Source organism: Youngiibacter fragilis 232.1 (genome assembly GCF_000495435.3).
Lineage (GTDB): Bacteria > Bacillota > Clostridia > Clostridiales > Clostridiaceae > Youngiibacter > Youngiibacter fragilis.
Genome location: NZ_AXUN02000146.1, coordinates 1 through 56,129, shown reverse-complemented (window position 1 = coordinate 56,129; position 56,129 = coordinate 1). Strand labels below are relative to the sequence as shown.

The window sequence follows — 56,129 nt, the reverse complement described above, 5'->3', positions numbered from 1 at the left end:
GGTGGTTCTGGCTGATAATTGGCGGGATGATGGTAGATTCGATATCCCTTTACTGCCTGCTGAACTGGAAAAAGAAACAGGATGCTGAGAAAACCAGTGATGATACAAAGGACGAAGAGAAGTGCTGCAAAGGGTTTTTTTCCTGCAGGTCATAAGAGCTGATTTAAGGCCATTCCGGTGCGGGATGGCTCTTTTTGATATATAATGATGGGTGTAGTCAAATGATGCACGTTTGACTTTAGCTTTCAAGGGGAGTGACATTATGAGGTCTGGCAAGGTAATTGATGCAATGATAAGGTATTATGCTGGAGACGTGAGGAGGATAAACCATTTCCTCAAGGTTTACGGATTCTCAAAGGCGATTGGTGAGATGGAAGGGCTGGATGACAGGACACAGGAGATTCTTGAGGTCACTGCCGCAACCCACGATATTGGAATCAAAAACAGTGAGGAGAAATACGGGAATTGCTCTGGCGCGCACCAGCAGGTAGAAGGACCTCCTGAAGCAAGGAAGCTCCTTGAAGGGATTGGCTTTGAGGAAGACATCATCGAAAGGGTCTGCTTCATAATTTCAAGGCACCATACCTATAAGGATATCCAGGGTATCGACTATCAAATACTCGTAGAGGCTGATTTCCTTGTCAATGCATTCGAGGACAAGCTCCAGGAAGCTGCTATAAAGAGCTTCAGGGACAAGGTGTTCAGGACTGGAACCGGGAAAGTGTTCCTCGAAAGGTTGTATGGAGAAATATAGCAGATGGATACACAGAACCTGATGTATTCATGATAAATCGTGTGAAATCATATTATTCATCATTTAGGATATAATTAGGGAATATAGCTGAATTTATGAATAATACTTATGGAAATGGAAGTGAAGGGATGTTTAGGATCATCTTCACTTCCTTTGCTTTCTCAGAATTCATATTCTGACGAAAATGGAATAGACGCTTAAATATATATTGAATCGACAATTGAGAACTGGATTATTCATAAATATGGAAATATTATTATATTATAACCTTAAAAGTGAATGATGATTGATTATTCATTATAATGGTTATATAATTTAGTTGGAAAAGGTGGTGATGATATGGGTTCCTTTTTCTTGAAAAATACACACATTGCAATTATAGGTGATATTAAGGACTCCAGAAAAATTGCAAACCGGAGTGAAGTTCAGAGTAGATTGAAGATGGTTCTTGATGGTATCAATCATGGTTATGATGATGATATTGCTTCAAAGTTCATAATCACTCTTGGTGATGAATTTCAGGGGTTATTATGTGAAGGTTCAAATACAATGAAGATAATATCGGAAATTGAAATGAAAATGCATCCGATAAGGCTCAGGTTTGGAGTCGGAATCGGTGAAATAACCACTGAAATTGACAAGGAGATGTCGCTGGGCGCTGATGGTCCGGGGTACCATAAGGCAAGGGAAGCTATAAGCTACCTGAAAGAAAATGAAAGAAAAAAGAGCACATATTCTGCAGACATCAAATTCGAGACTGAGAGCGGAAATGACGTGCCTATAAGGCTTGTAAACACAATATTGGTTCTAATGACAGTGATAAAGGATTCCTGGAGCGACAGGCAATGGGAAATAATTGGGGATATGTTTGGGCATCAGGACACTCAGGCTGATGCCGCAAAAAGGCTTGGAATCCGGCAGCCTGCAGTTCAAAAAAGTCTTGCTTCAGGAAAGTATTATGCATATTGTGATGCCCTTGACGCAATTGGGGAAGCCCTTGAAGGGATAAGGAGAAGAGATGGTTAGGGGGTATTTTGCTTATCTTCTGCTCGGGCACATCCTAGGGGATTTTTACCTCCAGACCCAGGTAGTCTCAGATCGGAAGGAAAAGAGCCTGAAGTGGGTTATATTGCATGGTGCAGCATATCTGGGGGCATACGTGATTGCAGCGCTTCCGATATTCTCGATCGAGGTGGCACTCGTTGGGATGGTCGCTTCTATTGCCCATTTTTCAGTGGACATGATTAAGTATGGATACTCGCTGAAGATCAGTAATGGCAGAAATACAAATATTCTCGAGAGGAACATCTTTTTTGCTGACCAGACACTACATGCAGTAAGCCTGATGATAATTGCGTATGCGGCGACTCTATACTGTACACCCATAACCTCACCAGGACTTATCACAGGTTTTCTTGAAGTTGTCGGAATGACTGGTGAAGCGGCATCATCCTGGATCATTGCCGTACTCCTTATACACAAGCCGGTTAACATCGCCATCCAGAAGCTGCTGATGGTATACAAACCAATTAGCAGCGATGTGACGAGGATAAATGACAACAATGCAGGGAGATTCATCGGAACGGTAGAGCGGCTGATTATGCTGATTCTGATCTCCAACGGTCAGTATTCAGCGATTGGATTAGTGCTTACAGCTAAGTCAATTGCAAGGTACGATAAGATCGCAAAGGAACCTGAGTTTGCGGAGTATTACCTTCTGGGTACGTTACTGAGCACGCTATGTGTCATTATCGCTTCAACAATACTTCGCTGAGCTTAATATAGGTCATAATCAACACTTGAAGTGGAAAATAGAAATCCAAATAATTGTGGTGGCGTTTTCTGATGCAGATATCTGAAGAGGTGGTAAAGGAAAGGCGTGGCATTTAAATTTTGGTAAGGTCTCAAACCGACACAAAGGATTACTTCCGTCAATCACTGACGGCAATGATGTCTCTCGCACGATTGTTATGCATAATATTGGAGGCATGAAATGGAAAGCGACCTCATCAATGGAAAGCTCAAGTCAGAACCTACTGAACTAAAGGGAACATCAATACTTCTGATGATTACCTCGCTGCTAGCACTTTTTGCTTCACTTGCGGGAATACTATCCAGCGGTACATACCGTGAGCTGATACCTGCAAAAGCCATTACAGAGTACCTCATCCTCGGTTCGGTAGTCCAGGATATCATAACGGTACCTGTTTCAATTGCACTGTTCACCTTATCTTTCGCATATATCCGGCGAAACGACAGGAGGGTCCTCACTGCCATGGCGGGGCTTGCATCATACATATTCTACGGATACGCCCTGTATTCCATACAGGGACAGTACACAAGCCTGTATCTGGTTTACCTCATGCTGTTTGGAGCATCCGCCTACGGACTTATGTTCATGGTTCCCAAGCTCATCCAAGGTTCCAGAGGTACTGAGGTGCCAAAAGGACTCAGGAGAGGAATTGCAGGATTCCTTCTTCTTATTCTCGTGGTCCTTGCGCCGGTATGGATATTGAGGATGCTGCCGGATATCGCCAAGAGAGCGCCTTGCGAGCTGTATGGGGTGTTCGTGCTTGACCTTGCTGTGGTTTTTCCGGCATTTGGAATAATATCTGTTAACCTTCTAAGGAACAACGCTGCCTTCGACCTGCTTACCGGCACAGCCCTTGTCAAGGTGTTCACCCTGTGCCTGTCAGTGGGACTCGGTGAGTTCATAAAGCCTTCCTTCGGGTTTCCGCAGGACATTGCAATGACTGCAATATTCATAACCCTTACTGCAGTTTCAGCGATACTTTCAGTGCTTATTTTCAGGAAGCTTAAGGCTGACTGAATATTGCTTCAGCATCCAAAAAAGAAGCGTGCCGTAAATCCGGCACGCTTCCGTATTGTCTTGAAAATGAGCCGGGAGTGATTGATATGCTCCCGGCTTCTTTTACTCAGGCATCAAGATGCCTGACATTATGCTTTTTCCTGAGGCTTGACTGCCTTAGGAAGTAGATGGCAAAAGGGGCTGCTGCGATTGAAAGGATTGAAGCCCATATCACTTTAGCCGGGCTCGCCCGGTGGACGATTGCCTCTCCAGGATTTGTGATTTCAACCGTTTCCGCATGGATATCAGGCTCACCGCCATGTACAAGGCATGCCCTGCTGAAGGTCCCGGTGATCATAAGGGTATCCCCCTTGTGGCCGTAGTCGCCGAAGTGACCGATGCTGTCAGCTGACAGCTTGTCCATCCACACGCCAATGGAGTTTGTTCCATCGTTGACGTTTACCCAGGTTCCTCCTGTCCTTTCCATTTTCTCGCCTATGGCTTCAGCGGTTATAGTCACTTTTTCACCATCCAGGGAAATCGCATTCTCGACCAGGTCGTTTATCGAATAAGTCGTTGATGCCTCAGCTGCGGTTGATGGGAAGAGGAGTATCAGGCTGAATATGACCGCACGGATATATTTTTCCATAATCTTTTCAGACCTCCTCCCATATAACCTATCAGTGCGAATACCGAAAGGAACTCAAGCCTTCCAAGGAACATAGCGATGATGTAGTAGACCTTGAGTGCCGCAGGCATTGCCGGACTTGTCACACCGATTGATAATCCGACATTTCCTGTGACCGATGCTGCCTCAAACGCGGAATGTGACAATGGATAGCCGTAGTAGGCGCCGAGCATGGTCCCTGCACCGAACATGACGACATAAAGCAGGATGATGAGGGCGGAAGACTTTACCAGGCTGTCATCCAGCACCTGCTCCTTAATATGGTGGAACTTGTTCACCTTCACTATCCTCTCGGAGGTAAGGAGCTTCTTGACATCGACTATTATCCCCTTGAAGACCACGCCTGCCCTTAGCCCCTTGAAGCCTCCTGCTGTGGAGCACGCCGAGCCGCCTATTAGCATTACGATGATCATGATGAGTATGGCGAAATCGCCCCATTCAAGCGCGAACTGCCTTGCATATACTGAGCCGAGACCGGTAGTGGTATGCGCAGAAATTACGTTGAACACAACTCTCCTGAACGCTGACACAGCATCCGGATACACACCAAGCCTTGCAAGCCCTGCAAGTGCAAGTACCGTTGAGATGAAGGCGGTGATGAAGAAGCTCTGCGTTTCGATGTTTTTCACAAGCTCCTTCTTCTTTCCGTGCCACATCGCGTAATGCAGCCCGAAATTGAAGGAACCGAGTATGAAGATAACCATGGCGATAGTCTCATAAGTTATGCTGTGGTAGTACATTATGTTCTGGGAGTTTGGTGCAAACCCACCGGTACTCCACGATGATTCGAACATGTACAATGCGTGAAGAAACGATGACAGTGGCCTGAGTCCGATTGCGATCCCTGTTATCCACAGGGCACCTGTTCCGATCGTGAGATACACCATGCTGATCTTCCATATCTGTCTCGCGGTTCCCTTGACGTTAGGAAGAAGCTCGATATCCTTGCCTTCACCGACATACATCTTGTAGGCTCCGCCGGTTTCCCTTACGAGGAAGGTCAGAGCGAGGACCACCATTCCCTGGCCGCCGATGAAAGTGAGGATGTGTCTCCACATGTTCAGTCCGTTCGAGATATGGTCGATATCCTGTGTAAGCACAAGACCCGTGGTCGTGAATCCGCTCATGACATCGAACATCGAGTCGAGCAGTGAAGGATTATGGCCGCTCAGCCTGTAAGGAATGGCACACAGGAACGTAAGAAGTATCCATGAGAGTGAAGCGATTATGAAGCCATGCTTCCACTGCAGGTCCGACTTTCCGACCTTGACCCTTTTCCCCAGCATTATCATCCCGATACCAGCGATTGAAGAGATCGAGATTCCAATCAGAAAATCAAGCACAGGCTCCCATTCACTGAAGTACAGCGACGTGAAAAGGGGGATCACCATCAAAGCAGAAATGCTAGTGACGATGTACCCCGTGTAATAGCTTATTACCTCGGCATTGGATGCCTTTTTCACGGTGTTCATTTTCATTTCATCAGCAATGCTGATGCCCCGACGGTCATTGCTATGAAGAAGGCTACAGTCAGGAGTTCAGCTATTATTCCCTTTATCTCGGTCATATTAATTTCCATTTTTTTACACCACCATATATTTCTTTTGCCAGTATCGACAACGTATCAGTGTTAGTCACAAGGAGTGCACGGTCGCCTGAGCACAGGACCGTATCCCCCTTGGGATAGATCACCTTGTTTCCCCGAAGTACGGATGCGAAGACGCATTCTTCAGGCAGCGTAAGGTCTGCTATCCTTCTGCCGTCCCATATCATCCGGCTGTTCAGGGCTACTTCGGCGAGGACCATCGAACCTCTTTCGAAGGTGGATACGATCCTGATGTCGTCCCTGTTGAGCTCGTTCTCTATGAGTGTTGCTATGACGGCGGTACTGCATACCGTTGTGTCAATCCCGAGAAGCCTGAACATCTCCATGTTCTTGGGATTGTTGACCCTTGCTATGGTCTTGTTAATGTTGAAGGTAAGCTTCGCTATCTGGCATATGACCAGGTTTTCCTCATCGGAGCCTGTGACTGCAGCAACTATCTCCGCATTGTCTATGCCTGCGTCCTTCAGTACCTCGGGGTCTGTCCCGTCTCCCTGTATGACATCGGCGCCTATGGCATCAGCTGCTCTCATACAGGCATCCTTGTCGCGTTCGACAAGGGTTGCGCAGTGTCCTCTCTCGTGGAGTGTCCTGAAAAGGTTGTAGCCTACCTTTCCCCCTCCGATTATCAGTGCTCTCATACAAACATCTCCCTGGTGAGCAGCCCCATCAGCTTTTTCTTGTCTTCCGACCTTAAGGTAGCGATGAGCCTGTCGCCCTTCTTCACAGGGTCATCTTTTTTTGGAAGGCTCATATCGCAGCCTCTAATAAGGCCGCTGAGAAGACATGAGCATTTCGACTCGATTTCACCTACGGTTGCAGTCACTTGCCTGTCGACGAGAAGCTCGACTATCTCATGTTTCGAGCCAAGCTCTGCCAGTATGTCGAACCGCTCTACCAGAAGCTTGCCCTTGAGCACATCAACTCCGGACTGGACCGGATTTATGGTATCTATGCCGATAGTCTCGTAGATGAATTTCTTGTTTGGCTCGTTGACCCTTGCGATTACCTTAGGCACCTTGTGGACCCTGTCTGCGATCATGGAGACTGTTATGTTGACATTGTCGTCATGGGTGACGGCAAGCAGTGCGTCAGCCTTGTCTATCCCGGCTTCCATCAGCTTGTCATTGTCGTATTCAACACCCTTTATCCGCAATCCGTTGAATCCCGAGCCAAGCCGCTCAAGGTTCTCATCATCCCTGTCAAGGATGCAGATATCATGGCCGTTGTCGGACAGCTCCTTTGCAAGCGTGCTTCCAAGCCTTCCGCAGCCGATTATTATTATGTACATAGTTACCGACCTCTAATCCTATATTCTTTTTCTTTGGTTTCTGGACTTGTACTCAGAATACGCGAAAGAGGCCGGAAGCTCTTCTATTTTGCAGGCATCACCATAATCCGGTGTTCCGGTGTTCCTTGCGGTACTGTAGGCTGTGATCCTGTCGAGGTTCCTGCTTGCAGGCAGGTATGACGGATCAAGTGCATATGCTGCCCTGTAGTGCCTGCAGGCAAGCGTCAGGTCGCGTCTCAGCTCCGCGATTATTCCAAGCAGGTTGTGGTATTCTGGCTGATTCTGGTCCTCTTGGGCAGCCTGTCCCAGCAGTACCCTGGCCCTGTCATAGTCTCCAAGCTTGATAGCTGTTGCTGCAGAACCAATCTTGCTTGTATAGGCAGTCGATGGCTCCTGTTTTGTGTACATCTTTATTCCTCCATAGGATCAACAATGTCTTGATGTTGGTCACTTTTTACAGATTCATATTAGCAGTTTTCGTATAAACATGGTGTTAAGACGGAGGATACGGTATAAATTTCGTATAAAGATTTCGCGGGTGACCTACTATGCTGATAAAATACGGTAATAGGATACAAGGATGCTCAGAGGAGCTATTTCAAACAGTGTGATACGGGCATATAATTGAGGGGATGGAATAAGTGGACCTTAACTTTGGAGGCGCTGAAATGACTGACAGGACAGGGAGAAGGAAGAATGACAGGCAGGTCATGAGGAATGTCCTTGTGACAGCAGGGATAAGCATCGGCACTACCCTTGTCTCTTACCTCATCAACCATGTGGGGTTCGAGGAGACTAACATCGTTGTAATCTACATACTCTCAGTACTTATGGTGTCGAGGTATACCAAGGGGTACTCATACGGCATTTTTGCTGCGGTGGCGTCCATGCTCTCCTTCAACTTCTTCTTCACGGATCCGGTATATACGTTCAAGGTCGACGACAGCTCATACTTCGTGACGTTCTTTGTGATGCTTATGGCAGCGATAACCACAAGCGCACTGACAAGCAAGCTCATATACTCCAAGCAGCTTTCAGACTCAAGGGAAAGGCAGTCAAGGACACTTTCTGTCGTGACTGGTGCCCTTGCTGACACCAGCGAAATACAGGAGACTGCCGAGGTGTCGGCGAGGTATCTTGCGAATTTCCTTGCCAAAGAGGTAGAGTGCTATATTAAGTCGGAGAATGATACATACCTCGTAACGGCTTATCCGGATGGAACTGTAAGAAGGTCCCATGAACCCGTGGAACCATCTGCGATAAAGGACAGGATGATGAACAGCTACACTTTCCCAATAGAGGTGAAGGGGAGCAACATCTGCTACTTCAGGCTGCCGGAAGAGGTTGAGGAGCTAGACGGGGATAACCGTCAGCTGGTCTCTTCCATAATAATGCAGATAACGATCTCCATGGAGAGGGTGCTGCTCATAAGGGAAAGGGAGATGGCAAGGTCCGAGGCGGAGATGGAGAGGTTCAAGAGTAACCTGCTGAGGGCGATATCGCACGACCTGAGGACGCCCCTCACCAGGATAACAGGAACCTCCGAGATGCTTGCAAGCAAACTAAGTGAGAAGGAAGACTCAGAGCTCGCGAAAGAGGTCTACAATGATTCACTCTGGCTTGCGAGGCTCGTTGAAAACATACTTAGCTTCACAAGGGTCCATGAGGGTAACCTGGCTATAAAGATACAAAGCGAAGCGGTCGATGAGATATTTTCGGAGGTTGTCGAACTTTCAGCAAGGTATTACCCGAACCACAGGATAAGCGTCGCAGCGCCTGAAAGCGTCCTGTTCGTGCCCATGAACGGAAAGCTCATTGTCCAGGTGCTGATCAATCTCATAGGCAACGCCTGCGAACATACTACGCCGGAAAATGAGATCAGGCTGAAGGCATGGCCTGAGGAGGGAAGGGTCTGGTTTCAGGTCTCTGATGACGGGTGCGGATTCATCGAGAATGACATACCGAAGATATTCGACATGTTCTTCGTCTCCACCAACAGGAGGACCAGCGATAAGCAGGGCCTTGGCCTTGGCCTCGCCATATGCAAGGCTATAGTCGAATTCCATGGCGGGAGGATATTCGCTGAGAACAACACAAATGGAGGAGCCACGGTAAAGTTCTATCTGAAGGGAGATGGTGAATAGATGCTGAATCCGCTGCTTCTGATCGTTGAGGATGACAAACAGATAAGGAACTTCATAAATTTCTCCCTGACGTCCCAGGATTACGAGTGCATAGAGGCAACCACCGGCAAGGAGGCGATCAACATAATCGCCACTCATAACCTTTCCGCAATAATACTCGACCTTGGCCTGCCTGACATGAGCGGTATGGATATCATAAGGAAGGTCAGGAGCTTCTCGGACATACCGATAATAGTAGTCTCAGCCCATGACCAGGACCATGACAAGGTTGAAGCCCTTGATGCGGGAGCAGACGACTACCTTACGAAGCCATTCTCCATAAAGGAGCTTCTTGCAAGGATAAGGGTGATCTTCAGGCATTTCGATGTAACGAAAAAGGACATCCCCTCCGTTTACAGGGTAGGGGACCTGGAGATAGACATGGAGAAGCACAAGGTAAGCCTGGAGGGAAGGGAGATACATTTCACTCCCATGGAATATGCGGTGCTGACGCTTCTAGTCAAGAACGCAGGAAAGGTGCTGACGCACAAATACATCTTAAAAGAAGTCTGGGGATCGGACCTTGAAAGCGACATGCAGAGCGTAAGGGTGTTCATGGCTAACATCAGGAGAAAGCTTGAGAACAATCCCACAAAGCCCAGATACATACTTACTGAAGTGGGAATCGGGTACCGCTTCGCAGACGAATAGCAGTGGTTTATGACTGATTGCTGCATTCAATGAGATACAGCGTGAAGGGTGATCATGCAATGCAAAAGACTGAAAGAAGGAGCTGCAGTTCCTTCTTTCAGTCTTTCCTCTTAGTACCTGGATCTTCCCTGCTTCAATCCAGGATATTGGTTAATCTATGGTTACTTGTTCAAATGACAGGGGTGAACAGCTCAGGCTGCTTCCTCTCGCTGCAGTTTGCTTCAAGCCATCCCGAAAAGCTAACCACTGATCCATCAGAGAAGGATTTTGCATCGGATGGGCACTTCTTTATGCAGCTGCAGCACTTGATGCACAGGCTTGGATCCGCAGAACTGAAGTCATTGAAGTCAATGGCTCCGGTGGGGCAGTTCCGTGCGCATATCCCGCATTCTATACATGCGTCGCCTGTTATAGGTGTATCTGGCTTAGAAGGCTTCCTCTCCTTGTAAGGCAGATTTCCTGGCACATCGAACTTAGCAGGTGAATCTGGTTCCTTATTAAGCATACTAATGAGTCCATTGCCAAACCGTTTTGCGGATTCAAGGTCCTCGCTGTCAGGTCTTCCGCCTGCGACCTTGGCTGTATACGAGTGCTCCCCTATGAATGCTGCCGCAGCGATCAAGAAAGCTCCTTTTGCTTCAAGGATATCCTTAAGCTCAAGGAGAGAATCGTCATAATGCCTGTTGCCGTAGACTACGACAGGAACCATAAGTGCTCCTTCCGCCTTGATGGAATCAATGGTTTCAGAAAGAAGCGAAGGAACCCTTCCTGCATAGACCGGGACACCCATTATCACAAGGTCACCTGACCCGAATTCAAGCACCTGGCTCCTTGAGGAAGGGAGAGTAAGGTCTATCGAATCATATTCAAGTCCGGTTCCATCAGCGATTGCTTTTACAACCTTCCTTGTTGTTCCTGTGGGGCTGAAGAAGACTATGGTAAGCTTTCTCATCATGGCATGCCTCCTGGTTTGTGTTCAGAGATTGGATCTTGAGTAATATATACAAGTATACACCAGGATCCCCCGATTCATAAGTCTCGCTTGCCATTATGGTTTTTCATAACCTTCAGGGTATCTGATCCTTGTGAAGATGTCGGTCTCGAAGTGAGGCATATCCTGATTGCTTTCCCAGTAGTAGCCGGCTGTGAGACCTATCCTCTTCGCTATTTCAGCGCACTTCCTGAAGAACTCCGGGTCATCGTACTCGTGTCCAGGTGAATTCTTTGCAATATCGAACGCATTTCTTCTGGTATGCCTTGAATCATTGGTCCAGGTCACTATGCTTCCAGGAGATGTCCTTCCCTTTGCATAGAGCTGGTCCTGCCTCTCCTGTGTCCTGTAGGTTTCGGCAATCGTGACATCAAGACCCTCATCTTCTGCGATATCAAGGAAAAGAAGCGCAGCCTCCCTGGTCTTCTCATCAAGCTCGTCAAGGCTGTCTATCCTTGCATAAGGGTCCTCATACGTCCTGGTATCAGGAAGGGTTGAGAACGCACTGAATAAGCCGTAGCCTGCAGCGATTAGCAAACCGAACATTATAATAAAGAACCTTGCCTTGTATCTTCTTCTCTTCCGTAATGGTTTCGAACCTCTCGAAGCTGTCATCTTATCACCAGCCTTTCCAAACAGTATCCATATAAATAATGAAACCTGCTTTATACATTCCTTAATTTGGACGTATATTTTCATGATTCAGGTTTAAGCAGGCAAAGCGAAAGTGATGATCTAGGTTAAAAATGATCTCAGAAGTGCTAATCTAAGGTTAGAGGATAGGGTAGTTTGCAGGAATCATATCGAACCTCAGTAGGTGATTTCATGGTCAGACCTGAAGAAGTAAGAAGATCTTCAAGGAAAGCCCTGGAGGAGAACTATAAGTTCAGGACATATCTAAAGATCCATGCTGACACTAAAGACCTGGACAGAAGATTCCTTAGGCTCCACAAGGAACTTTTCGCAGGATATGACTGCAGGAACTGCTGCAAGGAATACCGGGCTGATTTCACGAACAAGGAAATTGAAAAGGCAGCAAAGCTCCTTTCGATTTCAGGGCTGAGCCTTTTGGATTCAGCGGACGTCTGCCCTGTGGTTTTCGAGATGTTTGAAAGGCTGAAGGGTGAGTACGGGTTCAGACGGCACAGATAACCCTGAAAATCATCAAAGATTCACATATTGCACTATGGAAACAGGTAGATTTTGCCTGTTTTTTACATTCAAACGATTACATTTTTAGAGTGTTTGTGAAGAAGGCGAAGAATAGTGTTATAATGATTGGAGATTATACTAAGGCGGGTGACAGTGGAAATCACCTGACACAAGAAAAAACGCGAGGTGTTGTAAGTGGTACAGGATATCAGAGTAGAGCTGACAAAGAACAAGAGGGTTAAGCCCGACATGAAGACGGTAAAGTTCGGGAAGTCTTTCTCAGACCATATGTTCCTCATGAACTATGAGGAAGGCAAGGGCTGGTTTGATCCGAGGATAGTTCCATACGGACCGGTCGAGATGGATATGGCGTGCATGGTATTCCATTACGGTCAGGAGATATTCGAGGGCATGAAGGCGTACAGGACCTCTGAAGGAAAGGTACAGCTGTTCAGACCAACTGAGAACATAAGGAGAATGGCAATATCGGGAGAGAGGCTGGTCATGCCTGCAGTTGACGAGGACATGTTCCTTGCAGCACTCAAGAAGCTCCTGGAAGTAGACGCTGAGTGGGTCCCTTCGGAAGAAGCGACATCCCTCTATATCAGGCCGTTCATGATAGCGACGGATGTGGGCCTTGGTGTCCATGCGTCGAAGTCCTACCTTTTCTCGATAATAACCTGTCCGGTAGGAAGCTACTATCCGGAAGGACTGAATCCGATCAAGATCATGATCGAGAGCCAGGATGTCAGGGCTGTAAGAGGCGGAACAGGAATCGCAAAGTGCGGAGGAAACTACGCGGCATCCCTAAGGGCAAGCCTTCTCGCAGAGTACAAGGGTTACTCACAGGTACTCTGGCTTGACGGAGTCGAGAGGAAGTACATCGAGGAAGTCGGAAGCATGAACATCATGTTCAAGGTGAACGGAGAGGTCCTTACACCAAGCCTTACCGGTTCAGTGCTCGCCGGAATAACAAGGAAGTCATGCATCGAGCTCATGAAGACCTGGGGCATAGATGTAACAGAGAGACTGATAACAGTTGATGAGATAGTTGAAGCTGCTGAAAACGGCACACTGGAAGAGGTCTGGGGAACCGGAACCGCAGCGGTTGTTTCTCCTGTCGGCTGGCTGACATACAAGGACAAGACCTTCGAAATCGGCGGCGGAAAGATAGGCACCCTTACACAGAAGCTGTATGACGGGCTTACCGGAATACAGTGGGGCAAGGTTCCAGACACTTTAGGCTGGACAGTCCCTGTAGAAAAGTAAAATTGTTCACCCCCCTGAATCCTGTAATGCTCCGGATTCAGGGGGGTGTCTGATTTTATGCTCTTGTATCGAAGCTTCTAAAAAAGCCTGATATCTGGAAGACTCTAGCGTTTTAGAATGAGTATCTCATCTTCTTCCATTGTAAGGATCTCATACCCGTCAGATAGGAACATCGGTACAATGGACTCGTGGTCACCCTTGTAGGCAGGCCGCAGGTCTATGGCTATGTAGTCAGCTTTGAAATAGGTACTGCCTTCAAGGTTATAGTCTATGTCATAGATTGCTTCACGGTCTGAAAGGTATCCTGTCAGGTAGCAGGTCGCTAGGACGGAGCTTCCTTCAGGGATCTCATCCATTGCATGCTTCATCGAAGTCAGTGTATCTTTATTGGCTTCAAGCATCCTGGGGTAGTGCTCGTACGCTGCAAGGTAAATTGAGGATACGAGGATGCCTGAGGAGATTGCTGTGGCCATAAGGAAGCTGATTGCAATACGGGAGAAACCAGAAGCTTTGTTTGCTTTTCCTTCTCGTGATCCTTCTGCTGCATCCGCCTGGTCCTTAACGAAAAGCAATGCCATGTACAGCAAGAGGACATATGAGCCGTAGTTGTACTGGAACCTCATGTCGTACTGGTACTGGTAATCCACCATCAGGTTCATGAGAAGGAATGGGACAATGAGGACCCACCGGCTGAGCTTCCTTGTGAACAGCGGCATGAATCCAAGGGGAGACAACATCTGGATGATGTAGCCAAGCTTTTCCCTTGCAAGGACCTTTGACAGTATGAAGCCGGGATTTCTAACTACCGCATACGGAACCGCAAGAAGAGACCATTCGGGAACACCGATAAGTTTTTCGAACCGTCCTGTCATTGCGCCTTCCCCGAACCTGTTGAGATACCTGACAGCACCGATAAAATAGGCGCCGGAGGTGAAGAGCATGGCAAGTCCCTCCCTGACCATTTTCCTTTCGAATATGATGAAGGCAGAGAGGGTCCATACGTAGAGTGCGGCATCCTCCTTCACTGACAGGGTCAGGAGGGTGAATATGAGCATTCCAGGCCTGTTCCTCTTCTCGATGGCTAAGATCAGCAAGAGAAGGAAGGGGACAAGGAAGCAGTTCTCGTGAAGGTCATAGAAGCCTGATGTCATAAGGGCTGCACTGAACAGATATATGATTGAGAAAGCCATCTGTACCCCTGCTTCAAGCCTGAAGTGCCTGGCTATCAGAACCATTGGAACCATACCGGAACCGACTATCACCGCCTGAAGGACGTTGAGGGTTGCCGGAGTCCTTATAAGAGTGAAGAACGGCAGCATCAGATAATATACCGGTGACAGGTGGATCCTGAAATGCGATAGCAGGGTATTCCGCTCCAGGGTGGTCACAGGCTTAAATGTTTCAGCCATGTTGTGGAACATCTGGGCAAAGAGGTTGAAGTCGTAGGTCGGCGTCGACAGCGTCTCGAATCTTGCATAAAGTATCCGTCCGCTAAGGAAGACCTGGATGAGCATGGCAGTAATGGCTACAACTGTCACCATGCGACCTTTATTGAAGGAGTCTGACTTAACATTAATTATGATGACAAGTGCAAGTATAAGGGCGATGCATATGACAACGAAAGGTATTACTGTATCAAGGGAAGCTCCTGAAAAAAGCGAAGCTACAGCATCCTCCCAGGGGATGACAAGAAGATTGATTATTATCATAAGGAGGCCAAATAGGCAAAGCGTCATGTCCGGAAGCTGCCTTTTCCTTAAGGCTGAGAAGAATATCCCCCTTGCAAGCATGAGCGACGTCAGGTTAACCAGGAGAAATGAAGCGGCGGGTACTAAATAGACAAATCGCTGCATGGCAGACAAGGCGAGGAGTATCCATGACATGAAAAGAAGCCGGCCCGCAATATCAATGCCCTTCGCACGCACTGAAGCCTTCCTAACGATCAATAAAAGCAGTCCTGTAAAGGTGATCCAGAAAAGGAGCAATGGAAGAAGGCCCTCAAGTCCTGCATTCTCGAGGGAGAAATAGGAGGGCGTATTCCAGTTAATGAGGTTCATAACTGTGCTGGCCATGAGCCAGGAGGCTATCAGGGTTATGATGGTCTGTGAAACAGCAGGGCCATATAGTGCCCGGTTCTTATCAGTAGTCATGCCGGTCCTTTCATCATGGGAAGATTTCATTTGTCTGAATTTGGAAGCATATGCATATTGCTATTATACATTACAGGCTTTGCAATTCGCCTGAATCAGGAAGCATTTGCTGAAATATTTTTGGCTGGAGCTGAAAAGCCAAGGATTCCTGACTTGCAGGAGATTGCATGAATATGCAGTTTCATCGTTCAAAAAGGGTGATTTTGTGGTAAAATGATTCCTATAGCTTTTTTGATGGGAGAGATATGTTTGGAAAAGACCTTGAAATATTCGTTTCTGCAATCAGTGCCTGTACTTCTTGGGTATGTATTCCTGGGCATGGCATTCGGGATACTCCTGCAGCAGGCAGGCTATGGGGTACTCTGGGCATTCTTCATAAGCCTCACCGTATATGCAGGCTCCATGCAGTTCGTGCTGGTCTCGTTCTTAAGGGAAGGCACACCTCTTGGCGTAGTTGCCGCAATGACGCTGCTTATCAACAGCAGGCATATCTTCTATGGGATATCCTTCGTTGAAAAGTTCAAGAGGATGGGCAGGAAGTACTTCTATATGATCTTCTCACTTACTGATGAGACATATTCACTTCTGTGCGCACTTGATGTGCCGGATGGCGTGGATGAGAAGAAGGCTTCATTCCTTATATCAGCGATGAACCAGTCATACTGGGTCTTTGGAAGCGTACTCGGAGCAGTTGCGGGTCAGCTCATACCCTTTGACTTCACAGGCATAGATTTTTCAATGACTGCACTCTTCACGGTCATATTCATCGAGCAGTGGATGGGATACAAGTCCCATTTCCCGGCGATAGCAGGGATAATATCCTCACTCTTCTTCCTTTTGGTAGTCGGGCCTGACAGGTTCATCCTGCCAAGCCTCATTGCCACTGTGTTCATGCTCATGGCGGGAAAGAAGAAGGTAATTCATGCGATGGAGGGGGCAAAGTGATGACTATAGGATTCAATGAGTCAGTGGCTATTATAGCCGTTACAGGCGCAGTCACCATTGCAGTAAGGGCTCTGCCCTTCATACTCTTCGGAAGGCACAAGGAAATGCCGAAATCGATTGACTACCTTGGAAAGATCCTGCCTCCGGCAATAATTGCGACCCTTGTCGTCTACTGCCTGAAGGGGATTGATTTCACAAGCACAGGCGCATTCGTTCCGGAGCTTGTTTCAGCAGCCCTTGTAGCCATACTCCATGTCTGGAAGAGGAACATACTTCTGAGCATGGCAGGAGGAACGGTGCTGTACATGTTCCTGGTTCAGGTTGTGTTTGCCTGAAGATTGCCGCCTGAGAAAACCTCATCATAGCGCAGAACGCTGTCCTGAATATCTGGTTCCTGAAGCCATGGCCCTGGATAATCCCCGGTCCATGGCTTCAGCATTTGCAATGCAGCGGATTGGTTTAGATTTCCATATTAGGAAGGATTGAGCAAAATGAGGTTTTGGCATGCGTAAATCCAAATAAATGAGATGGTTTGTGTAAAATATCTCAAAATTGATAAATATTTGTCAGGTGAGTTGAATACCTTTACATGCAGCGGTATACTTTATGTATATTCATCAAACTGGTTCGGCGAATCGGTTTGGAAATAATAACATGAAGAGAGGCGAAACCATGTCAAAGTATCCTGCATTGTTTTCTCCTGTAAAGATCGGCTCCATGGAGGTTAAGAACCGCATAGCCATGATGCCCATGGGGGTCTTTTCCCCAAGGCTCATGGGACCGAACGGAGCCTATACGAAGGATGGCGCTGACTATTACATCGAACGCGCAAAGGGTGGGACGGGACTCATAATAACAGGGCTGCTTCCGGTGGCATGGCTTCCAAAGGGCCATGGACCAGGAGACCAGGGCGAAGGCTTCTACAAGTACATAGAACAGCAGAAGTACCTTGCTGACGGCATACACAAGTACGGGTCGAAGGTGATAGTCCAGATCACCGCACTTTCAGGCCGGTCAAGCATGCACCACACTGACCCTGCTCCGAGCGAGCTGCCGAATGTATGGGACCCTACACACAACAACAGGGAGATGACTGCAGCTGAAATAAAGGACTATATCGAGATGTTCGCTAATGCAGCACTTGCAAACAAGATGGCGGGAATAGATGGAGTGGAGGTCCACGCGGTACATGAAGGGTATCTGCTGGACCAGTTCACCATGGAGAACACAAACCACAGGACTGACGAGTACGGCGGAAGCCTTGAGAACAGGCTTAGGTTCCCTACAGAGATCGTACAGGCTATAAAGGCCAAATGCGGGAGCGATTTCCCGGTTACTGTCAGGTACAGCGTAAAGAGCTACATGAAGGGCTTCAACAGGGGAGCCCTGCCGGGAGAGAAGTTCACTGAGTTCGGAAGGGACTACGAGGAGAGCATAGTGGTAGCCAACATGCTTGCTGAAGCAGGGTATGATGCGCTGAACTGCGACAACGGCTCCTACGACAGCTGGTACTGGCCTCATCCGCCAGTCTACATGCCAAAGGCCTGCAACCTTGAGGACGTGAAGTTCCTGAGGAAGCATGTCTCGATTCCTGTCATATGTGCAGGAAAGTTCGATGACCCGGCTCTTGCCGACAGGGAGATAGCAGAGGGCGGAATAGATATGATGGGGATGGGAAGACCGCTTCTTGCCGACCCTTACATGGCTGACAAGTTCATGGCAGGAGAGGAATCTGACATCCGGCCATGCATTGGCTGCCATAACGGCTGCCTGTCTAGGATCTTCCAGATGAAGGACATCTCCTGCGCGGTGAATCCAGCCTGCGGAAGGGAGCTTACCTACGGCATAGGAAAGGCTGACAAGGTGAAGAAGGTCCTTGTTGTCGGAGGCGGAATCGGAGGCATGGAGGCAGCAAGGGTATGTGCGTTGAGAGGCCACTCCGTAGACCTGTATGAGAAGACAGGAAGGCTTGGAGGTCAGTTCATACCTGCATCGGCATTTGACTACAAGGAGGATGACAGGAGGCTTCTCACATGGTACGAGAAGCAGGTGAAGGATACCGGTGTCAATGTCCACCTAAATTCATATGCTGACAAGGATCTCATTAAAGCTTCAGGTTATGATGAGATCTTCGTAGCCACCGGGGCCGTGGAGAAGAAGCTAGCGACTCCAGGCTTCGACCAGAAGAACGTCACATATACGATAGATACGCTGATGAACGGAAACGTTGATGGGGAGAATATACTTATAGTGGGCGGAGGACTGACCGGAATTGAGATAGCCTGCGACCTTGGAAAGAAAGGTAAAAGAGTCACTGTAGTTGAGGCGACAGACACCATACTCAATTCCTTCGGGCTTTCAGCCGCCAACTACAACATGCTGATGGAGATGATAGACTATTACAAGGTGAACGTGATGAAGTCAACTGTCGTGACAAAGTACGAGAACGGTGTCGCTGATTTGGTCACGACAGTGAAGAACTATCCTAACATCAACAACAGGGCGAAGCTTATGTTTGCGGCAGGACCGGGAGGGATGCCTGTGCCTTCACAGGTCAAGGCGGACCACGTCATTGTTTCAGTCGGATACGTCAGCGACAACAGCCTGTATGAGGAGGTCAGGGCAGACAACGTCCATCTCATAGGGGATGCCGTGAAGCCTGAAAATGTGATGAAGGCCGTATGGGATGCATACGATGCGGCTAGGATGATCTGATCCAAAATTTCGGCAACCAGGGAAGTGTCTTGTGACTTCCCTGGTTCTTTTTTTGGAGTTTGAGGATTATGACCACATTTCAGGCCATGTTTGCGCTCAATAATCCTTAGATGTCATGTTGCTGCCCTCCGGTCATTATTCATAGGGAAATCTCCCTTTAACTGAAAAAGAGGGGAAACTTGCAGATGAGGATTTGGACAGTTCGCAGAACATTCACACCGAGGAAATAGTCGGTTTTTAAAATATGGATATACTGTAGGTGAAATATAAATATTTGAGTTTGGATACCTTGAGCTTATGAGGAGTAAAGGTGACAGATATGGATGATAGAAATGTGGGTAAGATAGCAGCCGTAAGAGGAAGCGTTATCGAAGCGGTCTTCGAAGACAGGCTTCCTTCGGTAAACAGCATGCTGCTTACAGGAAGGGACAGCAAGGTGATCCTGGAGGTGAACTCCTTCATGGATGAGAAGACAGTGAAGGCCGTTGCCCTTACCTTCACTGCCGGAATAGCCAGAGGGGACGAGGTGATTGATACAGGAAAGCCGATAACAGCGCCTGTGGGGACCTGGGTGCTCGGAAAGATGTTCGATGTGTTCGGCAACCGTCTGGACGGTGAAGCAGAGAGTGGTGCAACTGAAGGTGTGGAATACAGGGAGATATACCAGAGGCCCCTTCCATTTTCCAGGAGAATATCATCAGATGAGATATTCCAGACAGGAATAAAGGCGATTGACGTACTCGCTCCGCTTGCAAAGGGTGAGAAGGCAGGATTGTTCGGAGGTGCCGGAGTCGGGAAGTCGGTCCTCATCACTGAACTTATCAACAACATGGCACACAAGCTAAAGGGCTACAGCATATTCTGCGGGATAGGGGAACGTTCAAGGGAGGCAGAGGAGCTGTACAGGGAGATAAGGGACGCCGGAGTACTTGGGAATGTGGCGATGGTCTTCGCGCAGATGAACGAACCGCCGGGAGCTAGGTTCAGGGTGGGACATGCGGCTCTTACCATGGCTGAGCATTTCCGGGATGTGGATAAGAAGGATGTCCTCCTCCTCATTGACAACATATTCAGGTTCATCCAGGCAGGTTCCGAGCTTTCGGGACTTCTGGGAAAGATGCCGTCGAGGGTGGGGTACCAGCCTACGCTGGCAAGTGAGCTTTCAGAGCTTGAAGAGAGGATATCCAGCACCAGGACAGGCTCAATAACTTCCATTCAGGCTGTGTATGTTCCTGCGGATGACTTCACGGACCCTTCAGCCACACATACGTTCTCACATCTCTCATCATCCGTGGTGCTATCTAGAAAAAGGGCATCGGAGGGTCTCTATCCTGCAATCGATCCGCTTGCATCCTCATCCAAGATGCTGAATCCTGCAATCGTTGGGGAAAGGCACTACAGGATAGCCTCGGGGATCAGGAAGAACCTGGCGACATATGAGGAGCTTAAGGACATCATTGCAATACTTGGCATAGAGGAGCTGTCAAGGGAAGACAGGGATGTGGTGTACAGGGCACGAAGGCTTGAACGTTTCCTTACTCAGCCGTTTTTTACGACAGAGCACTTTACAGGAATGAAGGGAAAGCTGGTAGACCTTGAGGAAGCTCTGGAGGGCTGCGAGAGGATACTTAATGACGAGTACATGGAGCATGCTGAAAGCGACCTGTACATGATAGGAAGGGTCGGAGAAGCTGATGCCAAAAGGCTTGAAAGGGAAGGATGACATGAGGATCAGGGTAATAGTGCCGAACGGCATGGTCCTTGAAAGGGAGGCCCTTAAGATCACCGCACCCGGGACGGAAGGGTTCTTCCAGGTGCTTCCGAGACATGTCTCAAGTTCCTGGAGCCTTCGGCAGGGGGTCCTTACGGTGCTTGGTGAAGATGGTGAGGAGCACATGGCTATTGATGAGGGGTTCCTTGTGAAGCAGGATGACCTGGTCATAGTGACCTGCCTGCGGGCAATGAGGGGGGAATCCCTTGAGACTCTTCTCGAATCCGTGGACAGGAGCTTCAGGGAAACTGAGGAGAAGGAACAGCAGCTGAAGGAAGTGCTTGTGAAGCTGGAGACAGAAACGCTCAAGAGCTTCATGGACCTTGGATGAAGGGAGGCAGCATGGATAAGGATAAGTCGCCTGAGGACAAGCTGAAGGAACAGGTGGAAACGGATTCGAAAAAGAAGATCAGGTCAAAGAGGGAAGGCAGGGAAATAATGTCGAACATAGGTGTTTTCGGGATGGTCGGCTGGACAGTGGCCATACCGGCGCTGATAGGAATAGCAATAGGAAGCTGGCTGGACAGAAGATACGAGTCAACAGTCTCATGGACGATCACCATGCTTGTCGTGGGAATGACAGCAGGCTGCATAAATGCCTGGCGCTGGGTTAATGAGAAGAGGAAGGGGGACTGAGGGATGGATGCCTTGATCGGATTTATCGCGGGAGTTGTTCTTGGAGGCCTGTTCTTCGGAGGGCTCTACCTTACTGTTACAAGGCTTGAAAGGTCCGGGAATCCTGCTGTACTTATGATGATCAGCCTCATTGTGAGGATGGCGGTGCTGCTTTCAGGCATATACTACCTGTCACAGGGGGACTGGAGGCGCATCGTAGGGACTCTGGCCGGTGTAATGGTCTCAAGGTTCATCCTCATACGGCTGGTAAGGGAGGAGAAGGTATGAGAGGAGGTGAGTGGACATGAACGTCGATCCGGGACAGACCGTTTATTTCGAATGGGGAATTTTAAGGGTCACAGCCACTTTGGTATACACATGGATAACGATGGCGATCCTTTCACTGGCCTCCTATTTGCTGATGAGGAGACTTTCAGCTGGCAGGAAAGTTACAGGGAGTCAGACAATGCTTGAAGCACTCATGGAAACCATGGAAAGCCAGATAAGGGAGATATCAAGGCAGGACTCCAGGAGGTTCATCCCATTCGTAGGGACCCTTTTCCTGTTCATCCTGTTTTCCAACCTGCTGTCAGTCGTACCTGGCTTCAGGCCGCCTACGGGATCCCTGAATACTACGATTGCGCTTTCGATCTGCGTGTTCCTTTCAGTCCCATTTTTCGGGATAAGGAGCAAGGGGATAAGGGAGCACCTTAGATCATACCTGAAGCCTACTCCGCTGATGCTGCCTTTCAACATCATCGGTGAGATTTCAAGGACAGTTTCGCTGGCTGTGAGGCTTTATGGAAATGTGATGAGTTCAAGCATGATCGCAGCCATTCTCCTCACCATAGTACCTCTGGTATTCCCTGTGGTCATGCAGGTCCTTGGGCTGCTGACAGGGGTCATACAGGCCTATATCTTTGCGATCCTTGCCATAGTATACATCTCATCTGCTGCACAGGTGCCAAAGAGAGATACGGACGACGGTGACGACAATGAAAGGAGGAAATAAGATGGATGCACAAAGCGCCATAGGCATAGCATCGATAGTGACTGCAGGAATCACCATGGCAATCGGGTCCATAGCGCCCGCCATTGGTGAGGGTAATGCGGTGTCGCAGGCTCTGAGGTCCATTGCACAGCAGCCTGACGAGGCAAACACCATATCCAGGACCCTTTTCGTAGGCCTGGCCATGATAGAATCAACAGCCATATACTGCTTTGTCGTCACAATGATACTCCTGTTCGCCAACCCGTTCTGGAGCTGGGTGATATCACCATGAATATAAGTCCGTTCGAGATAATCGCCCAGATCTTCAACTTCCTCATACTCATGTACCTGATGAACAGGCTTCTTTATAAGCCTGTAACAGAGACAATGAGGAAAAGGCAGGAGGAGATAACCATGAGGCTTGACGAGGCAGAGAGGATGGAGATGGAAGCAAAGGAACTCATAGGATCCTACAGAAAAAGGATGGCTGGGATAGACGAGGAGAAAAGGCTCATACTCGATAAGGCCAATGAAGAGGCCGAAGCACGGAAAGAGGAACTGGTAGAAGGCTTCAGGGAGGAGGCTCTGAAGAAGAGAAGGAGCTTCCTTGATGAAGTGGAATCTGAAAAGGAGAGGCTGTCTGAAGACCTGAGGGCCAGCCTTGCAAGGAACGCAAACCTAATAGCAGGCGGAATACTCAAAGAGGTCTCAGGGGAAGACCTGTCGATGAAGGCTTTGGATACCTTCCTGAAGAGGATCAGGGAGCTGGAACCGGAGGAGGGGGACTTATCAGGTGTTGAACTGAGACCCCTTATCAAATCAGCCAGGGAAATCGATGAAGGTGTAAAGGACGCAATAAGGGGAGCTTTGGCAGAAAGGCTTGGGATGGATAAAGAACCTGTCTTCTCAGTTGACAGTACGCTTGGTGAAGGTTACCTTCTAAGGCTTGAGACAAGGCTTGTAGAGGTGAGCATGAGAAGATACCTCGAGGAGTCACTTGATAAGGTCATGAAGGCCATCGGACCCCGCAAGGGATGAGGGGGGTGCTCTGAATGCTTAGGGAAGGGATCGCAGCAGTGGATAATGCGGTGGATTACGCAATGGCTGAAGGACTTTCGATGGCATCCGTCGAGGAGGTAGGGACTGTAGTTTCAGCTGACAGGGGATATGCCATAGTCAGAGGCCTCAGGTTGCTCCAGAACCAGGAGCTGGTAAGCTTCGACGAAGGACTTAAGGGAATTGCGTTCAATCTCGACAGGAAGTCAGCGGGTATAATGCTGCTCGGGGACTTCAGGGGCATTGCAGCAGGACAGCAGGTGAGGCGGACGTTCTCGGTTGTTGACATCCCGGTATCCATGGACTTCATCGGCCGTGTGGTGAGCCCGCTTGGGGAACCTCTGGATGACAAGGGTGAGATCAAATGGGATAAGAGGCTTCCAATTGAGAGGGAGGCACCTCCCATCATGTCAAGGTCACCGGTATCAAGTCCCATCCAGACGGGAATAAAGGTCATAGATGCTGTCGTGCCCATTGGCAAGGGGCAAAGGGAGCTCATACTTGGCGACAGGCAGACTGGCAAGACTGCCATTGCAGTTGATACGGTCATCAACCAGAAGGGCAAGGATGTCATCTGCATATACTGTGCAATTGGACAGCAGATTTCCTCAGTCACGAAGATGGTGTCCACCCTTAAGCTTTATGGGGCAATGGAGCATACAGTAGTCATGGTGGCGGGAACAGAGGATCCGCCGGGAGTGGCGTACATTGCGCCTTATGCCGCAACCTCACTTGCCGAGTACTTCATGTCTCTGGGGAAGGATGTTCTTATAATATACGATGACCTTACGAAGCATGCAAGGGCGTACAGGGAGCTTTCACTTCTTCTGGAAAGGACTCCTGGAAGGGAGGCATACCCAGGGGACATATTCTACATCCACTCGAGGCTCCTGGAGAGAGCCACACACCTCAGGGAGGAATATGGAGGGGGAAGCATCACGGCGCTTCCTATAGTGGAGACACAGGCTGAGAACATATCTGCCTACATACCTACAAACCTGATTTCAATAACCGACGGACAGGTTTATCTTTCACCAAAGCTTTTCCAGAAGGGGAATCTGCCGGCTGTGATGATCGGGGTCTCAGTGTCGAGGGTCGGAGGAAAGACACAGCTTCCTGCATACAGGGCGATAACCAGCAGCCTTAAGCTGTCTTACTCGCAGTACGAGGAGCTGGAGGTATTCTCAAGGTTCGGTACAGGAATAGATGAATCCACAAGGAAGGTGCTGGAAAGAGGTAAAAGGATAAGGAAGGTACTTAACCAGAAGCAATTCTCGCCCATGGAGGTGACAGAGCAGATCGGGGTCCTTCTTGCAGTTACCAGGGGGCTGTTTGATACAGTTCCGCTGGAAGACATCTCCAGAGCGGAGGAGATCGTGATGAATACAGTCAGGGAACACAAGGAGTTCAGGGAGCCAATACTCATGGGTGAGAAGGTAAGTGAGGACATTGAGCTTTATTTCCTTGAGAAGGCAAGGGATGCCCTTGGGAAGGAGTTTTAGGGAAGATGCAGAACCTGAGGACACTGGCAAGAAGCATTGAATCAGTGGAGAGCCTTAAATCAATAATAACAACAATGAAAGCCCACGCCTCAGCAAGCATCATGCAGTTCAAGAATGCTGAAAAGGCTTCGGTGGAGTACAGGGCTGTCCTTGACATGGTCCTTGACCTTATACTCTCCTTCGAGGATGAAAGGCCTGGAGCCTGGAGCGCTGATGGCGGTGACACCATACATGTTGTATTCGGGTCCGAACTTGGGCTTGTAGGAAGGTTCAACGAAAGGATAGTGTCGCATTTCCTAAAGCAAGGTATGGTCAATAAAGGACCGAAGGTAATAACTGCTGGTCAGCAGGCAGAATCATACCTTGAGCATGAAATGAAGTCAGCAGGCAACATCAGTATGCCCCAGACGGTTGATGGCATAACGCTCCAGGTGCAGAGGCTTCTCATGCTTATAGAGGAGCTGAGGAAGGATGGCAAGACAAGCGAAATATATCTTCACTATAACCGCCCTTTGGAAGGGGGCGGCTATGTGGAGACCTCCGAAAGGCTTTACCCGATTGATATGGCAGTTCCTGAAGGGAGAGGAACTAAATGGAGCTCAAGGAGCCTGCCGGAGCTTTTCATGGACAGGGACAGGCTGCTTTCGGACCTTTTCAGGCAGTACTTTTTCATTACCATCTACAGATGCTTCTGCCAGTCGCTTGCAGCTGAAAGTGAAAGCAGGCTTGAAGCAATGACTTCAGCGGAGAGCAACATTGACGAGAAGCTTGAGGAACTTGGCTTCAACTACATGAGGGAAAGGCAGAACAGCATAACTGAAGAGATCAATGATGTCATCTCGGGCTTCAAATCAATTAAGGCGGCAAGGTGAGAATAATAGGAAGTCAACTGGTCAGGGAGTATAATATGGTTAGAGTGAATCAATGTTGATCATATGATTGGAGGTCTATGCAATGGAAAGGGAAAAGCTGGGAAGGACAGGACTGATGGTCAGCCCTGTAACATTCGGAGGAATAATCGTAGATGCCGAGACGCAGGAGAAGGCGAATGAGTATGTCAGCTTTGCGATAGACAGCGAGGTCAACTATTTTGATGTGGCTCCATCCTACGGGATCGCTCAGGATCGGATGGGACCTGCGCTCAAGCCCTACAGGAAGGATGTGTTCCTTGCCTGCAAGACCATGAGGCGGGACTATGAGGGTGCCCAGGAGGAGCTCCTTTCATCGCTCAAGACCCTTAAGACCGACTGGTTCGACGTATATCAGCTCCATGCGCTTTCGAAGATGGAGGACCTGGAGGAGGCGTTCGGACCTGGAGGGGCTATGGAAGCCCTTCTTATAGCTAAGCGCGACGGTCTTATCAGGAACATCGGCTTCTCAGCCCACAGCGAGGAGGTTGCCCTCAAGGCTATCGGGATGTATGACTTCAACACGGTCATGTTCCCGATGAACTGGGCGATGGGGATCAACACTGGATGGGGAGACCGCATTTCCGAAGCGGTGAAGGAGACCTACAAGGGCTTCATAGGGACAAGAGCCTTGCAAAGAGGAGATATCTGGAGGATGAGACCAAGGACTTCCCGAAGTCATGGGTGAAGACCATCTGGGATGAGGAGAGGCTTGGAAGGCTTGCCATGAAGTATGCCTTACAAAAGGGTGTGCATACGCTGATCCCTCCAGGTGACATTGACCATTTCAAATTCATGCTCGAGAGGATCGATGACCTGAGGAAATACCCCATGTCGGATGATGATGAGGAGTTCCTTAAGATCCATGCGAGGAAGCTTGAATACTATCCCATCTGGCCCAAGAAACGGGAGGGAGAATGATGTTTGACGATCCCAGGGGACCAATCGAGAAATACCTTTGGGGCAGTTTCGTTATAAATGGCGAGGAGCATTCGGGAAGCGGAGATGACAGGAAGGGCAAGGGCAAGGACATAATGATAACAGCAGGGGTTGTACGGCGCTGGAAGGAGAGGCAGGGTCATGTCCTTACCGAATCCATGGTGGAGAGGGTGCTTGAGAGTGGCTGTGATATCCTCATAATCGGGAACGGTGCCGAAGGTGCCCTTGAGGTGCCTGATTCAGTCATAGACTACCTGAATGACAACGGTGTGGCAAGGGTAATGGTGCTTAAGACTCCTGATGCCTGCAGGGCATACAACGAGCTATTCAGGAAGGGCATGGATGTGGCGCTGCTCGCGCATGGTACCTGCTGACCACAGTTTTTGATGTTTTTGTTTGTTTTTCTTCTGATTTTCCCTATAATCATAGGTAGCGGATTTTTTTCTAATTACCGCAATTCTTTCATAGTGGGAGGCGCAAATGGCAGGAAAGCTGAAACTATTCGGGTTCAATAACCTGACAAAGACCTTAAGCTTCAACATATATGATGTGTGCTACACGTCAAGTGAAAAGGAGCAGAATGACTATCTGAGCTATGTGGATGAGTGGTTCAATTCAGAGAGGCTTACGAGGATTCTTGAGGATGTGACCGGGATAATAGGGGCACATGTCCTTAATATCTCAAAGCAGGATTATGAACCTCAGGGCGCGAGCGTTACAGTGCTCATATCGGAGGAACCAGTAGAGGATAGCCTGGTGGATGAGACCTGCAACAGAGGGATCGACATATACAAGAAGAGGACCTCGGTAGCGGGACACCTGGACAAGAGTCATCTGACTGTGCATACGTATCCTGAGTATCATCCTGACCATAACATATCAACCTTCAGGGTGGACATCGACGTATCGACCTGCGGGACCATATCACCGCTTAAGGCGCTGGATTACCTCATCGGAAGCTTCGATTCCGATATCATCACAATTGATTACAGGGTACGGGGATTCACAAGGGCTGAGGACGGAAGGAAGGTATTCATCGACCACAGCATAGAATCCATAAGGGACTTCATAGACAAGGACACATTGAGCGCATATGAGACCCTTGATGTCAACATAAAGGGTGAGAACATCTTCCATACCAAGATGATGGTTAAGAAGCCAGACCTTGACGACTATCTCTTCAGCAGGAAGGAAGAGGACTTCACTGAAGATGAGAAGCAAATCATAGTCAAAGGCCTCAGGAAGGAAATGATCGAGATATATATGGGTCAGAACCTTGAGATAAGGGAATAGAAAACAGACGGAGGTAACAATGGAACTTTGGTTTTCAGAATTTCACAGCGAGGATGTCAAATTCTCGGTTAGGATAGACAGGCAGCTTTATTCAGGAAAGAGCGACTTCCAGAAGATAGAGGTCTTCGAGAGCCCGGGACTTGGAAGGTTCTTCACCCTTGACGGTTTCATAATGATAACGGAGAAGGATGAGTTCATATACCACGACATGATAGTCCATGTGCCCATGGCTACGAACCCCAGCATTGAGAAGGTCCTTGTAATCGGAGCCGGAGACGGCGGAACGGTAAGGGAGCTCATAAGGTACGAGGGCATAAAAAAGATAGACATGGTTGAGATAGACAAGCTTGTTGTAGATGTATGCAGGGAATACTTCCCGAACTCCACATCAGGGCTTGATGACCCGAGGGTCAGCCTTTACTTCGAAGACGGGCTCGCCTTCGTAAGGGACAAGGTCAGTGAATATGACCTAATAATCGTCGACAGCACTGACCCCATTGGACCTGGTGAAGGATTGTTCACAAGGGAGTTCTACGGTAACTGCCACAAAGCCCTTAAGGATGACGGAATTCTTGTCAACCAGCATGAGAGCCCGTTCTATCCGGAATACGCGAAGCAGATGCAGAGGGCTCACGCAAGGATAACTGAGTTCTTCCCCATAGCATCGGTCTACCAGGTCCATATTCCTACCTACGCCTCAGGACACTGGCTGTTCGGCTTCGCTTCAAAGAGGCTTGACCCTGTGAGGGACCTTGATGCTGACAAATGGAACGGACTGGGGCTTAGGACCAGGTACTACAACACAGATATCCACAGAGGGTCCTTCGCACTTCCGAACTATGTGAAGGAGCTTCTTGAAGGCGGGAAGAACGTATGAGAGAGCTTGTAGTCGGGTTCTACGGTTTCGGGAAAAGCGCACAGAGGTATCATCTTCCATATCTGAACATAAGGGAAGGCATAAGGGTGAAGACAATAGTCCTGCCGAGCTTAAAGAAGCGTGCTGAGGAGATGAAGGCATATCCTGATGTCATCTTCACTGAGGATGAGAGTGTCATGCTCGAGGACCCTGAAATTGACATGATCGTCGTTGCCACACCCTCGGACACCCATTTCTGCATGGCGACAAGGGCGCTCCACTCGGGAAAGCACGTGCTTGTGGACAAGCCCTTCTGCTCAAGCTTCGAGGAAGCCTGGACACTTCTGGAGCTTGCAAGGGAAAAGGGGCTTATCGCCATGCCGTTCCAGAACAGGCGGTTTGACAGCGACATACTTACAGCAAAGAGCGTAATCGAGTCAGGAAGGCTCGGGGAGATAGTGGAGATAGAATCACACTTCGACTACTACAGGCCCCATGAGGAATACAGGCCTGACGCAAACTATATAGACGGCTATATATTCGGACTGGGGATACATACCGTGGACCAGATGACAATGCTCTTCGGGATCCCTGACTCTGTGATCTATGAGAGAAGGAGCCTGAGGGATGAGAGGAATCCTGAGGATTACTACGAGCTGACACTCTATTACGGAAGGACCAAGGCAGTAGTCAAGACAAGCCACCTTGTGGGTATCCCTTATCCAAGACTGACGATCCACGGAACGAAGGGAAGCTTCGTAAAGCAGGAAATAGACAGGCAGGAAAGGTTCCTGAAGGAATACATAATGCCAGGGACCGATGGCTTCGGGGAAGACAGTCTTGAAGACTTTGGAATCCTGAGGACTTACGCGGGTGAAAAATCTTCTGACGAGAGGTTCCCTACCGTAGCAGGCGACTATGGAAGGGTATACGACCGCATGCGTGAGACCATACTTCATGGTGCAAAGCCTTATCTCACAAGGCAGGAGATCCTTACGGACATCCTGATCCTTGAGAAGGCCTTCAGTGAAGAAGCGCCATTCGTGATAAAGGACTTCAGGAAGCTTCCGGAGATGGAAGGGATACTGCAAACATAGAAGAAAATGGTGTCATGCTGCAATACTGCATGATAGATGAAGGAGGGCTCAGGAAACTGTGCCCTCCTTCATCAGCTTCCGGGAACAATTTCCAAAAAAGCGGTCAAAAGTCACAAGTCTTAGTAATCGAAGGTCAGGCATATCATGACAAAGTCCTGGATATCATCTATAATTGAATTGTAATTGTCAGAATATTATACTTAAATCTTCAGTCCATAGAAGTATACAGGTCATGACGGGAGTGGTAAACATGAATGAGAAGCACTACGATGTCATCATAGTCGGAGCAGGCATGGCAGGGCTCACATCAGCTGCTTACCTTACAAAAAGCGGCTACAGGGTCCTTATTGTTGAAAAAAACCATAAGAATGGAGGGCTCCTCGGAGCTTTCATGATAGACGGCCATCAGGTAGACCAGGGGGCAAGAGGGATAATAGACTCCGGAATTTTCACTCCCATGATGAAGCAGCTTGGGATCGAGGTCGAATTCCTTCCCAATCCGGTAAGGCTTGCCATAGGCGACAATTATGTGGATTTCAGGGACAAGTCAGGCCTGGATGACTACGGGAAGCTCTTGAAGGAGACTTACCCAGGAAATTCGGCTGAAATTGACAGGATCCTTGAGGAGATCAGGAAGGTCATGGGATACATGGATGTGCTCTATGGCATAGAGAACCCTCTGTTCATGTCAAAGCCCTATGACTACGGATATATGCTTAAGACGCTCCTTCCATGGACTGTAAAGTTTGTGTATAACATCCGCAAGGCGATGAAGCTCCTCGAACCGATCAACGACCATTTACGCAGGATTACGAAGAATGAATCGCTGGTGCAGATCATAACTCAGCACTTTTTTGAAAGCACCCCTACCTTCTTCGCATTGTCATATTTCTCCCTTTACCTCGACTACCAGTACCCGAAGGGATCGACTCAGGTCGTTGTGGACAAGCTGGAGGAAGTAATAAGGAAGAACCACGGGGTGATAATGAACGGCCGGGAGGTAGTCCATATAGATCCGGAGAAGAGAATCGTAAGGCTGAATGAAGGAAATGAGTATTCCTATGACCAGATGATATGGGCGGCGGATTCCAATATGCTGTACAGGTGCCTCGATGCGGCAAGTTGGCAGGAATCCCCGCTGAAGAACGAGGTTACAAAGAAACAGGAATTCTTAATGAACAAGAAGGGAGCTGACTCTGTTCTCACAGTTTATGTCATTACAGACCAGAGCCCGGATACTTTCAAGCCCATAAGCGGTCCTCATGTGTTCTATACCCCGTCGAAGGAAGGACTTTCGGGGATAACGCTTTCTGACCTCAGGGACGGGCAGGGCAACTTCACAGATGACCTTGATAGGATCTATGATTGGCTTAGAGTATTCGTCAGGCAGAATACCTTTGAGATATCGATACCGTCACTCAGGGACCCTTCACTGTCGCCACCGGGGGAGACTGCGCTGATCGTATCACTGCTTTTTGATCACGGGCTCGCAAAACACATTGCATCCATTGATTCTCATGAGAACCTCAAGAAGATGGTCACCGAAATGGTATTGGATGAACTGGATGGATATTTCCCGGAGCTTATGAGCCATATGGTAAAGACAGTGGTTACCACTCCGCTTACCATAGAAGGTAAGACAAACAATACCCAGGGATCCCTTACAGGGTGGTCCTTTGCCAACGACCCGTTTCCTGCGGAGTACCGGTTCCTGAAGGTCAGCAAGTCGGTTCTAACTCCAGTCGATACCATAAAGCAGGCCGGACAGTGGGCCTTCAATCCTGCAGGGGTACCTGTGGCGATCCTTACAGGAAAGCTGGCAGCGGATGCTGTAGAGAAGGACCTTAAAAAGAACAAGAAGAGGGGGGAAGACTGATGGAAAGCAAGCCTGATAAAGATCATCTGGAGTCAGATTCACTCGAGCCGCTCACTGCTCAATCAGTCTACAGGCTTTGGTCGAAGACCTACAACACTCAGGGAAAGACAGACTGGTCCCACCTTTTTCCATACTATGACGAGAACATAGTCTTCCAGGACTCGATTCAGAGGGTGGAGGGCAAGGAAGAATTCAAGGCAATGTGCCAGAGGCTTACAAACAGGTGCGAAAGCCTGAGCATGGAGCTTAAGAATGTAATTAAAAGTGAGAATGTCATAATGATCGAATGGGTCATGACCATGTCCTTCAAGAAGTACCCGAGCACCCCGCTCTATGGAAGTACGAGGCTTACGCTGAATAAGAAAGGGCTCATTGCCGAACAGCGCGACTATTACGATATGTGGGGGGACATCTTCAATAACATACCACGCTTCAACAAGATGTACCGAAGGTTCCTTGCGAGAAAATTTGGATAGGGGGGCTCTGTCATGCGTTTTGAATTGCCTGATGAACTGATGTTACTTAAGAACAGGAAGATGGTGCAAAAGAAGAGCTCCGAAATGATGGAAGGTAAGGTTGTGGTTATAACCGGTGCCACATCGGGCGTAGGACTGGAGGCTGCAAAGCGTCTGGCGCAGGGGAAGGCGCATCTGGTCATGGTAGGGCGGAATCCCGAAAAGCTCAACAGGCTTCAGCTCAGGCTCCAGTCTGAGCACGGGGTGCAGGCCGATGCCATAGTGTCGGACCTTGCTGACCTTGAAACAGTGAGAGGTGCAGCAGACAGGATCCTTAGAAGCTATCCAAGGATCGATGTCCTCATCAACTGCGCAGGGATGCATTCCACAAAGGTGACATATACGAGGGAAGGCTTCGAGACAGTTTTCTGCGTAAACCACCTTGCATCGTTCCTTCTTACAAACCTTCTCCTTGACCGCATGAAGGAAAGTGCGCCATCAAGGATCCTTCAGGTGAATTCCGAAGGGCATCGCTTCAACGGTCTTGACATTGGTGACCTTGACTGGAAGAGGCGTCACTATACGGGGCTCAGAGGATACGGGGCATCAAAGACCGCGCAGCTGATGACGGTCTGGGAACTTTGTGATGAGCTCAAGGGTACCGGAGTGACCATCAATGCAATGCATCCAGGGGATGTGAAGACAAATATCGGAATGGACAACGGCTTTATCTACCGCTTCTTCAACCGGCACTTCATAAGGCCTTTCCTCAGTGACCCTGAGGTATCCGGTGAATCCATATACTACCTTGTCGCCGACCCTTCAATGAAGGATGTCAGCGGCAGCTTCTTCCACCTTACGGTTCCGGAGGTGCCTGCAAAGCATGCCATGGACCGTGAAAAGGGAAAGGCGGTATATGAGATAAGCAAACAGCTTGCTGGCCTGAAGTGATTGTCAAATCACCGGACCATGATGGTCGGTCGAAATGGATCAACCTTATTGAATATTTCAGCGAAAACTGAAGGCGGCTCGATCGAGCCGCCTTGTCATTTCTAATATGGCGCGAATCCCTGGTCAGCCCACCAGAAGGTCTGTACAGCCTTGTGCTGGAGTTCCAGGATATTAAGGTGCACAGTCTCCCAAGCCACTAGCTTTTCAAAGATTTCCCTGCCGGCCTTTGACTCGGATTTCTCTTTGGCTTCCCTGTAGAAGTCAATGGAGTCCTTTTCCAGCTTTATACCGATGCTGAGGGCGGACAGAGCAAGTGATGAGTCTTCAACTGTTATTTTGCCCCATTTGTAGATTTCAGGTGATGGCACCGGTCCAAGGTCCATGATCTCACCTATGGTAGGGTCAAGGCCTTCTCCAAGCTTCTTCCTTAGTTCAGTAAGGTACTTCACATGGCTAAGTTCCTCAGCGGCAAGCCTCAGGAACGTCTCTTTCGTCTCCTCAGACCTTGTGGCGTTTGCGGCCATCCTGTAGAATTCATTGCCTTCCACCTCGTTGAGTATGGCCTGTGCTATGATCCTTTGCTCATCCTTTTCCATATTACCCTCCTAGTCGCAGCAGTATCTTTCTATACCAAGCAGGAGTATCCTTATGAGGCTCCTGACTTCGCTTTCAGTATAACCAGCGAGCATCCTTGTCTGAAGTGCTGTAAGCAGACCAAGGTATACTACATATATGAGGTCAGCTACCGTCTTCGGGTCTATGCTTCTTCTGACTTCCCCCTTGTTTATGGCGCGTTCCACGTAGTCGAGCTTTTCCTGGTATATGTCCTGGTTAAGGCTGTCATACTTGAGCTTTATGTCCTTCAGCTCCTCAATGGTATCCAGCCCGAAGAAGAAGTTGGACCCGAACCGGGTATTCCTTTCCGCACAGTCAAAGATGCAGTCTTCTATGAAGTTTATTATATGCCTGTCCCTGGCGACTATATCCGCATGGGACTGCCTGACCTCATTGTCATACCTCTCAAATGCAGCTTTGTAAAGCCCGTTCTTGTCCTTGAAATGGTAATATACAGGTCCCCTTGAGATTCCGAGGGCGTCGGTAATGTCAGTGAGGTTTGTAGCTGCATAGCCCTTTATGGAAAATATCTCAATTGCCTTAAGGATAAGTTCATTTGCCACGTTGTTCTCGTTTGGTTGCATCGACATCGGCAGGACCCCTTTATTTGTACTTCTATATTCGATCGATCATCTATTATCATAATACCACATGTTCGAAAACATGGCACATGTCATGTCTTCTTTGTAATACGTGATTTTCTGCAAGGCAACCGAAACTGACCATGTGACTTATATGTGCATGCATGTATGTTTGAACTGGTTCGGATACCTATAATCATAGTATCATATATGCATATATTTTAACAGTGTAAACGATTGGCAGCATTACCGGGATAATGCCGAATATGCATAAATCAATAGAAAGGGCTCCAAACAGGGATATTTGGTAAAATATATTTGTCATGATATTATCAATATTGTATTGCAATGTTAAAAAATAAACAGTACAATAAAACCGTATTATACATGCATGCATGCACAATTAGATTTGAAAATTGAGAGATGTAAGAAATACGGAGGGATGAAATGAGGAAAGCGGTTTTTGGAAGGGTTGCAGCGGCGATGGTTCTGGGTCTTGCAGTCACCGCCTGCGGAAGCAGCGCAAAGTGGAAGGATGGGACATTCACAGGAGCGGCAGAAGGCATGCACGGGGATGTGGAAATGAGCGTGACCATCAGCGGAGGAAAGATCACGAAGATCGATGTGGTTTCACAATCCGAGACTAAGGGTGTTTCGGATGCGGCATTTGAGCAGGTACCAGGAAAGATAATGGAGAAACAGGGTATAGAGGTCGATACCGTAGCTGGGGCGACAATTAGCTCAAAGGCAATAATCGGGGCTGTTGAGGAAGCATTGGGGAAGGCAAAATAATTTTTGGAGGACAACTAAATGAAGAAGAGGTTCAGGATATTGGGATTGGCTCTGACGGCAGTCATGGCGTTAGGGGCAGCATCAGGCTGTGCAAGCAAGGCACCGGTGACTCCGACAGCTACGGCTGCACCAACTCAGGCTGCAAAGGCATATGATGTGGTGGTAATCGGTGCAGGCGCTGCAGGACTTGCAGCTGCAATTGAAGCCGCAGAGGCAGGGGCTAAGGTAGCGGTCCTTGAAAAGATGCCGATGGCAGGCGGAAGCACCGTACTTTCAGGAGGCATAGTCTACGCCACAGGCTCAGAGATGCAGAAGAAGCTAGGAATAGAGGATTCGGTGGCTGACCTTGTAAGCTATTGGAGCGAGAGGGCTAACGACAAGAACGACAAGGAGTACCTCACATTCGTGGCTGAAAGGTCAGGGGCGACTATTGACTGGCTTGTAAAGCTCGGGGTAAAGTTCAATGATCCTACCCCATCAGGAACAAGCCCTGTAGCAAGGGCCCATACATCACCTGACCATGGTTCAGGGCTCATAACACCTCTTAAGACTTTCGCTGAGGGTAAGGGCGTTGAGTTCTTCCTCCAGACTGAGGCAACTGAGCTTGTAACAAACGACAAGAAGGAAGTCACAGGAGTAAAGGCAGTTGACAAGGACAAGAAGGAGCTCATGTTTTCGGCAAAGTCCGTTGTTCTTGCAACAGGAGGCTTTGACAGGAATGCTGACCTTGTAAAGGAATATGCACCCGTGGCTGCAGGACAGACGACCTTCGCGGGCTCAGGAAATACCGGTGATGGCCTTGAGATGGCTCTGAAGCTTGATGCGGACGTTGTTTCAAGGGGCGGGGTCATAGGCTTCAGGACAGTTGAAGGCGAATTGGCCTACACCACCGAAATCTGCCTCCTCATGTGGATGCCATGGCTTTCAGTAAACAAGGACGGAAAGAGGTTCGTTAACGAAGCCATTGACTATCCTCTGTTCTACGAGCAGCTTGTAAAGCAGAAGGACGGGGTATCATACCTCATATTCGACAAGAACACATATGCACCTGCACTTGACAAGGCTGTCGAGAAGGGCTCAGCATTTGCAGAGGACACCCTTGATGAGCTCGCCTCGAAGGCTGGTATAGATGCTGAAGGACTCAAGGACACTGTAGCAAAGTATAACGGGATGATCGCTTCAGGCAAGGACACCGAGTTCGGCAAGGACCTGACTGGCCATAAGGCGGTGGAGGCTCCGAAGTACTATGCCCTTAAGGTTGTTCCAGCCATACTCGGAACAATGACAGGCATAAAGACCAATCTCGACACTGAGGTCCTTACCAAGGCAGGGACTGCCATAAGCGGACTTTATGCAGCAGGCGAAGTTGCCAACGGCGACTTCTATGACACCGTGTATCCTGCCAGCGGCACATCGATCCAGATGAGCCTTACCTTCGGCAGGGTGGCTGGAGCCAAGGCTGCTGAGAACGCAGGCAAATAAGCTATTTCGTGAACCTCCATATATTGAAGACTCCCCGGCATTTTGCAAGGGAGTCTTCTTAGCGTAACGGATCAGGGATTTCTTTAATTAACCTGCGTTGATCAGACCGTCGAAGAAATCTTCAGCTGGAAGGCCTGTCCCTCTTATCATATGGTAGTCATCTACAGCGAACCAGCCGGTTTCACCTGAGCTGCTTCTCACTGAGAACCACTCCCTGTTGTCTGAGCCTGTGATTACAGCAGATTCCCCTGCCTTCAGCGTAATCCCGTCGGAGCTGTCAGTCCTTGATTTCCTGAGTGTCAGGTCCTTCAGCACTGTAACGTTATGCTCAAGAGGGTAAAGGTCCTTTTCGATCCTTACAAGCTTACCTGACTCCACTCTGTACTCGTCATCGAAGAACCAGGGCATGAGGACTGAACTGAGGGATATTGTCCTGACTGTCCCTTTTCCGTCTACCTTCACGGCGCCGTCATCGACAGCTCCGCCAATGAACCATTTCCCGAAGAAGCCGCCGACCTTTCCGAGTTCGGTGAGGCTCTTCCCGTCATACCTGTAGAAGACAGTACCTGAATAGACGTCTTCACCGTACCAGCTCACGGCAATCTCCCTGTAATGGTCGCTGTCATCTATGTCGGTTATGTTGAAGCGTGGTTCGAACAGGTCTATATCCATGCCGTCTGATTTCATGCCTGCCCTGAAGCCATTGACCTCAAGCTCAAATTCCGAATAGATTACGATCTCAGAACTTTCCGCATCGGGTCTAATATCACGGGCTATGATTATTATCTTTTCGCCTGACCCGTCGCAGTCAAGGTCGAAATATCTGGAGATGGTCGTTACAGAACCTTCAGTTGTAATTTCATCATAGGTGTTCTCACCAGGACCCTCCAGTGGTTCGAGAACAGGGGGAGCCTTTGTGGGCTCTGTGGCAGAAGGCTCAGTGGCAGCTGGTACAGTCACGGCAGGTATTGTGTCTGTAGGCTTAGGGGCTGGCAAATCAGTGCAGGAGGCTGTGAATATCAGCAGCATGGCGAGAGTTGAGATAAGCATATCTCTCTTTTTTACCATAATTACACCTTCTTTGTTTTCTCACCTATAATGTATCATCTCATCTGCAAATCAGTATAACAAAGCGATTGCGATTGTGTGAACGTTATTCTGCTCACTCCCTGTATTCCAGTATGTCCCCGGGCTGGCAGTCAAGGGCCCTGCATATGGCCTCAAGGGTAGAGAACCTTATCGCCCTGGCCTTGCCGTTCTTGAGTATGGAAAGGTTGGACATGGTTATGCCTACCTTTTCAGTAAGCTCCGTGACGCTCATCTTCCTTTTTGCAAGCATGACATCGATGTTTATTATTATAGCCATTATTCTCACCTCAAACCGTCAGGTCGTTTTCTGACTTGATATCGATGGCATCCCTAAGAAGCCTCTGGAGTACCGCGGAAAAGACTGCTACGGCAGCTGACGCGAATACGAATATGATCGCAATGGCGAGGACTCCGGGAGCATCGTCAGCATCAGCTATAGGATAGATAAGGGGAAGCATCAGTGTGTATGTTACGCTTATCGCTGCAGCGCTGTGCTTTATGTTCCTGAGGGCTGTAACTGACAGGTCGGAAAAAGCCATGTTCCTGTCTATATAGCCCAGAAGCCTCAAGGTCTGGTAGAGTGCGATGAAGTAGAAGACTGCTGTAAGGTAAAGGCCTGTGAGAACAGGTATGTGGAAGTAGTCTGCTGATGAAGGCAGCCAGAAAATGCACAGGGCAAGTACAGGCAGGCTCATAAGTACTACAGCTGCCTTGAGGAATAGGGTTGAATATTTCTTCAAGTTAAGCACCTCGCTTGATGTTGTTTGCTGATCTATGATTTCTAAATATAGGATACCATGAATTTATCGTTAATCAACAAACACTTTTCGTATCAGCAGAAAATTGCATGTTCTACTGTCATTAGCATGGGGAATTGACTGCTGAAACCGCTGAAGCATAAAAGAGGACCTTAAAAAGCTGGCTGACTCCAGCTCTATACCAAATATCTGGATATCTGGCATTATTGCCACAGAAATCCCACACAAAGAATCCGAATTTTAAATAGAATTAGAACAAAGGAAATTAAGTTAGTGGAGGATGGTCATGGAATGGATAGTTTAACTTTGAAAAAGGGCAGGCCAAAAAGGATATTACTTGCGCTGGTTGCTGCAGCAGCGGCTATGCTTGCATTCTCAGGATGTTCAAAGCCCGATGATGTTGCTGCATCTGCAAAGATAAGTACGCAGGAGGTCAAGCTTGGAAACCTTGTAGTCGGTTCATATGCTGACGGAAGGGTTGCGATGTCATCTGTAAACCTCAGCTTTGAGATCTCCGGAAAGCTGACAGAGGTAAGGGCTGTAACAGGTCAGACGGTTCAGGCTGGTGAGCTCCTTGCTGTACTTGACGAGGAAGAGCTGAATGATGCTGTAGAAAGTGCGAAGAGGGACCTGGACAAGGCCAGGGCGGCATATAACGATGCTGTGAGCAGCAGGAAGTATTCACTGTCGTCTGAAAAGATAAAGCTCGATTCACTATACTCGAAATATCAGGCGCCATTTGACGATGTCGAGTTGAAGGAAGCTCTTGATGCTGCGAATGTAAGACTGGAAGAAAAGACTGCAGAGCTTCTTTACGCAACTGCAGCCTACGATGAAGCGATTGCAGCAGGCGCAGCCGGACCTGAACTCGCGGAAGCTGAGAAGCAGGTTGAAGCGGCTGAGAATGCCAAACTGTCAGCTGAAGCCTCACTGGCATCAGCACAAAAGGCATATGACAGCGCATATGCCAAATATCTTGCTGAAAAGGCCTCTGCGAAGGAGAACTATGACCTGCAGAAGATCAGGTATGACAGCATTGCAGCATCTTCACTTTCAATAACCAACGCGGAATATGGGGTAAGCACTGCAGAGGCAAAGCTTGATGCAGCCTATGCAAACCTTGAGAAGGCAAGGCTTTATGCGCCGATATCAGGAAAGGTAGTTCTGGTGAACGGCAAGGCCGGTGATTTCGTGAGCGGAAGGACAGGGGATTCCTCAGGTACGAGTGCCGCCTCATCATTCATTACCATAACTGACACCTCTGTAATGAGCATAACCGCAAGCATCAATGAGGGGGATATCTCCGACCTTGAGGCAGGTCAGTCAATAAGGGCAAATATAGAAGCGATAGGACTTATAGGGCTAGAAGGAAAGGTCACAGGGTTAGGTGCAGTGCCAAAGATAGACAATAGCGGAATTGTCTCCTACACGGTTACTGCTGTCCTGGACAAGCCCAATGAAAGGATATTTGACGGTATGAGTGCTTTCGTGACATTCATAAAGAAGGAAAAGACAAATGTACTTCTAATATCCAACAAGGCCATATTCATTGAAGAGGGAAAGCAGTATGTGCAGGTAAGGAAAGCGGACGGCACAATTGAGAAGCGGCCGATTACAGCCGGGCTCTCGAACGGGTCCCAGAGCGAGGTCATTGAAGGTCTGGAAGCCGGTGAGACAGTGGTTACCAGCGGTATAGTGAAATGAGGCCGCTTGAGATTTTAAGGTCTGTCATCCTGAGCATATCATCCAACAAGTTCAGGGTCTTCCTCACATCCCTTGGGATCATCATCGGAACCCTTACAATAATATTGGTGGTGGGGATAGGCAAGGCAGGTGAGACTGCGGTTTCCGAGCAGTACAGCAGACTTTCGGTAGAGAGCATAACGATAGCCAGGGCGAGAGGCATGGGACAAACATCCGCGACGTCTGCAATATTGTCAAAGGATGACGCGCTCATTATGCCTGAGGTCCTCTTAAATGTCAGGAGCATTGGCGTCGCGACAAGGGTCGTGACTGATGTCGCAGCCAATGGGATGTCGAGTTCCATAACTATCCAGGGGATAACCGAAGAATATGCAGAGATAACCAGGCTGAGGGTACTCTATGGAGTCATGATAACCAATGAGGATTCCCAGATGAGGTCAAAGTATGTGGTGCTTGGAAGCAACATCGCAGGAGACCTCTTTGACGGTGACCTCGAAGGGGCGGTAGGTGAAACTGTCATGATCAAGGGCTCCTCCTTCGAAGTTGTGGGTGTCCTGGACAGGGTAGGAGGCTCAGGAGGGGTCACGGCGACTTCCCAGGCTGATTCGGGCTCGGTGGATGACATGGCTTTCATTCCATATGATGTGGCTGTGAAGTACACTTCGGGTACTACCAGCAGGAACACCTCTTCAAGCGCCAACCAGGTCAGCTTCATCGCACTTGCTGAGGACATAGGCAGCGTCGATGCGGCTATCGCAGAAATAAAGGAATACATACTCGAGACCATTGGAACCAGTGAGGCTTATACAGTCACTGACGCAGGAAATGTCCTTGAGTCAGCCCAGGCTACGGCAAAGACGCTTTCAACATTACTGCTTGCCGTTGCGGTCATAGTGCTGGTTGTCAGCGGCATAGGAATAATGAATGTGCTTCTTGTAGCCGTAAAGGAAAGGACCAGGGAAATAGGTATCCTTAAGAGCATAGGCGCATCAAGGAGGACCATAATGGTCGAATTCCTTCTGGAGGCTGCAATGATAAGCGTATTCGGCGGAATGCTTGGAGCCTTGCTGAGCATGGCGGCACCGTCGCTTCTGTCAATGACAGACCTGGCATTCGAGCCCTCAATGGATGGGATACTGCTTGGCATAGGATTTTCAGTCATTACGGGAATATTCTTCGGATTCTATCCTGCTGCAAAAGCCTCAGGGCTGGAGCCGATAGATGCCCTGAATTATGAATAGCAAAATAAGCGCAAAGAGGAGAATTTATCATGAAGCATAAATTGATGATCATATCACTGCTTACATTCGCAATTGCTGCCACAGCCTGTTCAGGCGGTGCACCGGCTGAGACAGCGGCACCCACTGCAGCCGAGACTGCCACGGTTGAGACCCAGGGACTTGGCAATAGCGGGATTCCAGGATTGTTCGGTGAGATCAAGGATATCGCAGGCAACGAGGTCACCCTCCTTCTTCTGGAAAACCAGACAGAGGCTGAGGCAGGAACGGGCATGAAAAGGGGAAACGGCGGAGCTGAAATGGTCAGAGAATACACAGGCGAAGAGTCGACCATACTCATACCTGTTGGTACGCTGATGGTCAGGAGGGTCCCGCAGAGCGGAACAGGTGAAACCGGGACAGGAACAGGAACCGGGCCTGTTGAGGAAGAGGTATCGCTCAAGGAGCTTGCCAAGGGCTCTACTCTTAAGATATTCTACTATGAGAATACGACAGATATCGAAAAGATAATCGTCCAGCCGCCGAGGAACTGACGTGGAGGTGTTCGTATGGAACCTATAATTGACATGAGCCATGTAAGCAAGACCTACGGCAAGGGTGAAAACAGGGTATTCGCCCTTAAGGATGTTTCACTTACAGTATACCCGGGTGAATTCATCGCAATACTCGGACCATCAGGCTCCGGAAAGACGACCCTCATGAACATCATAGGTCTTATAGACAAGCCTGACAGCGGGACATACTTCATTGACGGTACAAGCGCCCATGACCAGCCGGACAGGGTATACTCAAGGCTCAGGAACGAGAAGATCGGCTTCGTTTTCCAGAAGTTCAACCTGATAGCCAAATACAACGCGCTTCACAATGTTGCGCTTCCGCTCCTGCACAGGGGTATGGGCTACAGGGATGCGAAGAAGGCTGCTGTCGCGACCCTCGAGAAGGTTGGGCTCGGCAACAGGCAGCATCACCGGCCGAACCAGCTGTCAGGAGGACAGCAGCAGAGGGTGGCTATCGCAAGGGCCCTTGTAGGAAGCTGTCCGCTCATACTTGCCGATGAACCGACTGGTGCCCTTGACAAGAAGACAGGTGAGGAGATACTTGATTTCTTCATGGAGCTGAATGGCGAAGGGAAGACCATCGTGATGATCACCCATGACCCGGGGATTGCCGCAAGGGCGAAACGGATAATAAGGGTTGAGGATGGGATGCTGGATACCTTTAATGGATAGTATAAGAGCCTCGGAAGTCATTTTATCATGGCTTCTGAGGCTCTTTCTTATCCTATTTCATTTTTCCGATGAGGGCTGCAGTTTCCTTGAACAGGAGCCTTGCAAGGCCGAAAAGGGGAACTGCGATGAACATTCCCATGACTCCCCACATGTGGTTTGCGACGAGGATTATTATCATGATGAACACCGGGTGCAGTCCTGTTGATTTTCCCTGAAGCTTCGGAGTGATGAAGTTGCCTTCAACCTGCTGGATCACAAGGACTGCAGCCAAGGTTACGATCGCCTGGGTGAGTCCGCCTGTAACGAGGGCGACAATTGTCGCGAAAGCTCCTGCTATGATGGAACCGAAAAGGGGAATGAAGTTAAGCACTCCGGACAGGAGTCCGAGAAGTCCTGAGAACCTTACTCCGATCATCATGAATGCTATTGTGGACACAAGTCCGACTACCGCAGCAATGATGAGCTGAGTCTTCGCATAGCTCCATATTACAGCATGGGTCTCGCTCTTGAGGTTCCTGAGGGAAGGCTTCAGCCATTCGGGTGATGAGTCATAGATGTTCCTGACCATGGTTTTGCCTGATGACAGGAAGTACACAGCCATTATGATTATGAGCACCATGTCGACTATCCCGAAAATGAAGCCGAGAGCCCTGGAGATGCCTGCGGCTATCTGTGAGCCAAGCCAGGATAGGAGCGAAGCGAGCACATTCTGGACCTCAGCAAGCACTGACTCAGGGATTCCGCTGTTTTCCAGGAATTCAAGGGCACCGGAGATGGCATTCCCAAGGTTGGCGCTTATTGTCTCGTATTCTGAAACGAACTCTGAAGCCTGCCTTATTACCGGTGGCAGGATCAGGTTGATAACAAGTGCAAGCACAAGCAGGAAGGATATGAGGACAAGCCCTATGGCGAGCTTCCTTCTTCCCTTGAGCCTCTTCTCCAGGGAATCCACCAGCGGATTGAGGAGATATGCTGCGACTATTGCAATGACCACCGGCACGAGTGCCGGAGCGGCCTGTATGAGGATCCACCCTAAAATAAGGAAGACTACTGATATCACTAGAAGTTTGGCATTTGACATCTTATCGCCCCTTTCTTTCATCCTTCTTAGTATACAACATGCATATCATCTGGGGAAGGGAAAAGGTTTGAAAAGGAAAAGGTGTCAGTAAAAAGGAGGGAGCGGCTCCTTCCCTTTGGGGTAGGAGGAACCGCTCCAAATTGTGTGTTATATGCTCAAGCGCTATACGCTGAACAGCAGTGTCCCGTAGGTCGGGTATGGCCAGTATTTCTCTCCGGCGAGTATCTCTATCTCGTCAGCTGCCTCCCTGAGGCTTACCATTGCAGGGAATACGTTCTCCCTGAAGTAGAATGCGCAATCAGCGGCATCCTTGCAGTCCTTGGCAGAATCAAGTACGCTTTCAAGTGCGTTAGTCCTTGCGTATACGCTGTCTGTAAGCGCTGAAAGCTCTGATATCATGTTGAGCTGGCTTTCGCATGCCATGTCAGGGATAAGGGTCCTTACTGCGATAGCTGTCTTGCTCAGCTCCTTGATGTAGGTGTTCGCAGCCGGAAGGATCTCCTTCTTGACCATGTCTATCATGGTCAGTGCCTCTATGTTGAGGGTCTTCGTGTAGGTCTCCATGGTTATCTCATACCTTGAATGGGTCTCTTCGCTTGAGAATATCCTGTGCCTGTTGAAGAGGGCAAGGTTCTTCTCCGCTATGAAGGTCTGGAGCGCTTCAGGTGTCGACTTGAGGTTAAGGAGTCCTCTCTTCTCTGCCTCGACAACCCACGCTTCCTCATATCCGTTTCCGTTGAATATGATCCTCTTGTGGTCCCTTATTGTCTTCTTGACAAGGGCATCCATTGCCTCTGTGAAGTTCGGTGCGGTCTCGAGGATATCCGCAAACTGCCTGAGCTCTTCAGCGACTATTGTATTTAGTATTATGTTCGGTCCTGAGATCGACTGTGATGAACCGAGCATCCTGAACTCGAACTTGTTGCCTGTGAAGGCGAAAGGTGAAGTCCTGTTCCTGTCTGTGGTATCCTTCGGGAACGATGGGAGCACGTCAACTCCGACTGTCATGTCTGTCCTTTCCCTGTGCTTGTATAGGTTGCCTGAATCTATGGCATCCATTATCGCTGTAAGCTCGTCACCGAGGAATATGGAAACTATGGCTGGCGGCGCCTCATTGGCTCCAAGCCTGTGGTCGTTTGCCGCTGATGCTATCGATACCCTCAGAAGGTCCTGATACTCGTCTACGGCCTTGATGACAGCCGACAGGAACAGGAGGAACTGGGCGTTCTGGTGCGGTGTATGGCCAGGGTCAAGAAGGTTCTTGCCTGTGTTGGTCGATATGGACCAGTTGTTGTGCTTTCCTGAGCCGTTGACTCCTGCAAATGGCTTCTCATGAAGAAGGCAGATGAGTCCGTGCTGGAGGGCGACCTTCTTCATCGTGTCCATTGTAAGCTGGTTGTGGTCGCTTGCAAGGTTTGTGTCAGTGAATATGGGGGCAAGCTCGTGCTGTGCAGGCGCAACCTCGTTGTGCTCTGTCTTGGCAAGTATTCCGAGCTTCCAGAGCTCCTTGTCCAGGTCCTCCATGAAGGCCGCGACTCTTGGCTTGATGGATCCGAAGTAATGGTCCTCGAGCTCCTGGCCCTTTGGAGGCTTCGCTCCGAAGAGTGTCCTGCCTGTGAACTTGAGGTCCTTCCTCTTCTCGAAGAGTGCCTTGTCGACAAGGAAGTATTCCTGCTCAGGTCCGACTGTGGTTATAACCCTTGTCGAGTCCATGTCACCGAAGAGCTTAAGTATCCTAAGCGCCTGTGTGTTCATGACTTCCATGGACCTTAAGAGAGGTGTCTTCTTGTCAAGCACTTCGCCTGTGTATGAGCAGAAGACTGAAGGTATGCAAAGGACGTTGTCCTTGATGAATGCGAATGATGTAGGGTCCCATGCGGTATATCCCCTGGCCTCGAAGGTTGCCCTCAGTCCGCCTGAAGGGAACGATGATGCGTCAGGCTCGCCCTTGATGAGCTCCTTGCCTGAGAACTCCATCATGACCTTTCCGCCATCAACTGGAGTTATGAAGCTGTCATGCTTCTCTGCTGTTATGCCTGTCATCGGCTGGAACCAGTGGGTGAAATGGGTGACTCCCTTTTCTACCGCCCAATCCTTCATTGCCGCAGCTACTGCGTTTGCTACTGTAAGGTCCAGCGCCTTTCCGTCCTGTACTGTCTTCTTGAGCGTCACATAGGTGTCCTTGGTAAGCCTCTCCTTCATTACTGTGTCATTGAAGACCATGCTCCCAAACAATTCCGGTACTCTGCACATAATACACAACTCCTTTTATTTCTGTTGCAAGCAAAAAAAAGGCGCCCGAAGACTACTGTCTTCAAGCGCCGTTGCTTGTATAACAGTTATTATATTTAGGACGAAGGATAATGTCAACAAAAAAATGAACTTTCGTTTAGAAATTTTTGGGCAGCTGAATTTTGTTCTCATTTCATCCATGTGACACTTGACATTGAATCCTCAGGGGGCACAATTGAATTAGAGGAAGGAGGTGGCTCAATTGAAAGAAAGCAATATTGTTCTCGCTGTCGGACTGGCTCTTTTTGCAGGCCTTTCAACTGGTGTCGGGGGGCTTTTCACCATATTCTTCAGGAGCACCAACAAGAAGCTTCTTTCTTATGCGCTTGGCCTCTCGGCAGGTGTCATGATATATGTGTCCTTCGTCGAGCTTTTTGCCCAGTCGGGTGACCTTCTTGCTGAAGCGTACGGTCCTAATGTCGGAGGCGTGATCAATGTCTCGTCCTTTTTCGGCGGAATGCTCCTTATAGCGATCATCGACAAGCTCATCCCGTCATATGAGAATCCACATGAGGCGATAACCATAGAGGACCTTGACTCCTGCGACCCGAAGCACAGCGACAGGAAGCTCCTCCGGGTCGGGGCGGTGACCGCGCTTGTCATAGCAGCGCACAACTTCCCTGAAGGCATCGCCACATTCATTTCAGCAATGCAGAATCCTGCTACAGGCATACCAATAGCCTTCGCTGTGGCTATCCACAATATCCCTGAGGGCATAGCAATTGCTGTGCCTGTGCACTGCGCGACAGGAAGCAGGAGAAAGGCTGTGGCCTTGTCATTCGCATCAGGCCTTACGGAGCCACTTGGTGCGATCGCCGCATACTTCATACTGATGCCTTTCCTTAACGATACCCTGTTCGGCATACTCTTTGCCGGAATCGCAGGCATCATGGTGTTCATATCCTTCGATGAGCTGCTCCCGACTGCAAGGGAATACGGGGAGCACCATATCTCAATATACGGGCTTATCACAGGCATGGCTATTATGGCCCTGAGCCTTATACTCGTATTCTGATCTCCGATTTGAAGAAGTAGTGGATAAAACGCCCTGTATGCCATTGTTTAAACTCTGCAAACAAGCCTGTGCAAGCTCGCGACAAAGATCGCGACCTTGCACAGGCTTATTTGCATGGGAAGAATCCGTTTGTTCTCTCAGGCAGTCATTGTACCAAAGTATTATTGTTGACATATGTCTTCAAAGGTTTATACTAAGATTATAAGTGGCATATGTCATAAAAGGCGTGTGCGATTATTAATGAGGTGATAATAAATGCCAAGACCGATGAAATGGAGGAAGGTATGCTGCCTTCCGGACAGCCAGGTTTTCGGCCCATTGGGGCAGAGGGCGATGACACTTGAAACTGTGTCGATGACGGTGGATGAATATGAGACCATCAGGCTCATTGACCTTGAGGGAATGATGCAGGAAGAATGTGCATCCAAGATGAACGTTGCCAGGACAACCGTACAGAAGATATATAACGATGCAAGGAAAAAGCTTGCTGATGTCATTGTGAATGGGAAGGTCCTGAGGATAGAGGGCGGAGAGTACAGGCTTTACGATGAGAATGAGAGGTTGGATGACAGAGGCTGCTGCCAGAGGCACAGGAGGATGGCCCAGATTGCCTGGAACCCTGATGAGGGAAAGGAAGGCGAAGACATATGAAGATAGTGTTGCCGGTAGAAGACAGGTCTATTGATGCAAAGGTAAGTGCACATTTCGGAAGGACACAGTATTATCTGGCATATGACGATATAACCAGGGAATATGACATAGAGGAGAATACAGCAGCAAAGAGCCAGGGAGGTGCAGGAATCAAGGCTGCCCAGACTGTAGTTGACCTTGGAGCAGATGTGCTGATAACACCAAGGCTTGGTGAAAATGCCGCTGAGGTACTGAGAGCAGCCGGCGTCAGATTATATGCATCCATTGAAGGAACTGCCTTTACCAATATCAGCAGGATGATAAAGGGTGAGCTTGAGACTCTAGAAGGTATCCATCCCGGGTTTCACGGACATGGGGAGAAGTAATTCAAGGATTGCAGTCCTCAGTGGAAAGGGCGGGACAGGAAAGACTCTTATTTCAGTGAACCTGTCAGCGGTCGCAGATGATGCTGTCTATGTGGACTGTGACGTGGAGGAGCCAAACGGCCATATCTTCCTTAAGCCGGAGTGGACAGGAAACATGACAGTTGCTGCAAAGCTTCCGATAGTTGACAAAGGCCTTTGCACAGGCTGCAGGGAATGCATTGATTTCTGCCGGTTCAACGCTCTGGCGTTCATTGCCAGAAGGGTAGTGGTATTTGAGAATGTATGCCACTCCTGCGGAGGCTGTTCCATAGTCTGCCCTGAAAAAGCCATATCAGAATATGATAACCCTATAGGTGAAATCAAGTCGGGATGGTCTGATGAAATCAAAATATATTCGGGAATCACGGATATCGGTGTAGAGTCAGGCGTTCCGGTCAACAGGAAGCTTCTTGAGGAGGTCAGAAAAGAGAAGGGTATGGTAATCCTTGATTGTCCTCCTGGAAGCTCATGTTCCGTGATGGAGAGCATAAGGGATTCTGATTACTGCATTCTCGTCGCTGAACCATCGATTTTCGGAGCGCATAACCTGAGGATGGTTCATCAGCTGGTGATGAAGATGGGAAAGCCCTTTGGAGCCATACTCAACAAATGTGATGATGGGGAGGACCCGTCCAGGCGATACTGCAATGAAAACAACATCAGGATAATAGGGAGGATTCCCTTTGATATGGAACTTGGAAGACTGAACTCCAATGGAAAGGTAGCTGTCAGGGAGAATGGAAAGTATTCAGCCATGTTCAAGGAGATATTTGTGACTCTGATGTCGGAGGTGAACTGTGAAACAGCTTCTGATACTTAGTGGTAAGGGCGGTACCGGCAAGACGACCGTAGCCGCTGCATTCATAAGGCTTCTTGATGCCCGCTCTTACGCGGATTGTGATGTGGATGCCCCGAATCTTCATCTTGTGACAAGGCATGAATCACCTCCTGAAATGCGTCCGTTCTTTGGTATGCCTAAAGCCTTCATCGACAGGGGGAAATGCGCAGACTGCGGAATCTGCATGGAATACTGCAGATTCGGTGCCATAAGTGACGTTAACGGCCATGAAGTGGAACCATATGCCTGTGAAGGCTGCGGTGTATGCATGCTCGTATGTCCGTATGGAGCTGTTGAACTCAGGGATTCAGTATCGGGCGACCTGATGCTTTACAGGGGAAAGGATATCTTCTCCACTGCAGAGCTTAGGATGGGGAGCGGAAATTCAGGACTTCTGGTTACGGAGGTAAAGAGACAGCTTAAAGATGAGGCCGTCTCCGAAGGGATTGCAATAATTGACGGGTCTCCCGGGATAGGTTGTCCTGTAATTGCTTCCATAACAGGGGTTGATATGGTACTTATCGTAACCGAGCCTTCCCTGTCAGGAATGAGCGACCTGAAGAGGATAGTGGCATCGGCAAGGCAGTTCAGGACAAAGGTTGCAGTCTGCATCAACAAGGCGGACACGGAGCAGGACATTGCGTTATCAATCGAATCATGGTGCCGGAGTGAAGGGATACCTCTTGCGGGCAGAATACCCTTTGACAAGAAGGCCCTGGAGGCAGTTAACAGGAATCTCAGCATTGCGGATATCGACTGTCCTTCGGGTAACGCTGCAAGGAAGGTATTTGAAGAAACCATGAGCTTACTGATGAATGAAGGAGATGAATCGGAATATGATCGTAAAGGTACTGATGGACAACGAATCAGTTTCAGATGAATTCAGTCAAGAGCACGGACTCAGCCTGTACATTGAGACAGGATCAAAGAGGGTACTGTTCGACACTGGTGCATCCGGAGCTTTTGCTGATAACGCTGAAAGAATGGGTGTTGACCTCTCGGCAGTTGATTTTCTGGTGATATCCCATGGGCATTATGACCATGGCGGAGGAATAAAGAGGTTCTTCGAACTAAACAGCAAGGCCAGAGCATTCATTAGCAGAAGAGCCTTTGAAGATCACTGGGCTGCAAAGCCTGATGGTACCAGGAAATACATAGGGCTTGACAAGTCAATACTGGATTCTGGCCGGGTAGTGCCTGTTGAAGAATATCATGTGATAGAAGAGGGTATTGAGCTGTTTTCAGGTATTAAGGGAGACAGGCTTTCACCATCAGGCAACGAAGACTTGTATATGGATCATGCAGGAAAGCTCCAGCATGACGATTTTTCCCACGAACAGAACATGCTGATTACGGAGGACGGAATTGGCGTGCTGTTCGCAGGTTGTGCCCACAGGGGTATAGTCAACATAATCGAGGAGATTGCAGTGGAAGGCAACATACTTCTTGAAGCTGTGATAGGAGGGTTCCACCTCTATAACAAATCCAGGGGAACCAGCGAGCTCCCAGAAAAGATTGATGAGATCGGGAGTTATCTGAGGGCTTCAGGCCCTATGTACTACACGTGTCACTGTACAGGGCTGAAGGCCTATGAAAGGCTTAAGGAAATAATGGATGGCAAGCTTGACTATCTGGCTGCCGGAAGAACAATAGAAATCTAAACTTAAGGAGCGTAAAATGAGCGAAGGATGCAATGGAAACTGCAGCAGCTGCGGCGAAGAATGTGAAGACAGGAAGGAAAAGCAGTCTCTTCTTGAGGATGCCAATGAATTCAGCAGGATCGGAAAGGTTATAGGAGTTGTCAGCGGAAAGGGTGGAGTCGGGAAATCACTCGTTACCTCCATGCTGGCTGTGGCGATGAACAGGGAAGGGTTTGAGACGGCGATACTTGATGCTGACCTGACGGGACCTTCCATTCCTAAGGCGTTCGGACTTTCGGGAAGGGCTTTCATGGACCAGCAGGGGATATATCCGATGAGGACAGCAACCGGTATCGGGATAATGTCGTCAAACCTTCTGCTTGAGAATGACACTGACCCGATAATATGGAGAGGTCCCCTTATAGCGAATGCAGTAAAGCAGTTCTGGAAAGATGTTGTCTGGGGTGACGTTGACTATATGTTCATAGATATGCCGCCGGGAACCGGGGATGTACCGCTTACTGTTTTCCAGTCGATTGCAGTGGATGGGATCATTATCGTAACTTCACCGCAGGAGCTTGTATCGATGATAGTTGCAAAGGCTGTCAACATGGCAAGGTCCATGAACATACCGGTACTAGGGATAGTTGAGAACATGTCATACTTCGAATGTGATGAGTGCAGCAAGAAGCATTATATATTCGGTGACAGCCATCTCGAAGAGGTGGCGGCAGCTCATGGCATAACCATGACCGCAAGGCTTCCGATCGATCCGGAGCTTGCAAGGACCTGCGACAGGGGAGAAATGGAAAGGTACATTGCAAAGGACATTGAAAAGGTAACAGACATGCTTCAGTTTGATGAAGAAAATACATTTATGGAAGGAGCAACAATATGAGGATAGCAGTAGCAAGCAACGGAGGTATGGTAACGGAACATTTCGGACACTGTGAGGCCTTCAATATTTTCAATGAGGAGAATGGCAGCATAGTAAGGGCTGACAGGATACCGAATCCTGGCCACAGACCGGGCTTTCTTCCCGTATACCTTCACGAGATGGGTGTTGATGTCATCATCTCAGGCGGAATGGGTGGAAGCGCCATACATATGTTCAATGAAAGGAACATCGAAGTTGTTACCGGGGCTGCCGGCGACGCAAAGTTCGCAGCAGAAGGGTACCTTAAGGGTGAACTGAAATCTACCGGGTCTGTATGCCATGAGCATATGCATCATGGGGAGTGTTAGGAATTCAAGGTTGTACCGCAACTTGAATAAATTTATCTTGAGGAGGAGAAGATATGGAAGTTACAAATGCTTTTAGAATGCCGCTTATCGGAGACGTGGCGCCTTCCTTCAAGGCAAAGACCACTCAGGGAGATATAAGCTTCCCTGAGGACTACAAAGGCAAGTGGGTAATCCTTTTCTCGCACCCGGCTGATTTTACTCCTGTCTGCACCACCGAATTCATGACCTTCGCATCAATGATGGATGACTTCAAGGCTCTCAATACTGAGCTTGTAGGGCTTTCAGTAGATTCAATCTATGCCCATATTGCCTGGCTCAGGAAGATCAAGGAACTTGAGTTCAAGGGCATGAAGGACCTGGAGGTCACCTTCCCGCTGATTGAGGACATAAGGATGGATGTAGCCAACAAGTATGGAATGATCCAGCCTGGTCAGTCAAATACGCAGGCAGTAAGGGCTGTATTTGTCATCGACCCGAAGGGAATAATAAGGCTCATCCTCTACTATCCGTTGTCAACCGGAAGAAACTTCGATGAAATCAAGAGGGTGATCCTTGCTCTCCAGAAGGCAGACAGCGACGGAGTTGCTACTCCTGCAGACTGGAGACCTGGCGACGATGTCATTGTACCTACAGCAGGTTCCTGCGGAACCGCCAAGGAAAGGATGGAAAGCCAGAACGAAGACACATATTGCCTCGACTGGTTCATGTGCTTCAGGAGAGAAAAAAAGTAAACCAAAGAAAAGACCGATAGATGAACAAATGCATAGAGGCATCCATGGTATTTGCCATGGATGCCATTGCTGCGTCAGCATGGGGATTTTGTCTTGAGGCTTTTCAAAGGATCAAGGACAGCGTTTCAAGAATTCAATTGACTTATAGGACTGAAGTAGTAAGATGAAATTGAATATGGCATATGTCAAATATTGTGATAATGATATCTGTTGAGTTGTAGGGGGAGATTGCGATGCTTGATTTTCTGAAGGAAGAGGGAATAAGGGAAAACCTCTTGTTAGAGATCAGGAAGTTCAGGGAGTTTTACAAGGTGGACAAGGATATGGCATACAGGATCCCCAGACCGAAGTTCCATTACTATGGGACCTCTGTCTGGGAGGATGCCATTGTTGCGCTCCTCTGCGGTGAAAACCTTCTGCTCACAGGGCCAAAGGCGACAGGAAAGAACGTACTTTCCGAGAATCTCTCTGCAGCCTTCGGAAGGCCGAGCTGGGACATCTCCTTCCATGTCAACACAGACTCATCGTCCCTTATTGGAACTGATACCTTCAGGAACGGCGAAGTGGCAATGAGGCAGGGACCCATACTCAATTGCGCACGATATGGGGGCTTCGGCATACTGGATGAGATCAACATGGCCAAGAACGATTCTGTGGCAGTCCTTCATGCGACCCTGGATTTCAGAAGGATAATAGATGTGCCTGGGTATGACAGGAACCATCTGGACGGAGCAACCAGGTTCATAGCAACCATGAACTATGGCTATGCAGGTACAAGGGAGCTGAATGAAGCCCTGGCATCGAGGTTCATGGTCATCGACATGCCCGGAATTTCTGATGAGAACCTGAAGAAGCTTCTCAAGAGGGAGTTCCCTGAGTTAAGGGGCAGGTATCTGGAGCAGTTCACAGCACTATTCAACGACCTCCAGAAGAAGAGCGGAAACGCAGAGATTTCAACAAAGTCTGTTGATTTGAGGGGACTTCTCTCAGCGATACGGCTCATGGAGAAGGGCCTTGAAGCAAACAGGGCACTCAGGATGGGGATCGTGAACAAGTCCTTCGATGAGTTCGAGCGAACCCTTGTTGAAGATGTCATAGCCCTGAGGATTCCGGGGAAGCTTGAAAGACATGACATCTTCAGGGTGTGACCATGGAAGACAGAGGAAGCGAAAAGGCTAGGGCATCCAACATAATATGGACAGCGGCAGGAGATTATGCCTTCAAACCTGAAATGAGGGCATACGATGAAAGGGGTAAGGCAGATATCTACTGGAACCAGGTGATAGGTGCGGCGCACAGGTACTATGAGTTTGAAAAGGTCATCGCGTTCTTCGGGACCCTTGAGGGTGACAGGAACGCTGTGATATTTCGAAACCTCATGTGGCTTGGAATCGAGAACGGCACATTCCTCAAAGGACTTGAGGAAAGGCCTGCGATCGGACCGCTGAGGGAGGCCTATGCCCTTAAGACATTGGGGAAATGGGAAGGGAAGGAACCTTACGACGAGGTTGATGAGATAGAGATTGCCCATTATCGGAGAGCTCTTGGCCTGAAGGCGGAGGGAACTCCACTCGCGACCAAGATACTTGACGAGCTTGAATTCGATGCATCAATGGACACCGACATGATAATCGTGAGGATGAACCATATACTTGAGGGCTATTTCGAGTTCCTTCCGCTGGATGAGAAGGGCATGAAGCCTAAGCGCACAAGGAGCGGCAGGGAGATGGTCCATCTTGGTGGCAGACGAAGGCTTACCCAGGGGGTGCCTTACCTCAAGAGGCTCAGCTTCGGAACCGCTGAGTACAACGGGGAAATAAGGATCGGGGATGCTGAAGGGAAAAGCGGATTTTCACTTCAGCTGCTGAAGATCAGGAACAAATGGGAGCAGGACCAGAGGGAGTACATAAGAAGCCATTTCGGTGAGCCATCTGTACCTGATGACGGCACAAGGGCGCTTGAAGGCATCCTCTGTACAGGCAACCACAGCAGCTGCCATCTTCACATGACAAGAGGAATCTTTGCCGGGAGTGAAGCTTCAGCTTTTGTTATGAAGGCAAAGGCAAGACAGAGGGAAATCAACATAAGGCATTATGAGGAGAACCATGCGAGAAATTCCAACCTTATTTCAAGGCTTGAGAGAAGGATAAGGAACACCATGCTCACGAGCATGGAGTCAGCAAAACTTAAGTCTGAAAGCGGCAGCCTGGTAATTGAAAAGGTATGGAGGAATGTCCATCTTAATGACGACATGGTATTCATAAGGACTCTCCGCGAAAAGACAATGGACCTCTCAGTTGACATCATGCTTGACGGGTCATCATCCCAGATGTCAAGGCAGGAGTCGATCGCTGCACAGGGATACATCATAGCTGAGAGCCTGACACGCTGCGGGATCCCGGTCAGGGTCTCTTCCTTCTGCAGCGTCAGGGATTTCCTTGTTCTGAATATCTACCGTGATTACGAGGAAATCAAGAAAAACAGGGAGATATTCGGCTATACCGTGGCCGGCTTCAACAGGGACGGCCTTGCAATAAGGACAGCGCTGCACCTTGCCGGAGGAGGCAAATACCAGAACAGGATACTCATAGTGCTTACAGACGGGGATCCCAATGACATGCACGGCATGAGCATGTCAGGCAGGTTGCCTGGCAGGAGCATGTCAGGGAGGCTTCCCGGCAGGAGGGAGTATGCAGGACCCGCAGGGGTAGAGGATGCTGCCAGAGAGGTAAGGAATGGAGTCCGTGGCGGAATATCAGTCATAGGCGTATTCACAGGTCTGGACAAGAATGTGGAAGCGGCAAGGAAGATATATGGACGTAATTTCGCACGGATTGAATCACCGGAGAAGTTTGCAGATGTAGTGGGCGTCCTGCTGCAGAACGAGCTGGCTAACATGGAATGAGTAGAGGCAATGACGAAATGGTTCAGTCATTGCCTTTGCTGCGCCTGTGAAAAATATGCAAAAGGATTGCGAATGAAAGGGAATGAGGTAGTGTATTTTAATTTGTGTTTATACATGACTTAAGATATTAACAAGAGTGAGAATAGGAACAGGACAATAGAGCTGAGACATGCTCAGGCACCATATCGAAAATCGATTCTCTGGATTTACAATACGCGCATTCCAAATAGACTGTCAACTTACGTTCAATGGCATTAAGTTAATCTCGCTCAAGAAGCTATCACAAACAGTGGTAGCTTCTTTTTGATGTTAATTGACCATACACATC

General features: G+C 48.8%; 63 protein-coding genes (1 of these 63 running past the window's edge). 48 read left to right on the top strand and 15 right to left on the bottom strand.

Annotated features, from left to right (window positions below):
- The 5 genes from T472_RS07475 to T472_RS07455 all read left to right on the top strand — a co-directional run.
- Positions 1 to 155 carry the 3' portion of a hypothetical protein gene (locus T472_RS07475; RefSeq protein ID WP_023387210.1) on the top strand. 25 nt of this gene lie to the left of the window's left edge, so the window shows 155 of its 180 coding nt (coding positions 26-180); the start codon falls outside the window, past its left edge; it ends in the stop codon at positions 153 to 155.
- A gap of 107 nt (positions 156 to 262) precedes the next feature.
- A complete protein-coding gene (locus T472_RS07470; RefSeq protein ID WP_023387209.1) occupies positions 263 to 754 on the top strand; it encodes an HD domain-containing protein in 492 nt (163 codons plus the stop codon).
- A gap of 339 nt (positions 755 to 1,093) precedes the next feature.
- Positions 1,094 to 1,780, top strand: coding sequence for a SatD family protein (locus tag T472_RS07465; protein WP_023387208.1), 687 nt, complete (start codon positions 1,094 to 1,096; stop codon positions 1,778 to 1,780).
- Positions 1,773 to 2,528 (top strand): DUF3307 domain-containing protein, encoded by a 756-nt coding sequence (locus tag T472_RS07460; RefSeq protein WP_023387207.1) that lies wholly within the window; start codon positions 1,773 to 1,775, stop codon positions 2,526 to 2,528. Before T472_RS07465 ends, T472_RS07460 begins: the two co-directional genes overlap by 8 nt.
- 219 nt (positions 2,529 to 2,747) lie before the next feature.
- Entirely contained in the window at positions 2,748 to 3,584 is an 837-nt protein-coding gene (locus T472_RS07455; RefSeq protein WP_023387206.1) for a hypothetical protein, read from the top strand.
- Between the two features lie 106 nt (positions 3,585 to 3,690).
- Here the strand turns inward: T472_RS07455 and T472_RS07450 are convergent, their stop codons facing one another.
- The 5 genes from T472_RS07450 to T472_RS07430 form a co-directional block, all read right to left on the bottom strand.
- Positions 3,691 to 4,212 (bottom strand): hypothetical protein, encoded by a 522-nt coding sequence (locus T472_RS07450; RefSeq protein WP_023387205.1) that lies wholly within the window; start codon positions 4,210 to 4,212, stop codon positions 3,691 to 3,693.
- Positions 4,176 to 5,723, bottom strand: coding sequence for a TrkH family potassium uptake protein (locus T472_RS07445; protein WP_023387204.1), 1,548 nt, complete (start codon positions 5,721 to 5,723; stop codon positions 4,176 to 4,178). Before T472_RS07445 ends, T472_RS07450 begins: the two co-directional genes overlap by 37 nt.
- Positions 5,724 to 5,814: 91 nt before the next feature.
- Positions 5,815 to 6,495, bottom strand: coding sequence for a potassium channel family protein (locus T472_RS07440; protein WP_023387202.1), 681 nt, complete (start codon positions 6,493 to 6,495; stop codon positions 5,815 to 5,817).
- Positions 6,492 to 7,145 carry a potassium channel family protein gene (locus T472_RS07435; RefSeq protein ID WP_023387201.1) on the bottom strand — a complete coding sequence of 218 codons (654 nt, stop codon included), beginning with the start codon at positions 7,143 to 7,145 and terminating at the stop codon, positions 6,492 to 6,494. The genes T472_RS07440 and T472_RS07435 overlap by 4 nt, the downstream gene beginning before the upstream one ends.
- Positions 7,146 to 7,163: 18 nt before the next feature.
- Positions 7,164 to 7,553 carry a tetratricopeptide repeat protein gene (locus T472_RS07430; protein WP_023387200.1) on the bottom strand — a complete coding sequence of 130 codons (390 nt, stop codon included), beginning with the start codon at positions 7,551 to 7,553 and terminating at the stop codon, positions 7,164 to 7,166.
- 260 nt (positions 7,554 to 7,813) lie between these two features.
- Here T472_RS07430 and T472_RS07425 point away from each other — a divergent pair, with 260 nt between their 5' ends.
- Both T472_RS07425 and T472_RS07420 read left to right on the top strand, forming a co-directional pair.
- The gene (locus T472_RS07425) at positions 7,814 to 9,289 is read left to right on the top strand and encodes a DUF4118 domain-containing protein (RefSeq protein WP_023387199.1); all 1,476 of its coding nucleotides are present in this window, start codon (positions 7,814 to 7,816) and stop codon (positions 9,287 to 9,289) included.
- Positions 9,290 to 9,979: a response regulator gene (locus T472_RS07420; protein ID WP_023387198.1), complete on the top strand. Its 690-nt coding sequence runs from the start codon at positions 9,290 to 9,292 to the stop codon at positions 9,977 to 9,979.
- A gap of 169 nt (positions 9,980 to 10,148) precedes the next feature.
- Here the strand turns inward: T472_RS07420 and T472_RS07415 are convergent, their stop codons facing one another.
- Positions 10,149 to 10,934 carry an EFR1 family ferrodoxin gene (locus T472_RS07415; protein WP_023387197.1) on the bottom strand — a complete coding sequence of 262 codons (786 nt, stop codon included), beginning with the start codon at positions 10,932 to 10,934 and terminating at the stop codon, positions 10,149 to 10,151.
- A gap of 93 nt (positions 10,935 to 11,027) precedes the next feature.
- Complete coding sequence (locus T472_RS07410) at positions 11,028 to 11,585, bottom strand: M15 family metallopeptidase (protein WP_023387196.1); 558 nt, start codon at positions 11,583 to 11,585, stop codon at positions 11,028 to 11,030.
- A 210-nt stretch (positions 11,586 to 11,795) separates the two neighbouring features.
- Here T472_RS07410 and T472_RS07405 point away from each other — a divergent pair, with 210 nt between their 5' ends.
- Both T472_RS07405 and T472_RS07400 read left to right on the top strand, forming a co-directional pair.
- Positions 11,796 to 12,122, top strand: a complete 327-nt coding sequence (locus T472_RS07405; RefSeq protein ID WP_082447612.1) for a hypothetical protein — start codon at positions 11,796 to 11,798, stop codon at positions 12,120 to 12,122.
- A 195-nt stretch (positions 12,123 to 12,317) separates the two neighbouring features.
- Positions 12,318 to 13,391: a branched-chain amino acid aminotransferase gene (locus T472_RS07400; protein WP_023387194.1), complete on the top strand. Its 1,074-nt coding sequence runs from the start codon at positions 12,318 to 12,320 to the stop codon at positions 13,389 to 13,391.
- 104 nt (positions 13,392 to 13,495) lie between these two features.
- On the opposite strand, the gene T472_RS07395 is transcribed toward T472_RS07400, so the two are convergent.
- The gene (locus tag T472_RS07395) at positions 13,496 to 15,541 is read right to left on the bottom strand and encodes a DUF2079 domain-containing protein (RefSeq protein ID WP_023387193.1); all 2,046 of its coding nucleotides are present in this window, start codon (positions 15,539 to 15,541) and stop codon (positions 13,496 to 13,498) included.
- Between the two features lie 15 nt (positions 15,542 to 15,556).
- On the opposite strand from T472_RS07395, the gene T472_RS19740 reads away from it, so the two are divergent.
- The 22 genes from T472_RS19740 (at position 15,557) to T472_RS07290 (ending at position 33,511) form a co-directional block, all read left to right on the top strand.
- Positions 15,557 to 15,712: a hypothetical protein gene (locus T472_RS19740; RefSeq protein WP_207643960.1), complete on the top strand. Its 156-nt coding sequence runs from the start codon at positions 15,557 to 15,559 to the stop codon at positions 15,710 to 15,712.
- Between the two features lie 78 nt (positions 15,713 to 15,790).
- Positions 15,791 to 16,486 (top strand): AzlC family ABC transporter permease, encoded by a 696-nt coding sequence (locus tag T472_RS07390; protein WP_023863485.1) that lies wholly within the window; start codon positions 15,791 to 15,793, stop codon positions 16,484 to 16,486.
- On the top strand, positions 16,486 to 16,821 hold the full coding sequence (locus tag T472_RS07385; RefSeq protein WP_023387190.1) for a branched-chain amino acid transporter permease: 336 nt from the start codon (positions 16,486 to 16,488) through the stop codon (positions 16,819 to 16,821). Before T472_RS07390 ends, T472_RS07385 begins: the two co-directional genes overlap by 1 nt.
- A 319-nt stretch (positions 16,822 to 17,140) precedes the next feature.
- Positions 17,141 to 19,201 (top strand): oxidoreductase, encoded by a 2,061-nt coding sequence (locus tag T472_RS07380; RefSeq protein WP_023863484.1) that lies wholly within the window; start codon positions 17,141 to 17,143, stop codon positions 19,199 to 19,201.
- Between the two features lie 319 nt (positions 19,202 to 19,520).
- Entirely contained in the window at positions 19,521 to 20,924 is a 1,404-nt protein-coding gene (atpD, locus tag T472_RS07375) for a F0F1 ATP synthase subunit beta (RefSeq protein ID WP_023385833.1), read from the top strand.
- Positions 20,896 to 21,303: a F0F1 ATP synthase subunit epsilon gene (locus T472_RS07370; protein ID WP_023385835.1), complete on the top strand. Its 408-nt coding sequence runs from the start codon at positions 20,896 to 20,898 to the stop codon at positions 21,301 to 21,303. The genes atpD and T472_RS07370 overlap by 29 nt, the downstream gene beginning before the upstream one ends.
- An 11-nt stretch (positions 21,304 to 21,314) precedes the next feature.
- On the top strand, positions 21,315 to 21,608 hold the full coding sequence (locus T472_RS07365) for an AtpZ/AtpI family protein (RefSeq protein ID WP_152975134.1): 294 nt from the start codon (positions 21,315 to 21,317) through the stop codon (positions 21,606 to 21,608).
- 3 nt (positions 21,609 to 21,611) lie between these two features.
- Positions 21,612 to 21,875 carry an ATP synthase subunit I gene (locus tag T472_RS07360; RefSeq protein WP_023385840.1) on the top strand — a complete coding sequence of 88 codons (264 nt, stop codon included), beginning with the start codon at positions 21,612 to 21,614 and terminating at the stop codon, positions 21,873 to 21,875.
- A gap of 16 nt (positions 21,876 to 21,891) precedes the next feature.
- Entirely contained in the window at positions 21,892 to 22,599 is a 708-nt protein-coding gene (locus tag T472_RS07355) for a F0F1 ATP synthase subunit A (RefSeq protein WP_023385842.1), read from the top strand.
- A gap of 1 nt (position 22,600) precedes the next feature.
- Positions 22,601 to 22,870, top strand: coding sequence for a F0F1 ATP synthase subunit C (locus T472_RS07350; RefSeq protein WP_023385844.1), 270 nt, complete (start codon positions 22,601 to 22,603; stop codon positions 22,868 to 22,870).
- Positions 22,867 to 23,616 carry a F0F1 ATP synthase subunit B family protein gene (locus tag T472_RS07345; RefSeq protein WP_023385847.1) on the top strand — a complete coding sequence of 250 codons (750 nt, stop codon included), beginning with the start codon at positions 22,867 to 22,869 and terminating at the stop codon, positions 23,614 to 23,616. The genes T472_RS07350 and T472_RS07345 overlap by 4 nt, the downstream gene beginning before the upstream one ends.
- 14 nt (positions 23,617 to 23,630) lie before the next feature.
- Positions 23,631 to 25,136, top strand: a complete 1,506-nt coding sequence (locus tag T472_RS07340; protein ID WP_023385849.1) for a F0F1 ATP synthase subunit alpha — start codon at positions 23,631 to 23,633, stop codon at positions 25,134 to 25,136.
- 5 nt (positions 25,137 to 25,141) lie between these two features.
- On the top strand, positions 25,142 to 26,008 hold the full coding sequence (locus tag T472_RS07335) for a F0F1 ATP synthase subunit gamma (protein ID WP_023385851.1): 867 nt from the start codon (positions 25,142 to 25,144) through the stop codon (positions 26,006 to 26,008).
- Between the two features lie 82 nt (positions 26,009 to 26,090).
- Positions 26,091 to 26,732, top strand: a complete 642-nt coding sequence (locus tag T472_RS07330; RefSeq protein ID WP_052011779.1) for an aldo/keto reductase — start codon at positions 26,091 to 26,093, stop codon at positions 26,730 to 26,732.
- Entirely contained in the window at positions 26,729 to 26,965 is a 237-nt protein-coding gene (locus tag T472_RS19735) for a hypothetical protein (protein ID WP_052011778.1), read from the top strand. Before T472_RS07330 ends, T472_RS19735 begins: the two co-directional genes overlap by 4 nt.
- Positions 26,965 to 27,357 (top strand): Mth938-like domain-containing protein, encoded by a 393-nt coding sequence (locus T472_RS07320; RefSeq protein WP_023385853.1) that lies wholly within the window; start codon positions 26,965 to 26,967, stop codon positions 27,355 to 27,357. Before T472_RS19735 ends, T472_RS07320 begins: the two co-directional genes overlap by 1 nt.
- Before the next feature lie 106 nt (positions 27,358 to 27,463).
- On the top strand, positions 27,464 to 28,276 hold the full coding sequence (gene speD, locus T472_RS07315) for an adenosylmethionine decarboxylase (protein WP_023385855.1): 813 nt from the start codon (positions 27,464 to 27,466) through the stop codon (positions 28,274 to 28,276).
- A gap of 19 nt (positions 28,277 to 28,295) precedes the next feature.
- Positions 28,296 to 29,153 carry a polyamine aminopropyltransferase gene (gene speE, locus T472_RS07310; protein ID WP_023385857.1) on the top strand — a complete coding sequence of 286 codons (858 nt, stop codon included), beginning with the start codon at positions 28,296 to 28,298 and terminating at the stop codon, positions 29,151 to 29,153.
- Positions 29,150 to 30,229 (top strand): oxidoreductase, encoded by a 1,080-nt coding sequence (locus tag T472_RS07305; protein ID WP_023863483.1) that lies wholly within the window; start codon positions 29,150 to 29,152, stop codon positions 30,227 to 30,229. The genes speE and T472_RS07305 overlap by 4 nt, the downstream gene beginning before the upstream one ends.
- A gap of 250 nt (positions 30,230 to 30,479) precedes the next feature.
- Entirely contained in the window at positions 30,480 to 32,105 is a 1,626-nt protein-coding gene (locus tag T472_RS07300; protein WP_023384267.1) for a phytoene desaturase family protein, read from the top strand.
- Positions 32,105 to 32,581 carry a nuclear transport factor 2 family protein gene (locus tag T472_RS07295; protein ID WP_023384265.1) on the top strand — a complete coding sequence of 159 codons (477 nt, stop codon included), beginning with the start codon at positions 32,105 to 32,107 and terminating at the stop codon, positions 32,579 to 32,581. The genes T472_RS07300 and T472_RS07295 overlap by 1 nt, the downstream gene beginning before the upstream one ends.
- Positions 32,582 to 32,593: 12 nt before the next feature.
- Positions 32,594 to 33,511: an SDR family NAD(P)-dependent oxidoreductase gene (locus T472_RS07290; RefSeq protein WP_023384263.1), complete on the top strand. Its 918-nt coding sequence runs from the start codon at positions 32,594 to 32,596 to the stop codon at positions 33,509 to 33,511.
- 101 nt (positions 33,512 to 33,612) lie between these two features.
- On the opposite strand, the gene T472_RS07285 is transcribed toward T472_RS07290, so the two are convergent.
- Positions 33,613 to 34,107 (bottom strand): ferritin-like domain-containing protein, encoded by a 495-nt coding sequence (locus T472_RS07285; protein ID WP_023384260.1) that lies wholly within the window; start codon positions 34,105 to 34,107, stop codon positions 33,613 to 33,615.
- 9 nt (positions 34,108 to 34,116) lie between these two features.
- The gene (locus tag T472_RS07280) at positions 34,117 to 34,716 is read right to left on the bottom strand and encodes a TetR/AcrR family transcriptional regulator (RefSeq protein ID WP_023384257.1); all 600 of its coding nucleotides are present in this window, start codon (positions 34,714 to 34,716) and stop codon (positions 34,117 to 34,119) included.
- Between the two features lie 438 nt (positions 34,717 to 35,154).
- On the opposite strand from T472_RS07280, the gene T472_RS07275 reads away from it, so the two are divergent.
- Positions 35,155 to 35,499, top strand: coding sequence for an FMN-binding protein (locus T472_RS07275; RefSeq protein ID WP_023384255.1), 345 nt, complete (start codon positions 35,155 to 35,157; stop codon positions 35,497 to 35,499).
- Positions 35,500 to 35,517: 18 nt separating this feature from the next.
- Entirely contained in the window at positions 35,518 to 36,981 is a 1,464-nt protein-coding gene (locus tag T472_RS07270; RefSeq protein ID WP_023384252.1) for an FAD-dependent oxidoreductase, read from the top strand.
- Positions 36,982 to 37,068: 87 nt separating this feature from the next.
- Here T472_RS07270 and T472_RS07265 read toward each other — a convergent pair whose 3' ends face one another.
- The 3 genes from T472_RS07265 to T472_RS07255 form a co-directional block, all read right to left on the bottom strand.
- Complete coding sequence (locus tag T472_RS07265; RefSeq protein ID WP_023384250.1) at positions 37,069 to 38,049, bottom strand: SH3 domain-containing protein; 981 nt, start codon at positions 38,047 to 38,049, stop codon at positions 37,069 to 37,071.
- Positions 38,050 to 38,143: 94 nt separating this feature from the next.
- Positions 38,144 to 38,347 carry a helix-turn-helix domain-containing protein gene (locus T472_RS07260; protein WP_023384247.1) on the bottom strand — a complete coding sequence of 68 codons (204 nt, stop codon included), beginning with the start codon at positions 38,345 to 38,347 and terminating at the stop codon, positions 38,144 to 38,146.
- A gap of 10 nt (positions 38,348 to 38,357) precedes the next feature.
- Positions 38,358 to 38,810, bottom strand: coding sequence for a DUF2975 domain-containing protein (locus T472_RS07255; protein WP_023384244.1), 453 nt, complete (start codon positions 38,808 to 38,810; stop codon positions 38,358 to 38,360).
- A gap of 309 nt (positions 38,811 to 39,119) precedes the next feature.
- Between T472_RS07255 and T472_RS07250 the strand changes: the two genes are divergently transcribed.
- Genes T472_RS07250 through T472_RS07235 form a run of 4 tightly spaced genes read left to right on the top strand, consistent with a single transcriptional unit; the run spans position 39,120 to position 42,999 of the window.
- Positions 39,120 to 40,532, top strand: coding sequence for a permuted SH3 domain-containing protein (locus T472_RS07250; protein WP_082447607.1), 1,413 nt, complete (start codon positions 39,120 to 39,122; stop codon positions 40,530 to 40,532).
- Entirely contained in the window at positions 40,529 to 41,773 is a 1,245-nt protein-coding gene (locus T472_RS07245; protein WP_023384239.1) for an ABC transporter permease, read from the top strand. The genes T472_RS07250 and T472_RS07245 overlap by 4 nt, the downstream gene beginning before the upstream one ends.
- Before the next feature lie 29 nt (positions 41,774 to 41,802).
- Positions 41,803 to 42,303 (top strand): hypothetical protein, encoded by a 501-nt coding sequence (locus T472_RS07240; protein ID WP_023384236.1) that lies wholly within the window; start codon positions 41,803 to 41,805, stop codon positions 42,301 to 42,303.
- Between the two features lie 24 nt (positions 42,304 to 42,327).
- On the top strand, positions 42,328 to 42,999 hold the full coding sequence (locus T472_RS07235) for an ABC transporter ATP-binding protein (protein WP_040907005.1): 672 nt from the start codon (positions 42,328 to 42,330) through the stop codon (positions 42,997 to 42,999).
- Between the two features lie 52 nt (positions 43,000 to 43,051).
- Here the strand turns inward: T472_RS07235 and T472_RS07230 are convergent, their stop codons facing one another.
- Both T472_RS07230 and T472_RS07225 read right to left on the bottom strand, forming a co-directional pair.
- Positions 43,052 to 44,080, bottom strand: a complete 1,029-nt coding sequence (locus T472_RS07230; protein ID WP_023384231.1) for an AI-2E family transporter — start codon at positions 44,078 to 44,080, stop codon at positions 43,052 to 43,054.
- Positions 44,081 to 44,242: 162 nt separating this feature from the next.
- Complete coding sequence (locus tag T472_RS07225) at positions 44,243 to 46,333, bottom strand: glutamine synthetase III family protein (protein ID WP_023384228.1); 2,091 nt, start codon at positions 46,331 to 46,333, stop codon at positions 44,243 to 44,245.
- A 241-nt stretch (positions 46,334 to 46,574) separates the two neighbouring features.
- Between T472_RS07225 and zupT the strand changes: the two genes are divergently transcribed.
- The 11 genes from zupT to T472_RS07170 all read left to right on the top strand — a co-directional run bounded on the left by zupT (position 46,575) and on the right by T472_RS07170 (position 55,801).
- Complete coding sequence (zupT, locus tag T472_RS07220) at positions 46,575 to 47,387, top strand: zinc transporter ZupT (protein ID WP_023384226.1); 813 nt, start codon at positions 46,575 to 46,577, stop codon at positions 47,385 to 47,387.
- 255 nt (positions 47,388 to 47,642) lie between these two features.
- Complete coding sequence (locus tag T472_RS07215; protein ID WP_023384221.1) at positions 47,643 to 48,038, top strand: DUF134 domain-containing protein; 396 nt, start codon at positions 47,643 to 47,645, stop codon at positions 48,036 to 48,038.
- Positions 48,035 to 48,403, top strand: a complete 369-nt coding sequence (locus tag T472_RS07210) for a NifB/NifX family molybdenum-iron cluster-binding protein (RefSeq protein WP_023384218.1) — start codon at positions 48,035 to 48,037, stop codon at positions 48,401 to 48,403. Before T472_RS07215 ends, T472_RS07210 begins: the two co-directional genes overlap by 4 nt.
- Positions 48,390 to 49,262 carry a nucleotide-binding protein gene (locus T472_RS07205; protein ID WP_023384213.1) on the top strand — a complete coding sequence of 291 codons (873 nt, stop codon included), beginning with the start codon at positions 48,390 to 48,392 and terminating at the stop codon, positions 49,260 to 49,262. The genes T472_RS07210 and T472_RS07205 overlap by 14 nt, the downstream gene beginning before the upstream one ends.
- The gene (locus T472_RS07200) at positions 49,240 to 50,160 is read left to right on the top strand and encodes an ATP-binding protein (RefSeq protein WP_023384211.1); all 921 of its coding nucleotides are present in this window, start codon (positions 49,240 to 49,242) and stop codon (positions 50,158 to 50,160) included. Before T472_RS07205 ends, T472_RS07200 begins: the two co-directional genes overlap by 23 nt.
- On the top strand, positions 50,117 to 50,941 hold the full coding sequence (locus T472_RS07195) for an MBL fold metallo-hydrolase (protein WP_023384209.1): 825 nt from the start codon (positions 50,117 to 50,119) through the stop codon (positions 50,939 to 50,941). Before T472_RS07200 ends, T472_RS07195 begins: the two co-directional genes overlap by 44 nt.
- A 16-nt stretch (positions 50,942 to 50,957) precedes the next feature.
- Entirely contained in the window at positions 50,958 to 51,818 is an 861-nt protein-coding gene (locus T472_RS07190) for an Mrp/NBP35 family ATP-binding protein (protein WP_040906993.1), read from the top strand.
- Entirely contained in the window at positions 51,815 to 52,165 is a 351-nt protein-coding gene (locus tag T472_RS07185; protein WP_040906991.1) for a NifB/NifX family molybdenum-iron cluster-binding protein, read from the top strand. The genes T472_RS07190 and T472_RS07185 overlap by 4 nt, the downstream gene beginning before the upstream one ends.
- 53 nt (positions 52,166 to 52,218) lie before the next feature.
- Positions 52,219 to 52,896 carry a peroxiredoxin gene (locus tag T472_RS07180; protein ID WP_023384207.1) on the top strand — a complete coding sequence of 226 codons (678 nt, stop codon included), beginning with the start codon at positions 52,219 to 52,221 and terminating at the stop codon, positions 52,894 to 52,896.
- A 233-nt stretch (positions 52,897 to 53,129) separates the two neighbouring features.
- A complete protein-coding gene (locus T472_RS07175; RefSeq protein WP_023384202.1) occupies positions 53,130 to 54,044 on the top strand; it encodes an AAA family ATPase in 915 nt (304 codons plus the stop codon).
- A 2-nt stretch (positions 54,045 to 54,046) separates the two neighbouring features.
- Positions 54,047 to 55,801, top strand: a complete 1,755-nt coding sequence (locus T472_RS07170; RefSeq protein ID WP_023384199.1) for a vWA domain-containing protein — start codon at positions 54,047 to 54,049, stop codon at positions 55,799 to 55,801.
- Positions 55,802 to 56,129: the final 328 nt, after the last annotated feature.

What these genes read in the sequence shown, in the direction of transcription:
- T472_RS07470 (WP_023387209.1), top strand. Translation starts at nt 263, where the DNA reads ATGAGGTCTGGCAAGGTAATTGATGCAATGATAAGGTATTATGCTGGA.
- T472_RS07465 (WP_023387208.1), top strand. Translation starts at nt 1,094, where the DNA reads ATGGGTTCCTTTTTCTTGAAAAATACACACATTGCAATTATAGGTGAT.
- T472_RS07460 (WP_023387207.1), top strand. Translation starts at nt 1,773, where the DNA reads ATGGTTAGGGGGTATTTTGCTTATCTTCTGCTCGGGCACATCCTAGGG.
- T472_RS07455 (WP_023387206.1), top strand. Translation starts at nt 2,748, where the DNA reads ATGGAAAGCGACCTCATCAATGGAAAGCTCAAGTCAGAACCTACTGAA.
- T472_RS07450 (WP_023387205.1), bottom strand. Translation starts at nt 4,212, where the DNA reads ATGGAAAAATATATCCGTGCGGTCATATTCAGCCTGATACTCCTCTTC.
- T472_RS07445 (WP_023387204.1), bottom strand. Translation starts at nt 5,723, where the DNA reads ATGAACACCGTGAAAAAGGCATCCAATGCCGAGGTAATAAGCTATTAC.
- T472_RS07440 (WP_023387202.1), bottom strand. Translation starts at nt 6,495, where the DNA reads ATGAGAGCACTGATAATCGGAGGGGGAAAGGTAGGCTACAACCTTTTC.
- T472_RS07435 (WP_023387201.1), bottom strand. Translation starts at nt 7,145, where the DNA reads ATGTACATAATAATAATCGGCTGCGGAAGGCTTGGAAGCACGCTTGCA.
- T472_RS07430 (WP_023387200.1), bottom strand. Translation starts at nt 7,553, where the DNA reads ATGTACACAAAACAGGAGCCATCGACTGCCTATACAAGCAAGATTGGT.
- T472_RS07425 (WP_023387199.1), top strand. Translation starts at nt 7,814, where the DNA reads ATGACTGACAGGACAGGGAGAAGGAAGAATGACAGGCAGGTCATGAGG.
- T472_RS07420 (WP_023387198.1), top strand. Translation starts at nt 9,290, where the DNA reads ATGCTGAATCCGCTGCTTCTGATCGTTGAGGATGACAAACAGATAAGG.
- T472_RS07415 (WP_023387197.1), bottom strand. Translation starts at nt 10,934, where the DNA reads ATGATGAGAAAGCTTACCATAGTCTTCTTCAGCCCCACAGGAACAACA.
- T472_RS07410 (WP_023387196.1), bottom strand. Translation starts at nt 11,585, where the DNA reads ATGACAGCTTCGAGAGGTTCGAAACCATTACGGAAGAGAAGAAGATAC.
- T472_RS07405 (WP_082447612.1), top strand. Translation starts at nt 11,796, where the DNA reads ATGGTCAGACCTGAAGAAGTAAGAAGATCTTCAAGGAAAGCCCTGGAG.
- T472_RS07395 (WP_023387193.1), bottom strand. Translation starts at nt 15,541, where the DNA reads ATGACTACTGATAAGAACCGGGCACTATATGGCCCTGCTGTTTCACAG.
- T472_RS19740 (WP_207643960.1), top strand. Translation starts at nt 15,557, where the DNA reads ATGGGAAGATTTCATTTGTCTGAATTTGGAAGCATATGCATATTGCTA.
- T472_RS07385 (WP_023387190.1), top strand. Translation starts at nt 16,486, where the DNA reads ATGACTATAGGATTCAATGAGTCAGTGGCTATTATAGCCGTTACAGGC.
- T472_RS07380 (WP_023863484.1), top strand. Translation starts at nt 17,141, where the DNA reads ATGAAGAGAGGCGAAACCATGTCAAAGTATCCTGCATTGTTTTCTCCT.
- atpD (WP_023385833.1), top strand. Translation starts at nt 19,521, where the DNA reads ATGGATGATAGAAATGTGGGTAAGATAGCAGCCGTAAGAGGAAGCGTT.
- T472_RS07370 (WP_023385835.1), top strand. Translation starts at nt 20,896, where the DNA reads ATGCCAAAAGGCTTGAAAGGGAAGGATGACATGAGGATCAGGGTAATA.
- T472_RS07365 (WP_152975134.1), top strand. Translation starts at nt 21,315, where the DNA reads ATGGATAAGGATAAGTCGCCTGAGGACAAGCTGAAGGAACAGGTGGAA.
- T472_RS07360 (WP_023385840.1), top strand. Translation starts at nt 21,612, where the DNA reads ATGGATGCCTTGATCGGATTTATCGCGGGAGTTGTTCTTGGAGGCCTG.
- T472_RS07355 (WP_023385842.1), top strand. Translation starts at nt 21,892, where the DNA reads ATGAACGTCGATCCGGGACAGACCGTTTATTTCGAATGGGGAATTTTA.
- T472_RS07350 (WP_023385844.1), top strand. Translation starts at nt 22,601, where the DNA reads ATGGATGCACAAAGCGCCATAGGCATAGCATCGATAGTGACTGCAGGA.
- T472_RS07345 (WP_023385847.1), top strand. Translation starts at nt 22,867, where the DNA reads ATGAATATAAGTCCGTTCGAGATAATCGCCCAGATCTTCAACTTCCTC.
- T472_RS07340 (WP_023385849.1), top strand. Translation starts at nt 23,631, where the DNA reads ATGCTTAGGGAAGGGATCGCAGCAGTGGATAATGCGGTGGATTACGCA.
- T472_RS07335 (WP_023385851.1), top strand. Translation starts at nt 25,142, where the DNA reads ATGCAGAACCTGAGGACACTGGCAAGAAGCATTGAATCAGTGGAGAGC.
- T472_RS07330 (WP_052011779.1), top strand. Translation starts at nt 26,091, where the DNA reads ATGGAAAGGGAAAAGCTGGGAAGGACAGGACTGATGGTCAGCCCTGTA.
- T472_RS07320 (WP_023385853.1), top strand. Translation starts at nt 26,965, where the DNA reads ATGTTTGACGATCCCAGGGGACCAATCGAGAAATACCTTTGGGGCAGT.
- speD (WP_023385855.1), top strand. Translation starts at nt 27,464, where the DNA reads ATGGCAGGAAAGCTGAAACTATTCGGGTTCAATAACCTGACAAAGACC.
- speE (WP_023385857.1), top strand. Translation starts at nt 28,296, where the DNA reads ATGGAACTTTGGTTTTCAGAATTTCACAGCGAGGATGTCAAATTCTCG.
- T472_RS07305 (WP_023863483.1), top strand. Translation starts at nt 29,150, where the DNA reads ATGAGAGAGCTTGTAGTCGGGTTCTACGGTTTCGGGAAAAGCGCACAG.
- T472_RS07300 (WP_023384267.1), top strand. Translation starts at nt 30,480, where the DNA reads ATGAATGAGAAGCACTACGATGTCATCATAGTCGGAGCAGGCATGGCA.
- T472_RS07295 (WP_023384265.1), top strand. Translation starts at nt 32,105, where the DNA reads ATGGAAAGCAAGCCTGATAAAGATCATCTGGAGTCAGATTCACTCGAG.
- T472_RS07290 (WP_023384263.1), top strand. Translation starts at nt 32,594, where the DNA reads ATGCGTTTTGAATTGCCTGATGAACTGATGTTACTTAAGAACAGGAAG.
- T472_RS07285 (WP_023384260.1), bottom strand. Translation starts at nt 34,107, where the DNA reads ATGGAAAAGGATGAGCAAAGGATCATAGCACAGGCCATACTCAACGAG.
- T472_RS07280 (WP_023384257.1), bottom strand. Translation starts at nt 34,716, where the DNA reads ATGTCGATGCAACCAAACGAGAACAACGTGGCAAATGAACTTATCCTT.
- T472_RS07275 (WP_023384255.1), top strand. Translation starts at nt 35,155, where the DNA reads ATGAGGAAAGCGGTTTTTGGAAGGGTTGCAGCGGCGATGGTTCTGGGT.
- T472_RS07270 (WP_023384252.1), top strand. Translation starts at nt 35,518, where the DNA reads ATGAAGAAGAGGTTCAGGATATTGGGATTGGCTCTGACGGCAGTCATG.
- T472_RS07265 (WP_023384250.1), bottom strand. Translation starts at nt 38,049, where the DNA reads ATGGTAAAAAAGAGAGATATGCTTATCTCAACTCTCGCCATGCTGCTG.
- T472_RS07260 (WP_023384247.1), bottom strand. Translation starts at nt 38,347, where the DNA reads ATGGCTATAATAATAAACATCGATGTCATGCTTGCAAAAAGGAAGATG.
- T472_RS07250 (WP_082447607.1), top strand. Translation starts at nt 39,120, where the DNA reads ATGGATAGTTTAACTTTGAAAAAGGGCAGGCCAAAAAGGATATTACTT.
- T472_RS07245 (WP_023384239.1), top strand. Translation starts at nt 40,529, where the DNA reads ATGAGGCCGCTTGAGATTTTAAGGTCTGTCATCCTGAGCATATCATCC.
- T472_RS07240 (WP_023384236.1), top strand. Translation starts at nt 41,803, where the DNA reads ATGAAGCATAAATTGATGATCATATCACTGCTTACATTCGCAATTGCT.
- T472_RS07230 (WP_023384231.1), bottom strand. Translation starts at nt 44,080, where the DNA reads ATGTCAAATGCCAAACTTCTAGTGATATCAGTAGTCTTCCTTATTTTA.
- T472_RS07225 (WP_023384228.1), bottom strand. Translation starts at nt 46,333, where the DNA reads ATGTGCAGAGTACCGGAATTGTTTGGGAGCATGGTCTTCAATGACACA.
- T472_RS07215 (WP_023384221.1), top strand. Translation starts at nt 47,643, where the DNA reads ATGCCAAGACCGATGAAATGGAGGAAGGTATGCTGCCTTCCGGACAGC.
- T472_RS07210 (WP_023384218.1), top strand. Translation starts at nt 48,035, where the DNA reads ATGAAGATAGTGTTGCCGGTAGAAGACAGGTCTATTGATGCAAAGGTA.
- T472_RS07205 (WP_023384213.1), top strand. Translation starts at nt 48,390, where the DNA reads ATGGGGAGAAGTAATTCAAGGATTGCAGTCCTCAGTGGAAAGGGCGGG.
- T472_RS07195 (WP_023384209.1), top strand. Translation starts at nt 50,117, where the DNA reads ATGATCGTAAAGGTACTGATGGACAACGAATCAGTTTCAGATGAATTC.
- T472_RS07190 (WP_040906993.1), top strand. Translation starts at nt 50,958, where the DNA reads ATGAGCGAAGGATGCAATGGAAACTGCAGCAGCTGCGGCGAAGAATGT.
- T472_RS07185 (WP_040906991.1), top strand. Translation starts at nt 51,815, where the DNA reads ATGAGGATAGCAGTAGCAAGCAACGGAGGTATGGTAACGGAACATTTC.
- T472_RS07180 (WP_023384207.1), top strand. Translation starts at nt 52,219, where the DNA reads ATGGAAGTTACAAATGCTTTTAGAATGCCGCTTATCGGAGACGTGGCG.
- T472_RS07175 (WP_023384202.1), top strand. Translation starts at nt 53,130, where the DNA reads ATGCTTGATTTTCTGAAGGAAGAGGGAATAAGGGAAAACCTCTTGTTA.
- T472_RS07170 (WP_023384199.1), top strand. Translation starts at nt 54,047, where the DNA reads ATGGAAGACAGAGGAAGCGAAAAGGCTAGGGCATCCAACATAATATGG.